This window comes from Flavobacterium sp. YO12 (assembly GCF_004119495.1).
Classification (GTDB): Bacteria; Bacteroidota; Bacteroidia; order Flavobacteriales; family Flavobacteriaceae; genus Flavobacterium.
This window is the reverse complement of the sequence record NZ_NRQU01000025.1, coordinates 1-57,671: the sequence shown is the minus strand read 5'-3', so window position 1 is coordinate 57,671 and position 57,671 is coordinate 1. Positions and strand designations below refer to the sequence as shown.

The following is a 57,671-nucleotide window of genomic DNA, read 5'->3' as shown; positions in this document are numbered from 1 at the left end:
ACTGGCGCCTGTATTTTTCACCCAGACTTAAAATTTGTTGGAAAAAATATATTTGATGTTTCTTCTGTTAAACCTTCAGATACTATTTTCAGCAAGAAAAAAGATTTCGTAAAAAGAATTACAATGTCCGAGTTTTTAAAACTTGATGTAATCCGATTTACAAAAAAATTAGATATTAAAGGTTCTCGATGGTTTGTATCTGTTAATTCTCCTAAAATTTTTGAAGTCGAAAATGTATCCCTAATCAAAAAATACTCGACTTGGATTTATTCGATTACAACTGTAATGCTTTTATTGATTTTCTACATCTTCTCTTATGCAAACAGACGTGCTTATAAGGAAAAAGAAATTGTCGAAAATGAAAAGAACAAACTGCTTGTCGAGAATGAAAAAATTATAAAAGAAAAAGCGCTTATTCAGCTGCAACAATTAAAGGAACAGATAAATCCTCATTTTTTATTCAATTCGCTCAATTCACTGTATATGTTAATTAGTAGCGATGTAAAAACTGCACAAAAGTTTACACTGAACTTATCACGTATTTATCGTTATTTAATAGATCCGCCAGAAAAAAACATTGTTCCGCTAAAGCAGGAATTATTGTTTATTGAAAAATATATCTTTTTACAGCAAACCCGTTTTAAGGAAGAATTGTTCTTTTCGATTCAAATCGAAGACCAAGAAGCCTTAGAAAAATTTATTCCGTATCTGGCTCTTCAAGTTGTGATTGAAAATGCGATTAAGCATAATAAAGCGACGCAGGAAACACCTTTAAAAACTCAAATTCTGATTCGGAAAGATCAAGTTATTATTACGAACAATCTCCAAAAAAAGGCCGACAGCGAGCCCGGAACCAAGTTTGGACTAAATTATCTGAACAGTATTTATCAATTTTACTCGAAAACCAATTTTGAAACCTCAGAAAAAGAGGGCAATTTTGTTTGTATCCTGCCATTAATACACATTCACTCCTAAAATAAAGCCACTCACTCCCTTTTGTTTTTTTTTCGAGCTAAAATCAAATAGCTTCGGCGGAAAATTAACTTAAACTTAACATCAAAATGAAGGAAAAGGCATTCCTGCATAATTTAAAATTATTCTGCTTACTAGTTCTACTTTTATTTGTTCCCGTTACTGTTCTTGCTCAGAAGAAAAAGAAAAAAGAAACGGATACCGAAATTGCAAAAGATTCTACTGATTCAAAAAAGGCAAAGAAATACGGTGACCTTATCAAAAAAGGAACCCTTAAAAAAGGTCTGTTTAATATTATTCAGGTTAAAACCGATGTTTATTTTGAAATTCAGGATAGTTTATTTAAAAGAGAATTTCTAGTTGTAAACAAATTATCTCAAGTTCCATTTCAAGTTAATGAAGCTGGATTAAACAAAGGGATGAATTATGAAAACAAAATAATTACCTTTTATAAAGATACAATTGCAAAGAAGGTTTGGGTAAAATCATATGTCCCAAAAGTTTCTTCTCCTAAAGAAGACGCTATTACAGCATCAGTAATCGACAATTTCTCTGAATCAATTATTGAAGTTTTTGATATTGAAACTAAAAATAACGATTCGACTGCGGTTGTAATTAAGGTAAACAAGATTTTTGACGGTAAGCAAAAAAGCTTCAATGATGTTTTGAGCAACATTGGTTTTGGAGGTTCTGTAAAATCTGACTTATCTTATATTGAAAGTTTAAAATCATTTCCTAAAAACATTGTTGTAAAATCACAGTTAACAACTTCTGTAAGCGAAGGCGGGCCCGCTTTGTCTGTGACTCTTGGTGTAACAAGCAATATTGTTTTGTTGGATAAAACACCTATGAAACCACGTTTTTCTGATAGACGAATTGGTTATTTCACTGAAAAACATTGGTACTTTGCTGACGCGCAGCAGGCAATGCTCGAAAAAGAGCTTATTACACGCTGGCGTTTAGAACCAAAAAAAGAAGATGAAGAACGCTATTTAAAAGGTGAACTGGTTGAACCTAAAAAACAAATTGTTTATTATATCGATCCTTCGACTCCAAAACAATGGAGAAACTATATTATTGACGGTGTTCACGATTGGCAGATTGCTTTTGAAAAAGCTGGATTTAAAAATGCCATTATTGCTAAAGAACCAACTGAAAAGGATTTAGATTTTGATGTAGATGATGTACGTTATTCTGTAATTACATATGCAGCATCGCCAAAATCAAACGCAATGGGACCATCTGTTGTTGACCCAAGAAGCGGTGAAATTCTAGAAGCTGATATTATTTGGTGGCATAATGTAATGACTTCTTTACAAAGCTGGATGCGTATACAAACTGGTCCAATTGACCCAAAAGCCAGAGGAAACAAATTTAGCGATGAACTTATGGGAGAAGCTATTCGATTTGTATCATCACATGAAGTTGGTCATACTTTTGGACTTAAACATAATATGGGATCTTCTTTTGCTTATGATGTTGAATCTTTGCGTTCTAAAGATTTTACTGCAAAAATGGGCGGTACTGCACCATCTATTATGGATTATGCTCGATATAATTATGTGGCACAGCCAGAAGATAATGTTACTGTAATTACGCCAAAAATTGGTGAATATGATAAATATGCTATCGAATGGGGTTACAGATGGTATAATGTGAATGAAAATGAAACTCTAAAATTAAACGAATTAATTGCCAAACATCAAAATGATCCGATTTACTTTTATGGCGAACAGCAAGAAAATATAATCGATCCGCGTTCACAATCTGAAGATTTAGGAAATGACGCTGTAAAAGCGAGCGAATATGGTTTAAAAAATCTAAAACGTGTTGTAGATAATATCTTAAACTGGACTTACGATAAAGACCGCACGTATTATGAAACCGGTAAACTTTATATTGGAACTATTGGTCAATGGCAATTGTACAATCGTCATGTATTGAACAATATTGGCGGAGTTTATTTAAATGAAACTGTTCACGGAGATAACAAACAAAGCTACATTCCAGTTTCGGCAGTAATGCAAAAAAGAGCAGCCGATTATTTAATCAAAAATGTACTTACAATTCCACAATGGCTATTCTTTAACGATATTTTAGACAAAACAAATCCCCTTAAAGATTCTCCTGTAGGACCTTACGAATACACGCCTTATACTTTATCAAGAGAATTGCAGTACGGTATTTTATACGATTTGTTTAGTGATGATCGTTTACTTCGAATAACAGAAAACGAATTGTACCAACGTAACAAAACCACTGAGAAGGTATTTACCGTAAATGATTTATTTAAAAAAATGCATCAAAGTGTATTTGCAGGAACATTACAAGGTAAATCGCTGACAATTCTAGAGCGTATGACGCAAAAGAATTATGTGGATGTTTTGATTGTTTCTACAAATAAAATATTTGAAAAAACAGATGGTAAAAAAATAATCGACATTCAGGAAACACTAAATATGCCGCATTTATGCAACTATTTAGAAGATTCTAAAATGGTTCGAAATATCAATCAGACTTCTTTAAAAAGAGTTACAGAAGTTACCTCTGATAAAAAAGGAGAATTGAATACAGTTTTGAAATTACTAAAACTGAAAAAGAATACTGGAGATCAATCGACTCAAAATCATTATACCGATTTAATTCAAAGAATCGAAAAAGCGCTAAACAACACAATCAATTAATATACAATACAAAAACATGAAAAATTTTCTAAATATCTTACTGCTGTTCCTAGCTGTCGCAGGATACTCACAGGATAATAGAACCATTACAGGAATCATTCTTGATGAAGCTGACCAGTCGCCAATACCTGGCGCATCAGTTTTTGTAGAGAACAATTCTATCTCGAACAAAACTTCTCTAGCAGGAGTTATACACAGTGAAGCAATTGGAACTACAACTGATTTTGATGGTAAATTTCAATTAAAAATCAGCAAAAATGTTACTTCATTGAGAGTTACTTTTATGGGATATAAACCTTATACTCTTGAAATAACTTCTCAAAAAGAATATACAATCCGTTTAAAATCTGATGTTGCCCAGCTTCAAGAAGTGGTTTTGACAGGATACCAAAAAATCGAAAAAAGAAAACTGACTTCGGCTATTACTAAAGTTGATATGGCTTCCATTCAGCAATCTGGAGTTTCTGGTGTCGATCAATTATTAATGGGACAAGTTGCGGGTGTTGCCGTTACAACTCCATCTGGAGCGCCGGGAGCGCCAGCCAAAATTAGAATTAGAGGTACAGCATCTCTTAATGGTACGCAAGATCCTTTATGGGTACTTGACGGATTACCATTAGAAAATAATGATGTTCCTAAAAACTATGACAAGGAAAATATCGATCAACTTGCAAATTACTCTATCGCTGGTTTAAATCCAGACGATATTAAAGATATTACAATATTAAAAGACGCTGCCGCAACTGCAATTTATGGTGCTCGTGCCGCAAATGGTGTAATTGTGGTAACTACAAAAAAAGGACGCAGAGGTAAAATGGTTGTAAACTTCAACACGAACACCTTTATTACACGCAGACCTGATTTTGACAAATTGAACTTATTAAATTCAAATCAAAAAGTAGATTTAGAACTTAACATGGCAAGTCGCGCAGATTTGACATATAGAGACACCGGTGGTGAAGTTGCTCGTATCTTAAACGGAGCGAATGAATTAGATGCCTTCAGAACCGGTGGTTTCTCTTCTTTAAGCGCAGGAACACAGCAATCAATCAACAACTTAAGAAATCAAAATACAAATTGGGGTAACTTATTGTATCAAGATGCAATTAATACGCAGCATGGTTTAAGTTTATCTGGCGGTGGCGAAAAATCAGATTACTATTTCTCTTTAGGATATTATGACGAAAACGGAGCTACTGTTGGTACAGGTTTCAAGCGTTACAACTTAACATTGAAAAACAATTACGAGATTACTGATAAATTTAAAGTTGGTATTGGAATTTTTGGTGCCGAAAATAAAACGACATCATACTTAACAGATCTTGATGGATTTACAAATCCAGCAAATTATTCAAGAAACGTAAATCCTTATTTAACTCCGTACAATGCAGACGGAAGCTATAAATATGACCCCGATATTGCTTCTTATTCTGATATTAAACTTCCATTTAATTTCTTAGAAGAGAGAAACAATACTTCATACGATTTAAAAACGAGAGCTATAAAAGCATTGTTTGATGCTGAATATAAAATCACAAAAGATTTAAGAGTAACAAGCCAGTTAGGTTTACAACTTGATAATTCTTCTAGCGAAAAATACGCTGGTCAAGAAACTTTTTACACTAGAAGACAAAGAGAAAGATCAAGTTATTTTGCTGATAATACGCAAAAATACTTCTTACCTGATGGTGGAATTATTCAAAACACAAATACAGACTTTTTTCAGTACAACTTAAAAACAATGGTGAATTATTCTAAAACTTTAGGAGAGAATCACGAAATTGAAGTAATGGCTGGTAATGAATTAAGAAGAAACAAAACGACTTCTATAGCAACTAAAGGTTTTGGTTTTGATGAAAATACCTTGACTACACAACAAATTATTTTCCCAAATTCAACTTTTGCCAAAGAGGCATTTTACAAAACATATGTAAAAACACAAAACGAAAATGCTTTTGTTTCATTCTTTGCAACAGCATCTTATACTTACAAAAGAAAATACAGTTTCTACGGAAGTGTTCGTTATGATGGTTCAGATTTATTTGGTGTAGATCCTAAATACAAGTACTTGCCACTTTGGTCAGCATCTGGATCTTGGTTAGTTTCTCAGGAAAATTTCTTAAAAGACAGTAAAGTAATTTCTAACTTAAGACTTCGTGCTTCTTACGGTTTACAAGGAAATATTGATAAAAACACTTCACCATATGTAGTTGGAGATAATAAAACAGCTATTATCCTTCCGGGGCAATCAGAACCTACAATTGTGGTAACAAGTCCGCCGAATAGCAAATTGCGTTGGGAAAAAACCCAAAATACTAACTTTGGTTTTGATCTTGGTGTGCTTAACAACCGTATTACTCTTGTAACAGATATTTACGGAAGAAAAAGTACTGATTTAATTGGTCTAAAAGCATTGCCATTAGAAAATGGTTTTGAATTTACAAACATGAACTGGGCACAGGTAACCAACAAAGGTTTTGAAATCGCTTTATCGACAAAAAACATCGATCGCCCTAATTTTAAATGGAATACCAATTTTAACTTTGCACATAACAAAAGTAAAGTTGATCGTTTAGAAATAAGAGACAACAGTTATTTACCAAACCAAGAAGGACATGCTGTAAATGCGGTATTTGGTTTAAAAACAAACGGAATTGACGAAAACGGTTACCCGTTATTTGTTAATAAACAAGGAGAAACTGTAAATGCGCAAACTTTCTTTGGTTTATATGATCCACTTGCTGGTGTTTTTCCAGGTATGTTCTCGCAATCAGATTTAAGTGCCGCAGAGTTTAGAGACTTATTTACTTATTTAGGAGATAGAGATCCAAAATTTACAGGAGGTTTAATCAATACTTTTAAAGTAAGTAATTTTGATCTTACCATAGCAGCGTCGTTTAACATCAAACAAACTGTTACAAGAACTCCTCCATACAACGGAACACTTGTAGATAGAGGGCAAAACTATACGACTGATATTTTAAACGCTTGGTCGCCAACTAATACTTCATCAAACTTACCTGGAATTACAAGTAAAGATTCTGGTACAGGAGATTCTTGGATGGCTTACAATTGGTTCTCTGGCGGTAACCCAATTATTACTTATAATTATTTAGACACATGGGTCAGCGAAATGAGTTATATGAGATTAAGCAGTGTTCGTTTTGGATATACTTTCCCAAAAACGTTCCTAGACAAAATCGACATTCAAAGTATTAGAGTAAATATTGAAGCCAGAAACTTGTTCGTAATCAGCTCAGACTACAAAGGTTATTTTGACCCAGAAACTTTCGGAAACATTTACGCACAGCCAGTTCCTAGATCGTTGACTTTAGGATTTAATGTAACTTTCTAAAAATTAAAAAAGATGAAAAAATTCTCAAAATATATAACACTTTTCGTTGCTGCTATTGCACTTAGCAGCTGCGATGACTATTTGGATATTACTCCGGTAGGAAAAGTAATTCCAGAATCGTTAGCTGAATTTCGTGCGGTTTTAACAACGGCATATTCAGTTTACCCAGAACACAAATCATTGAGCGCCGCTCGTACAGATGAACTAATCTTGAATGAAGATAACAGTGAAACTGCTATTTACAAAGATGTACATATCTGGAAAGATCTAAATCCGGATCGAAACACTCTAAATTTTCATTATCAAGATTTATATACTGTCATTTTTTATACGAATGTAATTATCAACGAAGCGTCTAATAAAATAGCAGCATCTGAAGAAAGAGATCAATTAATTGGAGAAGCGTATGCTTTGAGAGCAATGGCAAATTTTGATTTAATAAATCTTTTTGGAAAGCCTTATAATCCAGCAACTGCAGCTTCAGACAAAGGAGTTCCACTAGCTTTAGAAATTGATTTGGAGCAAGTATTTATTCCACAAAGTGTAGACGTTATTTACAATCAAGTTATTTCTGACACTAAGGAAGCTGAAAAATTAATTAATTTAAGTACACAGCCAAAAGGTTTAAATTACCGTTTCTCAAAAGTGGCGCTATACAGCTTAGAAAGTCGTTTGTATTTGTATCAACAGCAATGGCAAAAATCACTTGATGCTGCCAATAAAGCTTTAGAAATCAAAAACACTTTAATTGATTTAAAAGCAACACCGGTTTTAGCTACAAAATATGATGGAAAAGAATCTATTTTAGCCCTTGAAGATGGTTATATCGTTGGTCTAAAAAGAGCTTCTTATGCATCTGCTGATTTAATTGCGGCTTATAATAAAACAACTGATTTACGTTTCCCATTATACTTTGGAGCAAGCGGAAGCCGTTTTAGAATTTTAAAAGGCGGAAACGACGATCAAAAATCATCTTTCAGATCTTCAGAGTTGTATTTGACAAAAGCTGAAACTTTGTTGAAACTGGATAATATTAATGATTCTAAAGCAACCGTTTTAAGTTTTATTAAAAACAGATACACACAAGCAGGATACGATCAATTGGCAAGTAACATCAATACAATGAATGCGACTGATCTAACCAACTTCATTTTTGAAGAAAGACGCAGAGAATTTCCTGTAGAAGGACACCGCTGGTTTGATTTAAGAAGAAGTACTCAAAAACAAATTGTTCATAAATTCATGACCATAGAGTACACTTTACTACAAAACGATCCGCGTTACACTATTATTTATCCAGCAGACGCAAGATTAAATAATCCGAATTTATAAAGTTCGTTCAAAATCAGAAAAAAAGGTCCAGTTCAAAAAACTGGGCCTTTTTGCATTTAAAAACAGAGTCAACTATCTTTGCAAAATCAACTTTAGAATTTCGATTCTATAAACGAAATATTAAAAATGAAAATTGCCATTGTTGAAGACGAATATCTTGCTTCAAGTTATCTGAAATCAATTTTAGAACAGCAGGACATTTTACAAATAGCCGAAATTGCAGTTTTAAAATCGGTAAAAGAAGCTGTGGCCTTTTTTTCTGAAAATAATGTCGACTTGGCTTTTATGGATATTCATTTAGGCGACGGAAAAAGTCTTGAAATTTTTGAAAAAACAACAATCTCCTGCCCTGTCATTTTTGTTACCGCTTACGACTCCTACGCCATTTCAGTTTTCAAACACTTTACAATTGATTACCTTTTAAAACCTTTTGAAGAACAAGAATTATTTGAAGCCCTAATCAAATTCAAAAAAATAAAAGAAACCTTTAACAGCGATGCGACACTGCAATCATTAGTTGCAATCGAAAACCCCGATACAAGCAAAATACAGCGTCATTTTTTAGTAAACCACGGTTATAAGCTTATCTCTATAAATGAAGCCGAAATTACCTATTTTGCCGCATCTGGAAAACATTTGTTTATATATGTAAATTCTGGAAACAGTTTTTTATACAATAGCACTTTGACCGATATTATAAACAACCTCGATCCATTTACATTTTTTAAGATAAATCGTAAATACATTGTAAATCGAAGTACCATAAAAGAAGTACTAAAACACTCCAATCAAAAAATCGAATTAATTCTTACCGTTCCTTCTATTGAAAATGACTCAATAATCGTAAGCAAAAAAGAAATCACTAATTTCAAAAACTGGCTCGATCAATAAAATTCAGATCCTTTATTAGAGTTCTAAAATGTTGTTTTATTAGAATGTCAAAAACCAAAAAAGTGTATCATTCGCATTTTTTTATAGAGAAAGACTTTGCAAATTGCCAAAAAAATTTAGAAAACGTTAAATTAGCGTTATAAGAATCATAAAAATGATACTTCATAACCAGCACGATAGCGATCATTTTTGATCAATTCTTTATCTTTGAGATTCAAAAATCAAATGTAAACGAAAATGCCACAACACAGATTTTACCCTGACGAAAAATTCAAAGAAATAGAAATAAATGCCTCATTACAACTTAAATACGCCATTTCAAACAGAGGCCGATTAATAAGCTTCACTGATGAAATTGAAAACGGACGTCTTTTAAAAGGCGGTTTAAGCGATGGATATCCTACTTTTAGATTTAAGGTAAAAAAAGACGATCAAATCGTTAACAAATACCTTTTTTTATACAAATTAGTTGCCCATTATTTTATTCCTAAAGAATCAGAAGAACAAACTTATGTACTTCACTTAGACTACAATCGAAGCAATGACGATGTGCACAATTTATGCTGGGCTACAAAAGCCGAAATGATGGCGCACAGTCGTAAAAGTCCGAGAGTAATTCAAGCCAAGAAAAACCTGATCGAGCACAACTTAAAAGCCGACGGAAGAAAATTGACTACAACAAAAGTCATGTTAATCAAGAAAATATTAGCAAGACCAGAACAAAAAACACGTCTGAAAATGATCGCCAAACAATTTGGCGTAAGCGAAATGCAGATACGTAGAATTGCAAGCGGTGAAAATTGGGGACACGTTAAAGTGTAATTATAAATTGTAAATTATTAATTCAATACTGATGTCACTCTGAGCGAAGTCGAAGCCCTTTTCTACAAGAAAGGACTTCGACTTCGCTTATTTTGGCAAAGGGTATAATTTCGATTTAAACTTCTAAATCTGAATTTTCAATTCATAATTCATAATTTGCAATTCACAATTCATTCAATTTCTGTGAAAAGGTCAAAATCAGCAGGGGTAAAAATAAAATTTCAAGCGTTTTTTAAAATAATTCCTTAAATTCGCAATCACAAATAACAAAAGAAAAAATCGGCAAGTGAGTTTCGGAATTATAAACTTCCTTTTCGATAGTAAATACTAAAAACCAAAAAAATGAAATACGACGTTATTGTTTTAGGAAGTGGTCCTGGCGGATATGTTACAGCAATTAGAGCATCACAATTAGGCTTTAAAGTAGCTGTAGTTGAAAAAGAAAATCTTGGTGGTGTATGTTTAAACTGGGGATGTATCCCAACTAAAGCATTATTGAAATCAGCTCAGGTTTTTGATTACTTAAAGCACGCTTCTGATTACGGATTGAAAGTTTCTGAATTTGATAAAGATTTCCCTGCTGTTGTTCAAAGAAGCCGTGGTGTTGCTGAAGGAATGAGCAAAGGAGTTCAATTCTTAATGAAGAAAAACAAAATTGACGTTATTGAAGGTTTTGGAAAACTAAAACCAGGAAAAAAACTTGACGTTACAGATAAAGACAATAAAGTTACTGAATACAGCGCTGATCATATTATCATCGCAACTGGAGCTCGTTCTCGTGAGCTTCCAAACTTACCTCAAGATGGTGTAAAAGTAATTGGATACCGTCAAGCAATGACGTTGCCAACTCAGCCAAAATCTATGATTATTGTAGGTTCTGGAGCAATTGGAGTTGAGTTCGCTCACTTCTATAACTCTATGGGAACTGAAGTTACGATCGTAGAATTTATGCCAAACATTGTTCCTGTTGAAGACGAAGACGTTTCTAAACAAATGGAGCGTTCTATGAAAAAAGCAGGTGTAAAAATCATGACTAACTCTTCTGTAGAAAAAATTGATACTACAGGAAACGGGGTTAAAGCAACTGTAAAAACAGCAAAAGGAGAAGAAATTCTTGAAGCTGACATCGTACTTTCGGCAGTTGGAATTAAAACAAACATCGAAAATATTGGTTTAGAAGAAGTTGGAATCGCTGTTGACAGAGATAAAATCTTAGTAAACGCTTACAACGCTACTAACATTCCAGGATACTACGCAATTGGAGATGTTACTCCAGGACAAGCTTTAGCTCACGTAGCTTCTGCTGAAGGTATTAACTGTGTGGAGAAAATCGCAGGTTTACACGTAGACCCAATCGATTACGGAAACGTTCCTGGTTGTACTTATGCAACTCCAGAAATCGCTTCTGTAGGTTTAACCGAAAAACAAGCAAAAGAAAAAGGTTACGAATTAAAAATTGGTAAATTCCCATTCTCAGCTTCAGGAAAAGCAAAAGCTGCTGGTGCTGCTGACGGATTCGTAAAAGTAATCTTTGATGCTAAATACGGAGAATGGTTAGGATGTCACATGATTGGTGCTGGTGTTACTGATATGATTGCTGAGGCAGTTGTAGCTCGTAAACTAGAAACTACAGGTCATGAAATCCTAAAATCTATCCACCCTCACCCAACAATGAGCGAGGCAGTTATGGAAGCTGTTGCTGATGCATACGGCGAAGTAATTCACTTGTAACAATAACCAGAGACGCATTTGCATCTCTTTGGTTACATATTATTTTCAATTTAAAAAAGTCCGGTTTGTGAAAGCAAATCGGATTTTTTTATTGTTAAAGTTTAAGCCGTTTATAAGATTTTTTTTATCTTGGAGTTAAAATACATATACAGCCCGCAATTACAATTAAAATAATACAGAATGGAAAATACACCAATATTCTTTGCCGACGGAGAAAATCCAAGAATGATCGAAGCACACAAAAAAGCGCAAGAAACCTTTAAATATTTTTGGAGAGAATTATCATGGGAATACCGCCGAATAGTTCCCGGACTTGATGTTGCTTGTGTAAAACTCGCTTTTACTCAGGAAATAGATGGTGAAATCCTAGTTGAACATATGTGGATCAACGATATCAATTTTGACGGCGATACTATTTATGGCGTTTTAGTAAATCAACCTGATGAGTTAACCAATGTAAACAACGGAGACGAAGTACAAATACCAGTCAACCAAATAAGTGATTGGTTATTTGCTATTCAAGGTAAAACCTACGGAGCCTTTACGATACACGCAATGCGTGCGGAAATGGATGAAGACGAAAGAAAGGAACACGACAAAGCTTGGGGATTAGAATTTGGAGATTACGACGATATTCAAGTTGTTTCAAATCAAAAAGAAAAACCCGAAAACCTTGTAGAACATCCAATGAGCAAAAACATGAAAGACAGCCTTATTGATTTTCTAAAAAACAATCCTAAAGAACTTACCTCAAAAGATGAATTAGGTTATACTTTTTTACATCTCGAGACAATTGCAGGAAATAAAACCTCAGTTGAAGTTTTGCTAAAATCTGGAGCAGATACTACAGCCAAAACCAACAATGGCAAAACCCCGCTTGATTTTGCAAAACAGCTAAACTGGGAACATTTAATTCCTTTATTATAATATAAAACATCTAAAATCCGATTGGTATAAACCAATCGGATTTTTTTATTAGAAACTAGATCTGCTTACAATCACTACTCAGCAGCGGTCTTCAACAAACAAAAAAAACATAAACAACTGATCTTTAACGACATTCTTTTAAAAAATCACTTACCTATACTTTTTTTTCATAATTTTAACAATAAATTTAACTCAAAAAATACTCGCCCCAAATAATGCACTCATTAGAGTAATAAATTACACTTAATTATCTCTTTCATAAGAAATATTGATTTCTTATAAATGTTAAGCAGAAAGATTACTTTCAACTTCTAAGTTTTTTTCAGAGTCGGTTTTGGCAAAGAGTAAGCTGCAGGATGTTGAAAAATTAAAATAATAAAAATTTATATCCACTAAATAAATTAATGTTATGAAAAAAATCCTTCTTTCTTTCTTGTCGGTATTTCTCCTGACAGCCTGCAATAATAATCAAACCAATACTCTAGAGAAAAACGACAATTCAAACACAGCAGGAACTGAATTTAAGCCTGCAAACATTAAAGAACAAATTTTGTATCAACGCGCAGTTGAAGCTGCAGTATGGGGAATGCCAGCAGTTAATTTTCAATTGATGTACGATGCACTCGCAAAAATAAATGGCAATTACAATCAAGTTGTTATTTGGCAAAAACTGTTAGATTGGAAAAATCAAACCCTTACCCCAAATCCTGATGTAATTTATTTAATGCCTTTTTTCAATACCGAAAAAGCAGGCCCTGTTGTATTAGAAATTCCACCAGCAGACAATGGCGTTTTTAATGGCAGTGTAATGACTTACTGGCAAAATGCAATTGAAGATGTTGGTCCCGGAGGAGTTGATAAAGGCAAAGGCGGAAAATATCTATTTTTACCTCCAGGCTATGATAAAAGCAAAATACCAGCAGGTTACATCCCTTTGCAATCTGACACTTATAGAGGTTATGCACTTTTGCGCTCTGTATTAAAAAGCGGCAGCCCTGCCGATGTCGCTGCTGCGGTTGCATACGCAAAACGCATTAAAGTTTATCCGCTCAGCGAAGCTTCAAAAAATCCAGCAACTGTTTTTATCGATGCAAGTAATGATGTGTACGACTCAAACATTCGCTATGACCATACTTTTTATGAAACATTAAATTCAATTGTGCAGACAGAACCTTGGCTTACAAGAGATCGTGTAATGATTGATCCTTTAAAAACATTAGGTATTCAAAGAGGGAAATCTTTTGCTCCTGATGCCCGCACTAAAGAAATTCTAACACAAGCCGTAAAAACAGCTAAAGAATGGCTTTTGTATAATTACGAAATAACGCCTCCTTTTTACAAAGACACACATTGGTTTTTTCCTGCAGATGAAGACAATATTAAAAGCGTAAAAAGCCAATACTCAATCTCAGAAATTTATCCTATCGACAATAGAGCCGTTTGTTATATGATCGCTTTTTTTAGTGCCAAACATCTTGGTGAATCACAATTTTATTTGATGCAGATTGTAGACAAAGAGGGCAACGCTCTAGATGGTAACAGCACTTATAAAGTAAATGTTCCTGCAAATGTACCAGTAAAGCAATACTGGTCGATGACTGTTTACAACAGAGACACGCACACCTTTATTCGAAACCAAAAACGTGCAGGACGTTCCTCGCAAAGTCCGGGACTAAAAGTAAACAGCGATGGTTCTGTCGATTTATACTTTGGTCCAACTCCGCCTGCAAGCGGTGAGTCAAATTGGGTTCCAACAGATCCAAAAGGCAAGTTCGAAATATTAGCACGCTTTTACGGCCCAACACCTGCCTTACGTGATCAAAGCTGGAAATTAACTGATCTAGAAAAAGTTAAATAGCACAAACAAACTATTAATATTTCTTTTTAAATCGCATAAAATGAAAAAAAATATTATCCTTCTTATTACAATGTGTGCCTTAACAGCATGTAATCAAAGTACTAAAACCGAAAATACAAATTCAACTAATTTGGAAAGCGACAGTTCTAAAAACAAGACTGTCTCATTACCTCCAGGTCCAGATACTTCAGTAAAAATAACTACCGAATATGCACGCTTAGCCGCAAAAGACGCTTATTTTTGGGCTTGGCCAATGGTAAACATCTACAATCGACGCCTTGCCTTTACACAAGTAAAAGAACTTGCAATGGCAGGTCCTTTAATACAGGCTCCTTTAAATCATTTTGGAATGCTTACAGATTATGTAATTCCTACTGAAAGAGCTGTAGCTTGTCCTAATCAAGATGTTGTGTACGGAATTGGTTCACTTGCTTTAGATAAATCGCCAGTTGTGATACAAGTTCCTGATTTTGGTAAACGTTTCTGGGTTTATCAGGTTGTAGACCTTCGTACAGACAGCTTTGCAGAACTTGGTCAAATGTATGATACAAAACCCGGATTTTATTTATTGGCAGGAAGGGATTGGAACGGAAAAGTTCCTGATGGGATAATAAAAGTTTTTCGTTCTAAAACAAATACAGGAATTGTCGGGCCGAGAGTTTTTATGGATGACACTCCCCAAGATCGTCAAGCAATACAACCATTACTGCAATCCATTATGATGTATCCGTTAGCTGATTTTGATGGAAAGACAAAAAAAATAGATTGGAACAAAATTCCAAAAACCGAAGGCGCATCAATGGGCAACGCAGAAATGTCATGGGTAATTCCTGAAAAGTTTTTTGACGAACTCCCAATTGTACTCGCTGATGCACCTCCGCTACCTGGAGAAGAAGCACGTTACGCACAGATATTAGCCGTAATTGAAGCAGCAAAAAAAGATCCTTTACTAAAAAAAGCAATGATTGAAGCTGCGACAGAAGTAGAAAACCAAATAATTAAACCGTTGTTTGAATTTCGTAATTTCGGAAAACAACTCCCTTACAATTGGAGTACAATTACTAACGGAGCCTCTTTTGGTACGGATTATTTTACCAGAACCGCAACAGCTAAATCAAATATTCTAGTTAACAAACCTGAGCAGGCAAAATACTTTTATCAGGATCTTGATTCGCAAGGAATACGATTAAATAGTACTTCAAAATATACTGTTACGTTTACAAAGGAACAAATGCCTCCAGTAAATGGCTTTTGGTCTTTGACATTGTACAATCAACACCATTTTTTTGAATTGAATAATTTAAACCGTTATTCGTTAGGAACAAAAAACAAAACAATGAAAACAAACCCCGATGGTTCCTTAACCATATATGTACAATCTAATCCACCAGCAAAAGATCAAGAATCAAACTGGCTTCCTGCTCCCAAAAAAGGAGAATTTTCTCTTTATTTGCGTACATACTGGCCAAAAAAAGAAATACTAGATGGTAAATGGACACCGCCTGCAGTAACGAAAGTAAAATAAAACATACAATCAAAAAATTAATCCGGTTTGTGAAAGCAAATCGGATTTTTCAATTTTATACAACTACTCTTCAAAAACCTTATTCTCTCCTATCTTAATTACTTTCAATAAACGTTGACTTAAATTTCGTACATTAGTTTAACCAAAAAAACTTAATCATCAGACTATGATAAAAAAAATAATTTTATTGACAGTTTTAATATTAGGAACAAAAGCTATTGCTCAAGATCAAGGTTTCAAAATTCCCGACTACAAAGCAATTGAAAAAGAAATACAAGACAAAAAATCGGCATTTTATTATCCTCAATTAGTGGAGAGATTAGTAAAGAACGATACTCTGCTAACACACGATGATTTCACCCATTTATATTTTGGTTACGTTTTTCAACCCAAATACAATGCTTTTTGGAAATCGCCAAACGAAAAAAAACTAAATGAAATTTACGGTAAAGAAAAACTGGAAAACAAAGATTACGATGAAATTATCAAACTAATTAACAATAGTTTAAACGAATTTCCATTTGATCTGAGACAACTCAATCTTCTAGCCTATACTTATCACTTAAAAGGCGATGAAGTAAATTCAAAAATTGCTTCTTTTAAATTTCACAGCATCATGAATGCTATTTTATCTTCGGGCGACGGAAAACAATGCGAGACAGGATTTCATGTTCTTCTTGTTGAGCATGAATATGTAATGCTTAATGTTTTTGAACTAGAAAGTAAATCACAATCTTTAGTAGATCATTGTGATTATTTAAGCTTCGAAAAAGGCAAATATCAAGTTGACGGCATCTATTTTAATATCGAAAAAATGCTCGAAAATGAATCTAAAGTTTTGAGGTAAAAGCATGAATTTATAATTCAATGAAAATAATAGAGGTTAGAAATAAAGATTATAAAGCATTAAGAATTCTATTTTTAGAAGAAAGAAAAAGAACTTTTACATGGCTCAATTCTTCTGAATTTCAATTAGATGATTTCGAAAAACATACACAAGGCGAATTAATTTTAACGGCTCTGCAGGAAGATATTCCCATTGGTTTTATTTCAATCTGGACGCCTACTAATTTTGTACATCATTTATACATTCATCATAAATATCAAAATAAAGGTATCGCCACTGAACTATTAAAAGCCGCAGTCTCCAAAACTAATTTTCCACTCGCTTTAAAGTGTTTAGAAAATAATCTAAAAGCCGTTGACTTTTATAAAAGAAAAGGCTTCATCGAAAAACGAAAAGGACAATCTGAAAATGGAACTTATATTTTATTTGAGTTAAATAAATCATTAACCGTAAACTAAAAGCTGCCAACCAAAAATCATGAAACAAGAAATTCAATCCTACAATGATTCTCAAAACATCGAAGACAAAGAGATAAGCAATCTTTTATATGCAGAAATTAGTGCATTCCTAATTGAAGCTGAAAACAAAATCTGGCATCGGCATCCCGTTTGGTTTTTAGATGGAAATCCAATTGTAGGTTATAGCAAACTAAAAGACTCTGTTAGACTTTTATTTTGGAGCGGACAATCATTTGAGGAATCTGGTTTGCAAAAGGAAGGAAATTTTAAAGCCGCCGAAGCACGATATACAGATGTTAAACAAATCAATCTTGATGATTTAAGACGATGGCTCGAAAAATCAAAAAACATTCAATGGGATTATAAAAATATAGTAAAACGCAAAGGACTTTTAATTCGTATAAAATAAAACAATGAACTCTTTTCTTCAACAAAAAAAACATTTGTAAGAAATTCAACCTTTTTTCAATTAAAATCTATTACTTTTAGAACCCAAAAAAACATTTTATTAGAATAATGGCAGTAAAGAAAAGCGTCCTAGAGCAAAAATCGAATAAAGAATTAGAAGAATATATTAAACTAGATACTACGTTTGTCCCTCAGGCAACAAAAATAGCTTATGAAATTCTTAAAACAAGAGGTAAAGATTTTTCAGTTGACGAAATGAATTCTATTAATTTATTAATCAATAAGCCTGATGAAAAGAAAAAAGATTTACCTATACATTCAAATCATATAAAAGCCTCGAATTTTATTTATTATTCAGCTGGATTAGGAGTTTTAAATTTGTTTTTATCTAGTGAACTTCTAAAAGATAAAGCTGCAATGATAAGTGGTATTGGCGCTCTATTCTTTATCTTACTATTAGGCTTTCTAATTAGAAAAGGCTACACTCAAATTAAATATGGACTATTGTTTTTATCTATAATTGGTTTATTTGGTTTTATTCCTCAATTAATTTATAATCTTCAATATTTTCCAATAAATGGAATCATTAATCTGTGCCAATTTATTCTTCAAATTTTGGCTTTAGTGCTTTTATTTATGATTCCTAAAGATTTTCTAGGTCAACAAAATAACACCTCTTTATGAACCTAAAAAAAATAAAAGTCTATCATCTATTTTGGATCGTTGCGCTGCTCATTTTAATTATCGGATTCATTCAGAACAACGATGATCCAACGGCTAATCTAGATATCAATATTCACGATACTTATTACGTAGTACGTAATTTTGACAGTACTATCTTTTTATTTATTTGCTATTTCATAATGGGATTTGGCTATTGGCTTGTTCAAAAAGTATTCAAAAAACAACTTGTAAAATCTTTAACTATACTTCATTCTCTGATTTTTATTGGCAGTTTTGTAATTTATTGGATTGTTTTACTTTATAGTAAGATGTTTCTGCAAAAACCCCAATACCCTTCATTCTTGAGTGATTATCAATTAATAAACTTAACTTTAGTTCTGGAATTATTAATAATTACTTCTGTCGGTTTACCCATATACATTATCAATTTATTAATTGGGCTTATTAGAAAAAAGCAAACAGAAATACTTTCAAAAATCTAAAACACCAAAATCCAAAATCTAAAATCATAAATCTAAAATCATAAATCTAAAATCATAAATCTAAACCTTCTCTGTCTGAAACACCCCTTAAAAATGTCTTTTAAGCACCCTAACATATTGATTTTTAAACAATAACTTTGATGTTCAACTATTAAAAATTAATAATTATGAGTGCAGCAGATTTTACCACAACAATAGCAGTCGATCAATCTCCAGAAGAAGTTTTTAACGCTGTTACCAATGTTCGTAATTGGTGGTCGCAGGAAATTGAAGGAAATACAGCGCAATTAAATGATGAATTTGATTATCATTTTGAAGATATTCATCGCTGCAAAGTAAAATTAATTGAAGTTATTCCAAATCAAAAAGTAGTTTGGCTGATTGAGAAAAACTACTTTAAATTCACGGAAGACAAAACAGAATGGACAAACACAAAACCTACTTTTGAAATTTCAGAAAAAAATGGAAAAACAGAACTTCGTTTTACTCATTTTGGATTAATTCCAGAATACGAATGCTTTGAAATCTGTCAAGATGCTTGGACAAATTATATACAAAACAGCTTAAAAAAATTAATCACAACAGGCAAAGGCGAACCCAATGCAGCTGGAAAACCACAAACCGAAAACGAAAAGAAACTATCATCTAAATAAATTTCATAAATTCGTGATACAAAACCAGAATCTATGAATCCTATTTTAAGAAATATACTTGCCGTTATTGTCGGCCTTTTTGTTGGAAGTGTTGTTAATATGAGTATTATTTTAGTCAGCGGTTCTATAATTCCGCCGCCAAATGGAGCAGACAATACAACAATGGAAGGTTTGCAAGCCACCATGCATTTATTTGAACCCAAACATTTTCTATTTCCTTTCCTGGCGCACGCTCTCGGAACGTTTGCCGGCGCATTAACAACAGCCCTAATTGCTGCAAATCATAAAACAAAATTAGCCTTAGTTATAGGAGGTTTCTTTTTATTAGGAGGAATTGTAAGCGTTTGTTCTTTACCGTCTCCAATATGGTTTACAATTGTCGATTTAGTTTTTGCTTATATCCCAATGACATACTTGGCATTAAAGTTAGTTGCGAAGAAATCCTAAATTTGGAAAAAAATGGATGAGAAATCAACTCAAACAAAACCCGCCAAAATGTGCTACGAACATATTGGCGGAAAACTTGGTCAGCTGCTTGCCGTAACTTTTGCAGAAAAAGGCTGGATTGCAAAAAAGAATCCAGCTGATAAACATTTCTATATTACAGATTTGGGCTTAACAGAATTTACGAAACTAGACATCGATCTCAGCCAGATAAAACCTGAAAAATTATAGTCCATTCTCTAAATTCCGTTTCTATTTTCTTTAAATCCTTCTAAATTTCATAACTTAGTTAGCTGTTAATCACAATATCATGACTAGGAAAGAAATTGCGCAAAATTTTTTAAAACTTGCGGCTGGCGGTCACTCACACGAAGCATTTCGGCTTTATGTGGGCAAAAAATTTAAACATCACAATGCTTATTTCAAAGGTGATGCCGACACTTTAATGCTGGCAATGGAAGAATCGGCAAGGACAAACCCTAACAAAATTTTTAAAATTCATCATATTTTAGAAGACGAAAAGTTAGTTGCAGTACATTCGCATTTAAAACAAACCCCAATAGATATAGGTTTCGCTGTAGTTCATATTTTAAAATTCAAAGCCGATAAAATTATAGAATTATGGGATTTAGGACAATCAATTCCCACAGAAACTATTAACGAAAACGGAATGTTTTAACTCGCTTACAGTCCCAGTTTTAAGTAAATCACTAAACTGATACTGAAAATAGAATTCAAAAAAAAATACAATGGCAAAAAATAAAACTACAGAAACTCAAAGCAGCGTTACTGATTTTATAAATACGGTTGAAGACGAGGCGAAAAGAAATGATGCTTTTGAGCTTATTAAAATAATGCAGCAAATAACTGGTTTTGAACCTAAAATGTGGGGACCAAGTATTATAGGTTTCGGGTCGTATCATTATAAATATGCCAGCGGACATGAAGGTGACGCTCCTTTGGCCGCTTTTTCTCCAAGAAAATCAGCGACCACAGTTTACTTTTTCTTATCCGAAAATACCGAAAAGGAACTTGTAAAACTAGGAAAACATAAATCATCAAAAGCGTGTATTTACATCAAAAAATTGACTGATATTGACCTCGAAATCTTAAAAAATGTAATACTGCTTTCGATCAAAGAAGTTCAAAATTTATATCCAACAAAATAAAAAAATGAATTCCGTTTTACCCGAAAATAGCTCACAGCATCTCAATGATCGTTTTGCATTTGAGAGTATCGTTTTTGTATTTATTATTATAACTTTTGTTTATTGTTTTTATAGACGGAAAAAAATATACCAGCATCTCAAGGAATCCAAAGATTATAATGGTTTTCCAAATATCAGACTTTATTCCAGTTTATTGTTCGTATTTATTATTGCCATAACCTTAGTTTTTAACTACATAATGAAGCTGCTATTATAAATATATCCATAACCAACAAACACCCCAATTCTTAAAAAATGGTAACATTCCTAATTTTACTTTTTGTACTAGTGCTTATAGCCTATAATTTTTTACGGCATCCAAAATTTGGAAAAAAACCATCGGGCGAAAGACTGGCTTTAATTCAGAAATCTCCACAATATAAAAATGGAAAATTCGAAAACCAAAACTTTACGCCGGATCTAGCCGAAGGAGCAAATTACTTTTCGGTTTCTTATGAATTCTTCTTCAAAAAAGTAGAGAGAAAAATCCCTGCCGATTTAATCCCTTCTATTAAGACTAATTTGCACGAAATTCCACTTCATCAAGATGTATTAGCTTGGTTTGGACATTCCTCCTATTTTATTCAATTAGAAGGAAAACGTTTTTTAATAGATCCTGTTTTCAGCGGAAACGCCTCTCCTATTTCGGGCACAACAAAGGCTTTTAAAGGAACAGATGTTTATACTGTTGACGATTTACCAGAAATTGATTATTTATTGATTACACACGATCATTACGATCATTTAGATTACGAAACGATTCTAAAACTAAAAGCAAAAACAAGAAAAGTAATCACAGCACTTGGTGTAGGTTCACATTTTGAATTTTGGGGATTTCAGAAAGAAAATATCATTGAGAAAGACTGGTATGAAAAAATAGAACTTGATGAGAATATAATACTTCACACCACCCCATCCAGACATTTTTCTGGTCGAAGTTTTACGCGCTGCAACACGCTTTGGACTTCTTTTGTTCTTGAAACCAAAGACTTCAAAATATATCTGGGCGGCGACAGCGGTTACGATTCTCATTTTGCCGAAATTGGTCAAAAATTTGGGCCTTTTGACATTGCTTTAATAGACAACGGTCAATACAATAAAAACTGGAAATACATTCATAATATGCCCGAAGATGTTATAAAAGCAATGCACGATTTAAAAGCAAAAAGAGTTTTTCCTGTTCATTCTTCGAAATTTGCATTGGCTCTTCACGCTTGGGACGAGCCTTTAAAAAAAGTAACCGAATTGAATCGTTTACATGAAAAACCACTTCCATTAATTACACCTTTAATTGGAGAAATAGTGGAATTGAAAAACGAAAACCAAGAATTTAAACAATGGTGGAACGGAATAAATTAAATTAGTATTACTGCAAAAAAACATGAATACCTCAAACTATATAATTCGAAACGCTCTTCCTTTAGAATTTGAAAAAATAGGACAACTATTAATTCAGGTTTATTCACAACTAGAAGGTTTTCCGAAAGAAAATGAACAGCCCAATTATTATAAAATGCTGGCAAATATCGGCGATTTTACAAAACATCCAGAAACGGAACTTCTCGTGGCTGTTGATGAAAAAGGTATAATTCTAGGAGCTGTCGTTTACTTTAATGATATGCAATATTACGGTTCTGGCGGAATTGCAACTCAAGAACAAAACTCGGCAGGATTTCGTTTATTAGGCGTTGACAATAAGGCACGCGGAAAAGGAATAGGAAAATTATTGACACAGGAATGCATAAAAAAAGCAGCCGAAAACAAACGAAATCAACTTATAATCCATTCTACTTTAGCCATGAAAACGGCTTGGAAAATGTATGAAAACATTGGTTTTAAAAGATCTGAAGATCTAGATTTTATGCAGGGAGAATTGGCTGTATTTGGCTTTAGATTACCTGTTTCATAAAAACCAATCCGACTTACTTAATTTGCTGCAAAAAAACACTAAAAATGACAACATCAAATTTCAATTTACAACCCGATTTCTTAGAAAATGAGACTATAAAATTGATTCCGCTAGAGGAAAATCATTTTGAAGCATTATTTCAAGCCGCATCTGACCCGCTGATTTGGGAACAGAATCCTGTAAAAAACCGACATGAAAGAGAAGGTTTTAAAACTTTTTTTGAAATCATAAGTACAAAAAATCCGTTCTTAATTCTAGACAAAAAAACCAATGAAATAATGGGAACCACAAGTTTCTATGATTTCAATCCCGAAAAATCCAATGTTGGAATTGGCTACATTTTTATTACAAGAAAATACTGGGGCGGTCCTTACAATAGTTCAATTAAAAAATTATTGATAGATTATGCTTTTCAGCACGTCGATTCAATTCTTTTTCACGTTGGAGCAGAAAATTTCCGCTCTCAAAAAGCCGTTTTAAAACTCGGGGCAGAAAAAATAAATGACATCATATTTACTATTAATGGTATCGAAGTACCGTATTTTGAATATGAATTGAAGAAAAAGTAAATTACAAAATGGTAGTCTTTCATTTTGCTTCTTGCATCTTTTAAGACTCACATCAAAAAAAATATAAATGAAAAGAATAACTGTTTTCTGCGCTTCAAGTTTTGGCACCGAAAAAATTTACGAAGAACAAGCAATTGCTTTAGGAAAAACTTTAGCCGAACAAAATATAGAATTAGTTTACGGCGGCGCAAATGTAGGTTTAATGGGCGCTGTTGCAGATGGAGCTTTAAACGCAGGAGGAAAAGTAATTGGCGTGCTCCCTAATTTTTTAAGATCTAAAGAAATTGCTCATTTAGGTTTAACCGAACTAATTTTGGTAGAAAGCATGCACGAGCGTAAAACAAAAATGAATGATCTGTGTGATGGAGTAATTGCACTTCCCGGCGGTTTTGGAACTCTAGAAGAATTGTTCGAAATGCTGACTTGGGCACAATTAGGACTGCATAAAAAGCCAATTGCTATTTTAAATGTAAATGGTTTTTATGATGCGCTGATAGCATTACTGCAGACAATGACAGAAAAAGGATTACTGAAAGAAGTCAACCAAAAAATGCTTTTGGTAAGTGATACTATTGATGATTTGCTTTATCAAATGAAAAATTATGTCGCTCCAACGGTAGGAAAATGGATTGACAAAAAAGAACTATGAGTTAGATATTTAGAGTTACAAGTAAAAAATTAAAGTTACATTTACGAATCAATCCTGCTTCTAACAAACAACATATAACTTCGATAAAAAATGATAACAGAAAACAACAAATTTGCAAAAGCCGAAATGCTGATTCGAAAACCTGTTTCAGAAGTTTTTAAAGCTTTTATTGATCCTCAAATAACAAGTAAATTTTGGTTTACAAAAGGATCTGCCAAATTAGAAGAAAATACCGAAACGGAATGGACATGGGAAATGTATGATTTTTCGCTTTTGGTAAAAACTCTTATTTTGGAAGAAAACAAAAAAATCGTTGTTGAATGGGGAAATACTGGCGAAACAACTTTAGTCGAATGGATTTTTACGCCATTAAACGAAAATGAGACTTTTGTAAGTATTACAAATTCAGGTTTTGAAGGAGATGCTGATAAAATAATAGATCAAGTTCGCAATTCAACCGAAGGCTTTACTTTGGTTTTAGCAGGAGCAAAAGCGTATTTGGAGCATAATTTACAATTGAATTTAGTTTTAGATCGTTTTCCAAAGGGATTAGCGTAAAACTTTATTTTTACCGCAAAGCACGCTAAGATTTTTTTGAGAGCCGAAAAAAAATAACGCCCAGTTATGTCATTTCGACGAAGGAGAAATCACACTCGAAACTCGACAACGATTGGAGAATATTTGGAACGGAATTTCTTGTGTGATTTCTCCTTTCAGTCGAAATGACATAAAATGAGAAAATATTAGCGCACTTTGCGAGATCAAAAAGAAAACAACTTTAAATTAATTTTTACTCCAAATGGAAACAAAAAAACCAGAAAATATCGACGAATATATTGGCGCATTTCCAAATGATGTTCAAGAAATTTTAGAGAAAGTTCGAATGACAATTCAGAAAGCAGCACCAGATGCCAAAGAAAAAATCAGTTATTCTATGCCTGCTTTTGAACAAAATGGAATCGTAGTTTATTTTGCTGCATATAAAAATCATATCGGTTTGTATGCATTACCAAGCGGTCACGAAGCTTTTGCCGAGGAACTTTCAAAATACAAATCAGGAAAAGGTTCTGTTCAATTTCCTTTAAAAGAAAAAATGCCCTATGACTTGATTACTAAAATTGTAAAATTTAGAGTAAAAGAAAACCTTGAAAAAGCGAAAAAGAAATAAGTCTAAATGAATTTAACGGAACATTATAATCAACTTTATAAAAGCGCTTCTGAAGCTATTTTAAACAAAAAATATAATTTAGATTCTTATATTAATGATAGTTCAGATTCTAGATTTGGAATTACACTTCTTACTCGTCCAAATGAAAAAGTTAATACCGAAATTCAGCAGTTTTTAGACAAATTAAAAGCAGTTGAACCCTCTCAGTATTATTATCCAAACTCGGACATTCATATTACCGTACTCTCTATTATTTCATGTTACCAAGGTTTTAGCTTAGATAAAATTGCTGTTGAAGAATATGTAAAAACGATTCAAAAAAGTTTAATAGATCTGGGCGAAATCACGATCGAATTTCGAGGTGTTACAGCCTCAAATTCAGCAATAATGATTCAAGGTTTCCCCACAGATGAATCTTTGAATAACTTACGAAATAAACTTCGAGAAAACTTCAAAAATTTAGCTTTAGAACAAAGCATAGACAGCCGATATTCCATTTCTACAGCGCATTCAACAGTAATGCGTTTTACAGAAAAACTTGTAAATCCCGAGAAACTAATTGAAATTACAGAAGAGTTTCGCGATTACGATTTTGGATCTTTTATAGTGAAAAAAATAGAACTAGTCTTTAACGATTGGTATCAAAGAGAAAAAAACACAATTCATTTGAAAAACTTTGACGTATAACGTTTTAAACTACTGAAAACCCAGCTGCTTTCTCAATTCTAAATTTAAGCTGTATTGTTCTTGAATTGGAATAATTTTTCGTGTGCTTGTATTAATATCGCTTCCTTCAGCCGTCCAAAGAAAAGGATAAAAATTAAAGACCTCGTCGCCTTTTAGTTTCGATACCTCGTCACGCCATCCATTCCATCTGTTTCCTTCATAGAACTTATCCAAATCATTATTAAAACAAAAACCTAGAAACTCAGAATAAGTAATATCAAGCGGTTCATATTCTAAATTATCAGGCGAAAAATAATAAATCTTCCCTAAATCATTTCCTAGTCCGCCGCCATTCAATACATAAAAGCCACCAATTGCATCATCCGCAATTAATAAAAAAGAAGGTGTTTCGCCAAATTCATTAAACGATTTTCCTTTATTCCAATCAGGTAAAGTTCTATTAAATCTTGAATTTCCAGAACCCAAAATTCGAATCCAGCCATTGTCGACTAAAATACCGCCGGTCATAAAAACAACCGCTCCCATAGTCGAACGAGTTGTTACTTGGGTTTTATACAAAACTTCTTTAGCTTTTACCACATCAACAGGTAAAACCTCAACCTTATTTTTTGCCGTTTTAATCCAATCTTCAACAACCGGCCAGCCCGGATCAGCTTTATCTATAAGTTCTTCTGCTTTTTTCATTTTGTTCTGTGCACTTACCGTGTAAGTAAAACATATCATTATAATTAATAGAAAATTTCGTATCATCTATGCGATTTATAACTTTAAAAATTGCCTAACCTTTCTTCAAAATACTTCCCAAACCACGTCCAATCTGCTCAATAGCTTCTAAACTTTTGGTTAACGGCGTTGCGGTAAAATCTTCGTAAGCGTCCATAGAACTCTCTTTTCGATCATCTTGCGGATAAACTAAAATAATGTTATTGTCTCCGAAGAATTTTTCGATTTTTTGAGGAATTCTCTCAAAAATAGATTGATAAGACACAGACCCCTTTCTAGACAAATTAAAAACAATTAAATCATTTGGTTTTATTTCATCTGAAATCGCTTCAAAATTATCCCAATCTAAAATACTTTTAAAGCCGAATTTCGCATTTAGTTTCAAACTATTGGCAATCTGCTGAATAGTTTGATGCGTTTTATATTCTGCATAAATTACAATCGGAATACTTAGTTCTTGCGATAATCTTGAAATTTTCTGCAGTAAAAGCTGAAAACCTACGCCTCTTTCAGAAAATGGCGGACAAATAAATACCAGTCTTTTATCTTCTATAAATGTTTTTTGAAAACGGCAGATGAATAAACTTTTATCAACATTATTAATAATCGAATCTACGTTTTCACCAAAAATTTTATCTAAAAATCCTGTTTTTCTCGGCCAGCCCACAATCACAATATCCGACATGATTTCTTTAGAAGTTCTTGCAATACCACTTGCAGGATTATGATCAATTCTGGCAATTGTATTAATCTTAACTTCAGAAGCTGAACCTTGAATTACGAATTTATCGACTGCTTTTCGGTACTTTAAAATATTCTTTTCGGCTTGATCATTATTAGGTACAATGGTTAAAAGCGTAACCGGATTAGCCGATTTTTTGTCTTTTATTAAAAGTGCAAAATCTAATAAACTCGCTGTCGCCGAAGTTTTAGCGAGCGGAATCAAAATATGTTCGTCTAATATTTGATCTTTATCTGCATCTTCTGTAGAAACTTCTTCTTCGCAAATAGCGATTTTTTTTGCTGCTTTTTCAGTTGCAAATGAAGCCACAATACAAGTAATCAGAATCAGAATAATAGTTCCGTTCAAAATATTCTCATCAAGAATTTTAGCTTTAAAACCCACTAAAATCACGGCTAGAGTTGCCGCAGCATGCGCACTGCTTAATCCAAAAATAAGCTGCCTTTCAGTCTTAGTATATTTAAAAACAACTTGAGTAAAAAAGGCGGCAATCCATTTTCCAAAAATAGCCACAACACTCAAAGTTGCTGCAACAATTAAAGCCGTTGGTCCGCTTAAAATCACACTTATATCAACAAGCATTCCCACAGAAATCAAGAAAAACGGAATAAATAATGAGTTTCCAATAAACTCAATTCTATTCATTAAAGCTGACGAATGCGGAATTAAAGGATTTAATGCCAGTCCCGCAACGAAAGCACCAATAATAGGCTCTACTCCAGCTACTTCTGCCAAAAAAGCGGCAAAGAAAACTACTGACAGCACAAAAATATAATGCGCGTGTTTTTCGCTTTCTAATTTTTTGAAAAACCATTTTGCAATTCTCGGAATCACTAAAAACATAATGGCCGAAAAAATGGCAAGTGAAACACCGAGTTTTATCCAGAAAGCCTGATTTAAACTTCCTTGTGCGCTTCCCATAATTACCGCAAGAATAATCAAAACGGCTGTATCTGTTAAAATTGTTCCTCCTACTGTTATGGCAACCGCTTGATTTTTTGCAATACCCAGCTTACTTACAATAGGATACGCAACCAAAGTGTGCGTTGCAAACATGCTCGCTGTTAAAAAACTCGCATTAAAATCATATTTTAAAAGATAAAAACAAACGGGGAAACCAACAGAAAGCGGCAGAATAAAAGTAAAAAAACCAAATAATAAACTCTTATTACGATTGGCTTTGAACTCGTTCATATCCAATTCTAAACCCGCAATAAACATAATGTATAAAAGTCCTATGGTCGAAAATAAATCAATTGCGGAATTCTTGGCAAGTATATTAAGTCCGTGCGGCCCAATGATTACTCCAGAAATGATAAGACCTATAATCCCTGGAATATTTATTTTTTTAGTAAAATGGGAGACAACAAGATAATAAAAAGTATTAACGAAAAAATTAATACTGGGTTGCTTAACGGTAATTCGAATTCTTGTAAAAAATGCTTGAAAAATTCTATCATAGTGTAATTTTAATCTTCATTGTGGTATTTTAATTTTCTCTCAAAATGGTGTCTTAAATTAGAATATTTTTTATCTGAAGATATAATTAATTTTGTTTTAGCGAAAGTCAAAACACATTGTTTTTGCACTTGCATCTATTACAAAAATACCTAAAAAAAATTACTAAACTCTTTACTAAAGCCTTATATTAACTAATTAAATTTAGTTCCTTGTCAAATTATTAAAATTTAATATCTTTTTTAACAAAATCGCAAGATTTCTAATTGAAAGTAAAACTTCATTGCATTATTCAATTATCTTTGTCATAACAAAAATTGAACAATGGAAGAATGTATCTCTGTTTTTGATATGCTTAAAATTGGTGTCGGCCCTTCGAGCTCACACACTTTGGGGCCTTGGAGAGCCGCCGAACGCTTCTTAGAAGAGTTAAAAAATGAATCGCTTTTAGATCAAGTTACTCGAGTAAAAGTCGATTTGTATGGATCACTTTCTTTAACCGGTAAAGGACACGCCACTGATTTATCAGTAATGCTGGGCTTAAGCGGTCAAGATCCTGAATATATTCCAGTAGAAAACATTGCTGGAATTATAAAAAACATTGAAGATACAAACGAGATCATTCTCGCAGATCAATATAAAGTTCCTTTTTATTTTCTTCAAGATATTGTTTTCAATAAAGAGTTTCTTCCTTTTCATGCAAATGGACTGAAATTTACTGCTTACAAAGCGGATGACTCTGAATACGAATCTACATTTTACTCTATTGGCGGCGGTTTTGTTGTAAAAGAAGAGCGCGAAAATGCCAAAATTAAAGAGGTAATAAAATGTGCCTTTCCGTTTCCAATACAAAATGCCGTTGAGCTTCTAAACTATACCGTTACGGAGCAAAAATCAATTTCGGAAATTGTTCATGAAAACGAAAAATCGATGCGTTCTGAAGATGAAATTCACTCAGAACTTATGCGTATTTGGAATACTATGCTTGAATGTATGTATATAGGCTGTCATACGGGAGGAATTCTTCCTGGCGGATTACATGTGCGCAGAAGAGCTTTTGATATGCATCAAAATCTAATTGGTTTATCCAACTACAACGATCCGCAATCGTGGCTTGAAGAAATAAGAAAAACGGAAGTAAAATTTCGTCAAATCTTAAAATGGGTAAGCTGTTTTGCACTTGCTGTAAATGAGGTAAATGCGTCGTTAGGACGTGTCGTTACAGCTCCAACTAATGGAAGTGCCGGCGTAATTCCAGCTGTTTTGATGTACTATTTAGTAATTGAGAACCATAAAGCCGGCGAAAAAGAAATCAAGCAGTTTTTGATGGTTGCTGGAGAAATTGGAAGTATTTTCAAAAAAGGTTCTACTATTTCTGCTGCAATGGGCGGTTGTCAAGCCGAAATTGGCGTTTCGTCATCAATGGCAGCAGCAGCTTTATGCGAATTAATGGGCGGAACTCCTGCTCAGGTTTTAATGGCTGCTGAAATCGCGATGGAACATCATTTAGGTTTAACTTGTGATCCTATTGGCGGATTAGTTCAAATTCCGTGTATTGAAAGAAATACAATGGGCGCCATAAAAGCTATAAATGCAGCCGAATTAGCACTTGAAACTGATTCTAAAAATGCAAAAGTGCCTTTAGATAAAGTGATTAATACTATGTGGCAGACGGCAAAAGATATGAATTCAAAATACAAAGAAACCTCTGAAGGAGGATTAGCTGTTGCTGTAAATATGGCTGATTGTTAAAACATTGGTTTACAATAGATTAAAATGATTTTTTTTCACGCAGATTTGGCAGATTTTAGCAGATTAAAATAACAAATCTGCTAAGATCTGCCTAAATCATTTTAAATCTGCGTGAAATAAAAAATCGGTCTAAATCTTTTTACCTCAATTGCTATCGGGAATGCCTAAACAACAATTTCATGAAAAAACGTTACTTTTTACTTCTTTTTTGCTCTGTTTTACTGCATTCGCAACAGCGCTATTTTCTAAACTCAGATACTCGACTTTATACGGCAGCTAATACTGATGCTGATTTCTTGGGTTATTTTAAATATGGAGCTGAAGTTCGATTATTATCTGAAAGTAAAAATGGCTGGTATAAAATACAAGCCGATAATTTCAACGAAGGTTATATTCCTGAGAAATTTGTAGCCAAAAGTTTAAACGCTAGAGATGTTAAGATAAAAGATAATGAAAACCCAATTTTAGAAGGCGGCGACGCTTATTATGGCGGTAATCATTTATTTGTTTTAGCTGCAGCTTTAAAAGCGAGAGCTTTACCAGATAAAAACTCCAAGATCAGAGAAATTTTATTTACTGGTGACCCAGTACCTGTAAATTATCTTCCAAAAAATTCAGAAGAATGGGTTAACATCAATGGTAATTTTGATGAAGAATACGCAAAATTCACTTTAAGAAAATTCCTTGGAGCAAGACCAAACTTTGAAACTTTATTAAAAGACTTCGACAAACTTGATGTTAATGCAATAACGGAACGTAAAACAATCAGCGAACGAATTGTTGAATTAGCTTGGAATAGTGAATATGACAAATTAACTCCAGCCTATCAACGCTATTATGAAGTTGTCAAACAGTTAAATGATCCTAAATTAATCGCTGATACCGAATTGAATATGGCACTTGCAAAAGGCTTGACCAAACATAAGCTGCCAGAACAAATTAGTGCATTTGTCAAAAAAGCCGAATTTTCATTGAAAGGAGTCAAAACAAAATCACTTTTCTTAACTCAAAAAGACTTATTAAAAATATTTGGAGAACCAGCAAAAAAAGCGAGCGTAGGTGATGAATGCGGTATTTATTTAAGTGACTTGTTTTATTATTACCCAGACTTACACGCATCTGTAGATGAAAAACAGAATCAAGCCGAAATTGTTAAGGTTTTTATCAATGAAAACAACAAGTTAATCTTAAATTCAGGTTCAGTTTTGGACAATACCATGTCCGAAAAAGCTTTCATTGAAAAATATGGGACTTATATCGAAGCTTCATTAAAATGGCCTCATATCTATTCTATATTAATGGAAGACAGTCAAATTAGAATAGAATTTAAAGACGGAAAACTATACAGCATCGAAATATTCTTTTATTGCTGATTCTCAATTTACAATTATTCAATACTTTTACATCATCAAAAAAAAATAAAATGTCAGTAGCAAAAAAAGATTATAAAAGAATCACAACAAAGTCATTAATAGAAATGAAAAGCAACGGAGAAAAAATCTCTATGCTTACTGCTTATGATTATACAATGGCTAAAATTGTTGATACCGCAGGAGTCGATGTGATTTTGGTGGGTGATTCTGCATCAAATGTTATGGCAGGTCACGAAACGACTTTGCCAATTACTTTAGACCAAATGATCTATCATGCTTCGTCTGTAGTTCGTGCTGTCGAAAGAGCTTTGGTTGTAGTAGATTTACCTTTTGGAAGCTACCAATCTGACCCAAAAGAAGCTTTACGCTCTTCTATCAGAATTATGAAAGAAAGCGGCGGACATGCAGTAAAACTTGAAGGCGGAAAAGAAATTAAAGAATCAATTAAAAAAATACTAAACGCAGGTATTCCAGTTATGGGACATTTGGGTTTAACTCCTCAGTCAATTTATAAATTTGGAACTTACAGCGTTCGTGCTAAAGAAGATGCTGAAGCAGAAAAATTAATTGAAGATGCTAAAATGCTGGAGAGAATTGGTTGTTTTGGAGTTGTTCTGGAGAAAATCCCTGCCGATCTAGCTAAAAAAGTAGCTGAAAGTATTTCAATTCCAGTTATAGGAATTGGTGCCGGAGGAGGCGTTGACGGACAAGTTTTAGTTATTCATGATATGTTAGGAATGAACAACGAATTTAGCCCGCGTTTTTTACGTCGTTACTTAAATTTATACGAAGAAATGACAACAGCTATTGGTCAATATGCAGCCGATGTTAAGTCTAGTGATTTCCCAAATTCTAATGAACAATATTAAGTCTAGACTATCTTAGACTTCTTAGATTCTAGACTTCTTAGATTTTTTTATTCTTTTAAAAATCTAAGAAGTCTAGAAATATATAAATCAAAAATTATGCATCAATTCAAAGAACTTTTGATTTGGAAAAAAAGTAGATTATTTTGTTCTAAAATATATTCAATAACATCAACTTTTCCTAATGATGAAAAGTTCGGAATAATTAATCAATTAAGAAGGGCTGCTGTATCCATTCCTTCAAATATAGCTGAAGGTTCTTCGAGAAATTCGAATAAAGATTTTGCTAGATTTTTAGAAATTGCTATTGGATCTGCTTATGAAGTTGAAACTCAACTTTTGATTTCATCTGATTTAGGTTTTCTAAATGAAGAAAACACAACAGAACTAATTAGTATGTTAGAAGAAATCACTAAAATGACTTCTAGATTTAGAGCAACTTTATTGTAAAAAAAACTAAAATTTAAGAAGTCCAAGTCAATCTAAAGTCTAATAAATCTAAGTCAGTCTAAAAATCTAAGCAGTCTAAGCCAGTCTAATTATGAAAATTATTTCAGACAAAAACAATCTCCAAGTTCTTCATGAAGACAATCACATTATTGTGGTTAATAAACGCGTAGGCGATATTGTTCAAGGTGATAAAACGGGAGATAAACCATTATCTGATATTGTAAAGGAATACATAAAAGCCAAATACAATAAACCCGGCGATGTTTTTTTGGGTGTGATTCATCGACTAGATCGTCCTACAACTGGTATTGTTGTTTTTGCGAGAACCAGTAAAGCATTGTCACGAATGAATGAATTGTTCAGTAATCGTGAAACTCAAAAAACGTATTGGGCAGTTGTAAAGAATAAACCTCAAGAAGCATCTGCTAAATTGGTACATTATTTAAAACGAAACGAAAAAAACAATACATCAAAAGCGCATTTAAAAGAAGTTCCAGACAGCAAACTAGCTAGTTTAGATTATAAAATAATCAAAGAACTTCAAAATTATACGGCGCTGGAAATTAATCTTCATACAGGACGTCATCATCAAATTCGTGCGCAATTAGCAGCAATTGGATCTCCCATAAAAGGAGATTTGAAATACGGTTTTGACCGAAGTAATCCTGACGGCGGCATTCATCTTCATGCCAGAAAATTAGTTTTTGTTCATCCTGTATCCAAAGAAAACATAACTATCATAGCGCCAACACCTGATGAAACGGTTTGGAATGCCATTTGATTTTTATGATATAATTGTTAATTTTTTAAATTTTATCGATTAACTTGCATAGACAAAAACAAGCTGATCATAAAATGGACTATAAAAACGACATCGGGTACAGAAAAGAAACGCTCAAAAAGTTATTGTATAACATTCAAAAAAGCGAAGATTTAATTGTACAAGCTTTGTACGATGACTTTAAAAAGCCTGAATTTGAAGCTGTCCTGACGGAGACAAATTATGTTATTTCAGAATTAAAAGATACGATCAAAAATATTAATGCTTGGGCAGAACCAAAACGAGTTTTTCCTTCTCTGCTTAATTTTCCTTCTACAGATTACATTTACAAAGAACCTTACGGAAATGTACTGGTTATTGCTCCTTGGAATTATCCATTTCAATTAGCTTTATGTCCGCTTATTGCTGCCGTTGCAGCAGGAAACAGAGTGGTTTTAAAACCCTCAGAACTTACTCCCCATACTTCTGCAATAATTGCAAAACTTATTGAAAAGACTTTCCATATTAATCATGTCGAAGTTTTTGAGGGCGGCGTTGAAGTTTCTAATAAATTACTAGCAAAACGCTGGGATTATATTTTCTTTACGGGCAGTGTTACGGTTGGAAAAGTAATTGCCAAAGCTGCTGCCGAAAATCTTACTCCCGTAACTCTTGAACTAGGCGGAAAAAACCCTTGTATTATTGATGAAACTGCTAATCTAAAACTTGCAGCAAAGCGAATTGTCTGGGGAAAATTTATTAATGCGGGACAAACTTGCATTGCACCAGATTATATTTTGATTCAAAAAAATATGAAAGTAAACTTTGTTACTTTCTTAATGGAAGAAATCATAAAAGCTTACGGTAAAAAAATGGACAAATCTCCGGATTTTGCACGTATAATTAATACAAAAAACTGGGTGCGTTTAGATCAGATGATTGAACGTGATAAAGTCATTTTTGGAGGTGAAACTAATGCCGACAAACTTTACATATCTCCTACCCTAATTGAAGAGCCAAGTTTAGACAGTCCAGTAATGAGCGAAGAAATTTTTGGCCCAATTTTACCAATTCTTGTTTATGAAACTGAAGACGACATTCATAACGTAATAAGTCGTTACGAAAAACCTCTTGCTTTTTATGTTTTTAGCGACGATAAATCGTTTGCAAAAAAAATGATCACAAGCTATTCTTTTGGAGGCGGATGTATCAACGACAGTGTAATTCATTTTTCGAACAAAAGACTTCCTTTTGGCGGTGTCGGGCACAGCGGTATCGGGGCTTATCATGGTCAAAGGAGCTTTGATACTTTCTCTCATCATAAAGCAATTGTAAAAAAAGCAAACTGGCTTGATTTACCTATGCGCTACGCTCCTTACAAAGACAAATTAGCTTCAATAAAAAGGGTATTAAGCTGGATTTAAGAGGCAAAAACAATTCTGGGTTTTTTAGACGAAATTGATTAAATATACTATATTTACCATTGACTATTATGGTACCAAACACAAACTATATTTAACAATTTTACTCTTAAAATGAAAGCTACACTTGACCAAATTGAAGACATCAAAAAAAATGGCTATTCAATAGATTTTTCAACTATTTTCAACTATGCCCTTGAAAATTTCAAAAAAATTGCATTGTATTCCGGGCTAATAATTCTAGTATTTTCAGTCGTAGTAGTAATTGTAATTATGGGATTAGCTGTAACTTTTTACGGCGTTAAAAGCCTGTCTGAGAATTTCTTAGAAAATTTTCAAATTCAAAACCTAAGCTACATTCAACAAGTAATAACTGCTGTTTCACTTGCTGCCGTTACCGCTGTATTTGCTCCTCTGGGCGCAGGATTCTTAAAAATGGCTGATTGTGCAGATAAAGACGAAGAATTTAATGTTTCTACAATTTTTACTTATTATAGAGCTCCGTACTTTGTTCAATTATTTGCAGTTGCTTTTATTATAGGACTTGTTACTAATGGAATTTCTTACTCTACAGAAAGCTTAGGCTTAGGATATTTAGGAACGGGAGTGTCTTTATTCATCAATTTTTTTACCTTTTTTACAATTCCACTAATCATTTTTGGAAATTTAAAAGCCATAGATGCTATTAAATCAAGTATAATCTTGGTAAGTAAAAACCCTGTTATAATATTCTGCCTATTTATAGTTGGATTTCTTGGCTCATTAGTAGGTCTTGTAGCTTGTTGTGTTGGTGTTATTTTTACAGCTGTTTTCAATACATCGATTACCTATGCGACTTATTTTTCAATTTTCAGCGAAGAAGAAGAGCAAGATTCAATTGATTCTATCGGACAATCAGATTTCGAATAAAAAGCAAAAAATTCAAATAAAAAGAGTTCAAACACATCTTTTTAGAATTTTTTAAAATGTTGTTTACGAAAACTAACTCTCTCAAAATATATGACGGAAAGCTATAGTTTTTTCAATGTATTGATTTCAGGAATTACCGCTTTTGGTAATTCTCTGAAATCAATCATGACAAAATCATACGCTCTGAGCCCCGACATTATTTTTTTCAATAGTCCAAAACTTATTATACTCGGACTTTCATTAGCTGCTTTTTTGGCATTATTAATCTACCAGTTTTTTAAAATTAAAACTAAAATTGGGTATTTTATTGAAAAAACGAAAGAAGCCGAAACAGCTAAAAAAGAATATCAGCTTTACATTTTATTTTTTGGAATTGCGGTTATTGTAATCGAGATCATTAATGAGATTTTCAAAATCCGCCCGAAAAGCTTATTAGTAACAAATGTTTCGATTGGATTCTTTGTCCTGTTCATTTACCTGCTGGTAGATAAAATAAAATGGCTGCGCGACAAAATTCAGAACATATTTATTACTTGTTTTTTTATATACATAAGCTATGTATGTTATAATATTGTTCGTCTCAGCAACGATGTTGTTCCTGTTATTGTTTTTTTAATCTCCTTTTTCTTCTCGTATAATATTTTAAAACCAATAAAAATATATTGGTTTTTTGTAGGTCTCACGTTTATATTTCTTCTTTCGACCGTTTCCTTTCATTTAATCCCGATAAAATCTTCTGTTTTATTAATTAATTTTTGCATTTTAATTTTCATTGTTAATCATGTAAAATATGCCGTTTTATCAAACAATGATGACAACTATCGATTTGCAAATGAAATTGTTCAAAAAGGAAGTTCATTAACAATTGCAACAAACCAGAAAGGTAAAATACTATTTTGCAGCGAAACCATTTATTCTATTTTAGGTTATCAGCCGGAAGAAGTTATTGGTTTAAACTTTTGGCACTTTGCAAAAGAAAACGAGCATAACGAAAAAGAACCAACACTAGATCGGGAAGAAAACAAAACTTATACTTGGAAGCTCAAAAGTAAAAACGGCGAATACAAACACATTCAATGGAAAGATAAAAAATTTACTGAAGATTTAATTATTAGTATCGGACAGGACGTAACAGAACAATTTAATGTACAAGACCAATACAAAAACCTAATTCAGACTGCAAGAGATATTATTTTTGAAATTGATGCCGATGGTAATTTTACATTCATAAATGAATTCGCTTACACACTTCTAGGCTACACAGAAAATGAAATATTAAAACATCATTATTCAAATTTTATTCACGAAAGCTACTCAATAAGCGCTGTAGATTTTTATGAAAATATTGTAATCAACGAAAACAAATTCCCTACGATCGAAATTCCTATTTTAAAGAAAAACGGACAAGAAATATGGATTTCTCAAAACATTATTATCCGTAAAAATGATTTAGGTCAAACAACTGGTTACGCCGGAATTGCAAGAGATATTACCGAAACTAAAAATGCTGAAAACGAGAAAAAAAGACGTCTCGAAAAAATTGAAGCATACAATAACTCCACCAAAAAACTATCAACTGCTGACTTTAGCAAATACCACAATTTAAACACAGTTCTTGACTACATTATTAAAGAAGCATCGATAGTAAGCAAATCAAACAGAGTCAGTTTTTGGAAATATCGAAAAGACCTAATTACTTGCAAAAACTTATTTAGCAGCGACAATCAAAGTCCAAGTGACAAAAATATATTAGATCAGGAATCTTATCCGATCTATTTTGAAACACTAAAAAATAAAGTTGTCATAAACGCTCCAGATGTTTTTAATAAACTAGAAACATCAGAATTTCAAAGACTCTACTTTACAAAAAACAACATAAAATCAATGCTCGACGTTCCTATTTTCTTGAACGGAAAACTGGTTGGTGTAGTTTGTTTTGAAAGCACAGAAGAAAAAAGAGATTGGGACAATGAAGACATTAACTATGCTAAAACCATATCAGATGTAATTTCACTTGCAATTTCATCGCAAATGAGATTAGATGCAGAGCGCAAATTAGAATTTAAAAGTCAGCTGCTTTCAGCACTTTCACTTTGTACAGAGAAATTTTTACTTAGCAAATCTACCGAAGAAATGTTTCAGGAAACTTATGATCTAATAGGAAAAGCCTCAAAAGCAGATCATATGTTTTATTATGAAAAAGACTTTCTGACCAATACTTTTACTCAAAAATACAAGTGGTCAAGAAACGGTGTAGAACATCAAATAACACCATTAAAACAATTAACCGAAGACAATCTAAAAGAAATTCATAAGGCTGTACTTAACAAAAGTATTTTGAAAACGTATACGCGTAAACTCAAAAAAACCTTTTTTAAACAACTTTTGCTTGACAATCAAATAAAATCAATTCTGATTCTGCCCTTGTATATCAATGATGTTTTTACTGGTTTTATAGGCTTTGACGACTGCACTTCTGAACGAAAATGGTCTGAAGAAGAAATTTACATCTTTCAGGTTTTAGCCAATAATATTTCATCGGCACTAGAGCGAAATCAAAATGAGGCTAAAATCCTAGAAAGCGAAGAGAAATTTAAGTTAATTGCCAACAATATTCCTGGAACAGTTTACCTGTCAAAATTTGACGCAATATCAACCAAAATCTTCTTAAACGACGAGATTAAAAACTTAACAGGTTATTCTAAAGCTGAATTTATAGAAAACAACTTATCCTTTTTATCACTTATTCACCACAACGATCGTGAAAAAGTAATTAAAAATCAAATCCACAATCTTCAAAACGGAATTCCGCTTCATAATGTTTACCGAATTAAAAGAAAAACTGGTGAATACATTTGGATCGAAGAATTTGGTGATGTCATAAAAAAAGGAGATGAAATAGAATTCGTAGGCGGTATTTATTTTGACATTACAAACAAAAAAGTGACCGAAGACGCTATAAAAGCAAAACAACTGGCGGAAGCAGCAAACAAATCAAAATCAGATTTTCTTGCTAATATATCACACGAAATCAGAACACCTCTAAATGGTATAATTGGTTTTACGCATTTATTAATGCAGACTGAACTTGAAGGAATTCAGGAAAAATATACCACAACTATTAATCAATCTGCCCATTCCTTATTAGAAATCATAAACGACATACTAGATTTTTCTAAAATTGAAGCTGGAAAACTTGAACTCTTTATCGACTTATACGACATTAAAAAAGTACTGGGACAAGTTTTTGATTTAATTATTTTTGAATCTAATCAGAAGAATCTTCAACTGGAATTAAATATCGATCCAGAAGTTCCTAAATACATCTGGACAGACATTGTCCGTTTAAAACAGATTTTAATTAATCTGCTTTCAAACGCCGTAAAATTTACCAATGAAGGCTCTATCAGACTAAATGTTTCTGTTCTTAAAAAAGCAAAGAACAACAATTACATAATGCGCTTCTCTGTTATAGATACAGGTATTGGAATTCTTGAAAAAAATCAGAAGAAAATATTCAAAGCTTTTTCGCAAGCAGACAGCTCCACAACTAGAAAATTTGGGGGAACCGGACTGGGATTAACAATATCTAATCAGCTATTAGCTTTAATGGACAGCCGACTGCAGCTGGAAAGTAAAATTGGCGAAGGAAGTAATTTTTTCTTCGATTTAAATTTAAAAACCAGAAACCAAAGCGGGACAGAAAAAAATAATACTAAACTCAAAACTTTAAACTCAGAATACGATCAAATTAACAATAATTCAAACAATGAGAAAATTAAATTTTTAATCGTTGAGGACAACAAAGTCAATATGTTGCTGCTAAAAACCATCATTTCAAATTTATACAGCAATTCTATTATTTACGAATGTGAAAATGGTTATGAAGCTGTAAAACAATTTGAAGGCATTAATCCTACACTTGTTTTTATGGACATTCAAATGCCAATTATGAATGGATACGAAACCACCAAAGCCATAAGAAGTACAATAACAGGAGAGCATACGCCAATAATTGCCGTAACTGCAGGCGCCGAAAAAGAAGAACGAAATAAATGCATAACAGCAGGAATGAACGACTATATCTCAAAGCCTATTATGAAAGGTATTGTAGAAGAAATTTTGGCAAAATGGCTGAAATAAAAAAAGTAAATTACCTCCAATAACATGTAATTCCCAAAAAATATATAAATTCGTACAACAAACATAACTTTTTAAAAAACAGCAAAGTATGAAATGGAAAGGAAGCAGAGAAAGTGATAACGTTGAAGACAGAAGATCAATTTCTGGCGGAAAAGTAGCCGTTGGAGGTGGAATTATCGGTATCATTATTTTGTTAGTAAATGTTTTTGGCGGCGAAAATGCCCAGTTTATCACTCCGGTTTTAGAACAAATGCAAGGCGGGCAGCAGACACAAACTGAAGCAGCTGCTCCATTAAGTAAGGAAGATGAAGAAATGGGACATTTTGTTAGATCCGTCTTGGCTAAAACTGAAGATTCCTGGGGTAAAATATTTGCCGAAAATGGCATGACCTATAAAAACCCAAAATTAGTGCTTTTTAAAGGCTCTGTAAATACTGCTTGCGGCGGAGCTTCATCAGCATCGGGACCTTTTTATTGTCCAGGCGATCAAAAAGTATACATGGATTTAGGCTTCTTTGAAGAACTAAAATCTAAATTTGGTGCTGAGGGTGGTGATTTTGCCATTGCGTACGTTATAGCGCATGAAATTGGCCATCACGTACAAACATTACTAGGAACCTCTGAAAAAATGCATCAAGCGCAAGAAGGTAAAAGCCAAGCCGAAGCCAATAAACTTTCGGTAGCCTTAGAACTGCAGGCTGATTTTTATGCTGGAGTATGGGCACATGACAACCAAGAAACGCTGGATGAAGGAGATATTGAAGAAGCCTTGAGCGCAGCTAATGCTGTAGGAGATGATGCAATACAAAGCAAAATGCAAGGTCAGGTAGTTCCTGATTCATTTACACACGGTACATCAGAACAAAGAATGTACTGGTTTAAAAAGGGTTTTAGAACTGGCGATATAAAACAGGGAAATACATTTGACGAAATTCGATAATACACCAACCAAATATAATAACCAACCAAAAAGCATGATGTAATTGTCATGCTTTTTTTTTGTTCAAACCATATAAGTGATATAAGGTCATTTTAGATCAAAGCTGATATTACTAAGGTTAAAAAGCAAAAGCTTAAAAAAAAAGCTAATATTCAAATAGTGCCTGCGGTTTCAACCGCTGGCTATGTTTTCTAATATGACCTATTTGATTTTATTGAAATAGACCCAAAATCTAAAATGAACCTATATCACTTATATGCTTTAAAAAAAATTAAACGCACAAAAAAAGCCTTGAATTTCTTCAAGGCTTTAAATCTGGGTGGCTGACCGGGTTCGAACCGGCGACCCGCGGCACCACAAACCGCTACTCTAACCAGCTGAGCTACAACCACCATTTTTGCTTAGCGAGTGCAAATATAGAACAAAGGTTGAGTTCTACAAAGAAAAAAATGAAAAATTTTTATAAAAATTAAATCAAATCTTCTAAGCTATTGACTGCCAAACACCTTTCAACAGTAAAACCTTCGGCAAAATCTTTACCAACTAAGCGTCCTAAGTCCTGCGCACGATATTTTACACTTTCTAAAAAGTTTTTACTCGTAATTGGTGTCGCAGGTTCATTTGAATTTGGATCATAAAATTGTGTTTTATAAGCCAAAATTGATTCGATCTTCTTTTCTTCAAAGCCTGTAATATCAACTACAAAGTCTGGCTCAATATTTTTCCATTGAATATAATGATAAACCACTTTTGGTCTCCAAGCTTCTTGCGGCTCTCCATCTATAGAAGTTTCTATTTTCACTAATCCTGATAAAAAACAAGCATCAGAAACTAATTTACTGCCTTTTCCATGATCGATATGACGGTCGTCAACAGCATTGCATAAAACAATTTCAGGTTTGTACTTACGAATCATTTTAATGACTTCTAATTGATGTTTTTCATCGTTTACAAAAAAACCATCACGAAGTCCTAAGTTTTCACGAACGACAACTCCTAAAATTTTGGCTGCAGCTTTTGCTTCTTCATCTCTCGTTTCAGCAGTTCCGCGTGTTCCTAATTCGCCGCGCGTTAAATCAACAACACCAACTTTTTTCCCTAGAGAAACTTCTTTTAAAATTGTTCCTGCACAACCCAATTCTACATCGTCAGGATGCGCACCAAAGGCTAATATATCTAATTTCATTTTTTATTCTTGTTTGTTTTTGTTTCAGATTTTACTCTTACTGTCAGGCTGAGCGGAGTCGAAGCCCTTTGCGCCCTTCGACTACGCTCAGGGAGACAGCCATTCATAACTCATAATTTCTAACTCATAACTCTCAATACTCTTTTCATCGTCATTGATTTATTGACGCTTTCCTCCCATTCTTTTTCTGGAACACTTTCTTTGGTAATACCGCAGCCCATATACAAAATGGCTTTGTTTTCCTGAATCTGCATGCATCGTAAATTTACAAATAAATCAGAGCTTACATTATTTCCTGTAAAACTACTATTAAGCTCTCCTAAAAATCCGCTGTAAAAAGTACGATCGTAATTTTCGTTTTCAATAATAAAAACTTTTGCTTTTTTCTTTGGTAAACCACAAACCGCAGGCGTTGGATGAAGCGTATCAATAACTTCTTCTAAAGTTGACTTATCTTTTAAAACTCCCGAAATATCCGTTTTAATATGCCAGATAGAACCCGCCTTTAAACTATATGGTTCAGAAACCACAACCGAAGCTGTAAATTCTCTAAGCCTTTTTACAATAAAATCAGTTACAAATTGCTGTTCGTCCTTTTCTTTTTGCTGCCAGACAATTTCAGTTTGCAGATTATCTTTCTGCGTTCCCGCCAAAGCCATAGTTTCAAAAACATTTTCATTTGCTTTTAGCAGTTTTTCAGGTGTCGCTCCCATCCAAAGTCCTATTTTCGGATGAAAAAAGCAATAACAAAAAGTCGCTGGATATAACTGAACCAAATGCTGAAAAGTTCCAATAAAATCAAATTCAATTAAAGGCACCACTTCGCTTCTTGACAAAACTACCTTTTTGAACTCTTCATTTTTGATGGCTTGAATTCCCTGTGCAACCAAATATTCGTATTGAAATTTAGCTTCAGCATAAAAACTTAAATCATCAACTTCGATGGATTCAAATGAAGTAATTTCTTTTTCGGCAGTAATAATCTCCGATTCATTTTCAGGAATCAGAACCAGTTGTTTTTCATCAAAAGAAGCGAACACAAATCCTTTTTCGCTGTAATCTGAAACGGTATATAAAGTATTATTTTGTTGTAAAACACCAACAAGATCAGTAGTATTGGGTTTTGAATAAAGTACAAAAGGTAAATTCAGCTCTTTATGTTTTTTAATTTTTAAGAAAAATGGATTCATAATTTATTCACTTTTCTTTCTATCCAAAACCATATTCGTCAATTTGCAAAGCGAAATCAAATTTCCTGCTTCATCCGTAATTCTAATTTCCCAAAGATGAAGACTTCTTCCTTTATGAATAATTCGGGCAGTTCCAAAAACAACACCCTCACGAATACTTTTTAAATGATTTGCCGAAATTTCGATACCGCGAACTTCTTGTTCCTTGGCATTAATAAAAAAATGAGAAGCTGCACTTCCCACACTTTCTGCCAAAGCTACAGAAGCGCCGCCGTGCAATAATCCCATTGGCTGATGAACACTTGGGTTTACAGGCATTTTTGCCGTTAAAAAATCTTCGCCAGCATCTATATATTCTATTTTCAGCGTTTCCATCAATGTATTTTTAGAAAATTCATTGCAGTACGCTAAAATCTGTTCTTTTGTATAATTCATTAAATAAACTTTAAAATCGTAAAATTAAAGAAAGATAACACATAAATCTAAAATCCTCCCGAAATTTCGGGACTAAAATTTAAAATTCAACTTCAAACCTGTAGGTTTTTTGTTATTTTTACAAAAACAATCAAATCTTTGGCTGATTTTTTTTAGCCACAGATTGCACAGATTAGAAGGATTCTAAAAATATAGCAACTAGTTACACAAATTTCCACGAATTTTATTTCAATTTAATTTGTGAAAATTCGCGGAATTCGTGGCAAAGAAAAAATCTTTTTAACCCTCTTAATCTGTGGCTAAAAAAACTTTTAAATGCGTCAATACTTTGCAATCTTCGTTCTGGGTTTAATTTTAGTTTTTAGTTCTTGCCGAACTGACTTTGATACCGTTGCCAGTTCTGGAGATCTAAAGTTTTCTAAAGACACCGTTTATTTAGACACCGTTTTTAAAAATATTGGCTCAAGTACTTATCAACTAAAAGTCTATAATCGAAGTAAAAATGACATATCAATTCCAGTCGTACAATTCAAAAAAGGACTAAGTTCAAAATACCGAATGACTGTTGATGGCATGAGTGGCAATAATGGTAAAATTTTCAACAATGTTACGCTTTTAGCAAAAGACAGTTTGTACATTTTTATTGAAACCACTGCAGATATTACAGATGCAAATCCAGCCGATTTTTTATATACCGATGAAATTCAATTTGACAGCGGTGCAAATCTGCAGCAAGTCGCTTTGGTAACCTTAATTCAGGACGCAGTTTTTTTATATCCGAATCAAAATCCAAACGGAACAAAAGAGAAAATCAAAATTGACGGCAAAGATGTTGATGGATTTTATCTCAACGAAAATGATCCTGTAAACGGAAATGAATTACTTTTTACCAAACAAAAACCTTATGTAATTTATGGTTACGCAGGAGTTCCAGAAAACAAAACAGTAACTTTTGAAGCTGGCGCAAGAGTTCACTTTCATACCAACTCAGGATTATATGTTGGCAAAAATGCTTCTCTTCAAATTAACGGAACTACTTCAACAACAGAAAAACTTGAAAATGAAGTTATTTTTGAAGGCGATCGACTAGAATCCCTTTATTCGGATATTCCTGGACAATGGAAATCAGTTATTCTTGAAAACGGAAGTAATAACCATTCAATCAAAAATTTAACTTTAAAAAATGCGATTACGGGATTAAATATCAGAAATTCAGTTAACACAATTCAAATTAAAAATACCCAAGTTTATAATTGTGCTGAATATGGAATTTTAGCACAAAACGCCCGAATTAACGGAGAAAATCTAGTTATAAATTATGCCGGACTAGCCAGTTTATCCTGTGTTTACGGCGGAAACTATAGTTTTACACATTGCACTTTTTATAACAATTGGCAAATCAATTCACAATTTGCAGTTAGTGTAAGCAATAGTTTGGCAGGCAAAATGCCCGAAACAAATGCGCTGACGCAGGCAACTTTCAACAATTGTATAATTTATGGTTCAAACACCAACGAATTTAATTTGAGCAAAAACACAAATGCACCATTTGTTTATCAATTAAATAATTGTCTTTTAAAATTCAGCAGTTCAACAACAAATCCTGATTATCAATTTAAAACGGATACGCAACATTACAGCAACATCATTCTGAATGAAAATCCGAAGTTTTATAATGTCAATCAGAATAAATTCAATATCGACAAAACTTCTGCCGCTTTCGCGAAAGGAAATCAGTCGTATATAATTCTGCAGGATATTTTAGGAGTTACAAGAACTTCACCACCAGATTTGGGTGCTTATCAGAGTAAAGACTTTCCGAAATAATTTATTTTGCCACGAAGGCACTAAGGCTCGAAGTTTTTTTAAGTTTAATTGACTTTTTTTTACAACATAGCCCGTGGTTTCAACCACGGGAAACAGATCGTGACCATATTGTGTCCCAATGGTTGAAACTATTGGCTATATTTATAGAAACTTTGCGACTTCGCATCTTTGCGAGTAAAATAGACAAAGAAATTCCTTTGTAAAAAACTTAATGCCTTAGTGCCTTCGCGACAAATCATTTCAGCTTCATTTTTTTTCAAAAGAGTTTGTTATCAAATTTGCGCTTGCTATTTATTTACATTAAATTTGCACCTCAATACAACAAACTACACAAAACAATGATCCATTTCTTTGAAAACCAAAGCAAAACTGTTTTTGCCGTACAGACGCAAAACGAAATTTCAGCTCAAGACATTTCAAAATTAAACTGGCTTTTTGCCGACTCGAATAAGATCGAAAAATCCGCATTGACGGGTTTTTTTGTTGGTCCTCGCGCCACTATGATCACACCATGGAGCACAAATGCTGTAGAAATCACTCAAAACATGGGTGTTCCGGGCATTATCAGAATTGAAGAATTTCATCCAGCAACGGAAAATTTCACTGATTTTGACCCGATGCTTTTTCAAAAATTCAACGAATTAGATCAAGAAATCTTCACTATCAACATTCAGCCGGAACCAATTCTGGAAATTGATGATATTGCAACTTACAATAAAGCTGAAGGTTTAGCTTTAAGTGACGAAGAAGTTGATTACTTAAATAATCTTGCAACTAAACTAGGAAGAAAATTAACTGATTCTGAGATTTTTGCTTTCTCACAAGCAAATTCAGAACACTGTCGTCATAAAATCTTCAACGGAACATTTGTAATTGACGGTGAAGAAAAAGAGACTTCTCTTTTTAAATTAATCAAAAAAACATCACAGGAAAATCCTAACGATATTGTGTCTGCTTACAAAGACAACGTTGCTTTTGTAAAAGGACCAAAAGTGCAGCAATTTGCACCAAAATCAGCTGACAAACCTGATTTTTACGAAATAAAAGAATTTGATTCTGTTATCTCATTAAAAGCAGAAACACACAATTTCCCAACAACAGTTGAACCTTTCAATGGTGCTGCAACAGGTTCAGGAGGAGAAATTCGTGACCGTTTAGCGGGAGGACAAGGTTCATTGCCATTAGCAGGAACTGCAGTTTATATGACTTCATATTCTCGTTTGAACGATGACAGAAAATGGGAAAATGCTCTTGAAGAAAGAAAATGGTTGTACCAAACCCCAATGGATATTTTAATCAAAGCTTCAAACGGAGCTTCAGATTTCGGAAATAAATTTGGACAGCCTTTAATTACAGGTTCTGTTTTAACTTTCGAACATTCAGAAAACGATCGCAAAATTGGTTACGATAAAGTAATCATGCAAGCGGGTGGAATTGGATACGGAAAACTAGATCAATCTATTAAAAAGAAACCACAAGAAGGCGATAAAATCGTAATTCTTGGTGGAGAAAATTATAGAATCGGAATGGGTGGTGCTGCGGTTTCTTCTGCAGATACTGGAGCTTTCGGTTCAGGAATCGAATTAAATGCGATTCAGCGTTCAAATCCAGAAATGCAAAAACGTGCTGCAAACGCGATTCGTGGTTTAGTAGAAAGTGATAATAATCCAATTGTTTCTATTCACGATCACGGTGCAGGTGGACACTTAAACTGTCTTTCAGAATTAGTGGAAGAAACTGGAGGTTTAATCGATTTGGATAAATTGCCAGTTGGAGATCCAACACTTTCTGCTAAAGAAATTATTGGTAACGAATCTCAGGAAAGAATGGGATTGGTTATTGGTCAAAAAGATATTGATACCTTACAAAGAATTGCTGATAGAGAGCGTTCGCCAATGTATCAGGTTGGAGATGTAACAGGAGATCACCGTTTTACTTTCCAATCAAAATCAAATGGTTCAAAACCGATGGATTATGCTTTAGAAGATTTCTTCGGAAGTTCTCCTAAAACGGTTATGACAGATAAAACTATCGACAGAAAATATGCTGATATTGCTTATGACGCTGCAGATTTCGAATCATATTTAAAAGACGTTTTACGTTTAGAGGCTGTTGCTTCAAAAGACTGGTTGACTAATAAAGTTGACCGTTGTGTTGGAGGAAAAGTTGCGAAACAACAAAATGCAGGTCCGTTACAATTGCCTTTGAATAATGTTGGAGTTATGGCTCTGGATTATTTAGGAAAAGAAGGAATTGCAACTTCTATTGGACACGCTCCTATTGCTGCTTTAATTGATCCTGTTGCAGGAAGTAGAAATGCTATCGCAGAATCGTTATCAAACATTATCTGGGCGCCAATTAAAGATCAGTTGAAAGGAATCTCATTATCTGCAAACTGGATGTGGGCTTGTAAAAACGAAGGTGAAGACGCTCGTTTATACGCTGCTGTTGAAGGTTGTTCAGAATTTGCAATTGAATTGGGAATCAATATTCCGACAGGAAAAGATTCACTTTCGATGAAACAAAAATATCCAAATGACGAAGTAATTGCGCCGGGAACGGTTATTATTTCGGCTGGAGGAAACTGTACTGATATTAGAAAAGTAGTTGAACCGGTTTTACAGAAAAACGGAGATTCAATCTATTATATCAATTTGTCTCAGGATGATTTCAAATTAGGAGGTTCATCTTTTGCACAAATTAGAAACACAATCGGAAACGAAACGTCTACTATTAAAGACGCTTCTTTCTTCAAAAATGCTTTTAACACAATCCAGGAATTAATCGGCGAAAGCCAAATTTTAGCGGGTCACGATATCGGAAGCGGTGGTTTAATCACCACTTTATTAGAATTGTGTTTTGCTGATGTAAACCTTGGAGCAAAAATTGATTTCAGCGCTTTCGCAGAAAAAGACTTATTGAAAATCCTTTTCGCTGAAAATATTGGAATCGTATTCCAAGCTAAATCTGATTCGGCTGTTGAAGCTAAATTAAATGCTAATAATATTGAATTCTTCAAAATCGGTTCAGTTCAAGAAACTGCAACTTTAGAAATTGGAGATTACAAATTAGATATTCCAACTTACAGAGATCTTTGGTTTGAAACTTCTTATTTATTAGATCAAAAACAATCTAAAAACGGAACAGCAAAAGCTCGTTTCGAAAACTATAAAAATCAGGTTTTAAATTATACTTTCCCTGCGCACTTTACGGGAAAAAAACCAGAAATCGACAATTCAAAACCAAGACCAAAAGCGGCTATTATTCGTGAAAAAGGAAGTAATTCTGAGCGCGAAATGGCAAATGCAATGTACTTAGCTGGATTTGACGTAAAAGACGTTCACATGACGGATTTAATTTCTGGTCGTGAAACGCTTGAAGACATTCAGTTTATTGGTGCTGTTGGTGGATTCTCTAACTCTGACGTTTTAGGTTCTGCTAAAGGATGGGCTGGCGCTTTCTTATACAATGAAAAAGCAAAAACAGCTTTAGATAATTTCTTCAAAAGAGAAGATACTCTTTCTGTTGGAATCTGTAACGGATGTCAGTTGTTTATGGAATTGGAAGTGATTAATCCAGAACATGAAGTTCACGGAAAAATGCACCATAACGAAAGTAACAAACACGAAAGTATCTTTACTTCTGTAACAGTTCAGGAAAACAATTCGGTTATGTTATCGACATTGGCTGGAAGCACTTTAGGAGTTTGGGTTTCTCACGGAGAAGGTAAATTCAAACTACCTTATGCAGAAGATCAATACAACATCGTTTCTAAATATGCTTACGAAGGTTATCCTGCAAATCCTAACGGTTCTGATTATAACACAGCAATGATGTGTGATAAAACAGGAAGACATTTGGTTATGATGCCTCACATTGAGCGTTCGACTTTCCAATGGAACTGGGCGCATTATCCAAAAGACAGAAATGACGAGGTTTCGCCTTGGCATGAAGCTTTTGTCAATGCCAGAAAATGGATTGAGAAAAACTAAGAAATATATTTTTACTAAAAGCGCCCGAATTTATCGGGCGTTTTTTTATAGCCACGAATTTCACGAATTTTCACGAATTATTTTTTTTAGCCACAGATTATAAGGATTAAAATGATTTTTTTTCATTGTCAAAAAATAATCTGTGAGAATCCTTTTAATCTGTGGCAAACTTTTACACACAATGCATTCGTGGAAATTCGTGTAATTCGTGGCTAACTAAACTATTTAAAACTATTCTAAGATTAATTTAATGGTATCTTAAGACAGCTTAAGCAAGCGTAAACATTCTGGTAAATATCTTTGTTTCATGAAAAATATGATCCAAAAATTATCCCTGCTGATTTTCTTATTTACTATAAGCCAATTTTCTTTTGCTCAAAAAACCGCTGCTATAAAAGGAAACATTACTGACGGAAAACTTCCAGTGGAATTTGTCGATGTAGTTCTAAAAAGCGCCAGCGATTCTACCAAAACAGCCAATTATGCTGTAACCGATGTTTTAGGAAACTTTGCCTTAGAAAACATTCAATCTGGAGATTACCAACTTCAATTTAAACTAATTGGTTTTAAAACTATTTCTCAAAAAATAAAGGTATCTGACAGCCCGATTTCTATTGGAACCATCAAATTACAAACCGATACCAATTTACTAAATGATGTTGTTGTAAAGTCTCAGCGAAAACAAATTCAGAAAACAGATGAGGGATTTGTTTTTAATGCGGTTTCAAACATTTCGCAGTCCGGCGGAACGGCGACTGATATGCTAAAGAGTATTCCAACAGTTGCAGTAGATGCTGAAGGCGGTATAACACTAAGAGGAAAATCGCCAATGATTTTGATTAATGGTAAAAATTCGGCCATTACAAATATGGATCAAATTGCGGCAAGCAGTATAGAAAGTATCGAAGTGATAAGTAATCCAACTGCAAAATATGATGCTAATGCTGAAAGCGGAATTATAAATATTAAGCTTAAAAAGAACAATCAACAAGGGATAAATGGAGCGGTAGTTCTAGGCGCTGGTTTTGGTGCTAAAGGAAGAATCAACAGCTCTGTATTGTTAAATCATAAAACTGAAAAATGGAATTTTGGTTTGGCCTACGATAATCGTTTTGCCGGCAGAACCAAAAAGATAAATGCTGATCGAACTAATTTTTTCATAGACGATGAACATTACATTCATCAAAATAGAGATGATGCTCGTACAGAAGGTTTACAAAACTTAAAATTTAACGTCGATTTTACTCCAAACGACAAAAACAGCTTTTCGTTTGAAGCACTCGGAAATTTAGAAAATCAAGACAATGACGAAACTTTGTACACGCAGGTAAACACAAGCGCAAATCAGTTTTTTTCGAGCAACAAACGTCACTCTTTAGAACTGGAACGCACAAAAGTGGGCGAACTTGCTTTTAATTATGATCGAAAATTTTCTGACGACAGAAAAAGTCTAAATACAAGTATTACTTCTTCTTTCAACAAACACAAAGAGAACACTGATATTGACACTTATAATTATGACGCTTATAAACAACAAATAGGCGATGCTGCATGGCAAAGAACTCATAATTATACAAATGAAAATATCTCGAATGCTATTGTAAATTATACGGTTCCAGTATCTGAAAAATCAATTGTAGAAACTGGATATAAAGGAACGTTTCGTTTTTTTGACTCAGACTTTGAAAGTACTGATTTGACAAACGGCGAATATATTGTTAATCCTTTGGCAAGCAATACTTTTAAATACAACGAACAAATAAATGCTGTTTACGGAATGCTGAATTCGTTTATTGGCGAAACTGACAATCCTAAATGGAAATATAATTTAGGACTTCGCGCAGAGCAGGTTTCAAATAATGGTAAAACGCAGAACAATACTGATAATTTTTCAAATCATTATTTAAAACTGTTCCCATCAGCTTCTTTACAAATGAATTTAAAACCAGATGAATTTATCAAATTTGGTTACAGCAAGCGTATTAACCGTCCAGATTTAGACGATTTAAATCCGTTTATTGATATTACTGATGCGTTAAATCCTCATGGCGGAAATCCTTATTTGAAACCTGAAATTATTCATATTGCAGAAGTAAGCTACAATAAAAACTGGGAAAACTATTCTTTTTCGACCAATGCTTTTTACCGAAATGCAAAAGACGCGATTAGACAATATGCCGAATTACAGGACAATGGTGTAATTTTACTGCAGCCAAGAAACATAGGAAGTACGATAACTTATGGTTTAGAAACCATCTTCACCTTAAAACCATTCTCTTTTTATGATGCTAATATTAGTTTAACCGCTTTTGAACAAAAAATAGACGCCACAAATCTAACTCAAGATGTGGTGAAAAATGCTTTTAGCTGGTACGGAAAAATCATCAATAATTTTGTTCCTTGGAAAGGCGGAAAACTCCAAATTATCGGAAATTACAATTCGGCTTTAACAACAGCACAAGGAAAAAGAATTCCGGTTTATAATGTAGATATGGGTTTTCAGCAAAAACTTGGAAAAGGAAATGCGCGTTTAGGCTTGGTTGTTACCGATATGTTTAACACACTCGAAAGCGGTTATAAGAACAACACTTTATTATTTAGCAACAATAGAACTAACAAATCAGATACTCGTGCATTTATGCTGACTTTTGCATATACTTTTAAATCTGATTTTAAAGAAAAATTATTAGAAAATCAGTTCTCTACAGAATAGCTTTTTACACAACAATAAAAATATTCATTCTTGTAATTTGGATTCTAATTTCTACTGAAATTTGAACTATATTCGCCAAAAAGTTCGCGCCCAAGAACTTTTTGGCCCATTCCAAAAACAAATTAACCTACATAGAATGAAATTTTACAAAGCACTCCTCTATGCGCTATTTCTAGTCGCAGCTCAATCGCATGCACAAATTAAGATTGACAAAATAAAATATAAAATTCACGATCATTTTATTACAACAAAAATTGGTTATCCAATTGAAGGAACCTTTTTATACGAAGGAAAAACCGAGCCAATTGTACAATTGAATGCTAACGGAACAGGAACTTTTCAATACGAAGATTTATCCAAAAAAAGTATAAACTGGGGAATCGAATGTTCTGAAGACGGTATTCCAATTTTTAAAGAAGGTTACAACAGTGCTTCGTATACCATGTGGTACAAACCTAATAATGAAGAAGATTGGATTTATGTTCAATTCTCCATTCATTTCAACAAGAAAAAAATGTTTATAATGGGCGAACGAATCAAAGATTATTCTGAAGATTCTGAATCGAAAAAACGCTCCTAGAAAATAAATAATTCTTGTTTTTTCTAAAATTTACTACAAAAAAGAAAACGTTTTCGTTGATTTTTAAAAGTACTTATAAATTTTCCCATAAAATTCCATAAAATTAAAAATTATACCTAATTTTTATTTAATTTGCGATAAAATTCAATATATTAAACATGGTTTCAATCACACGCCTTTTTGATTTTCCCTATTATCAACAAGAAACTTACGATCTTCCGGTTGCGTTAGCAACTAAAAAAAATGGAGTCTGGGAAAAAACATCTAGCCAGGAATATATTGCAAAAGCAAATGCTGTTTCGAGAGCATTATTGCGCATGGGTGTTCAAAAAGATGATAAAATTGCCCTAATTACCTCAAACAACCGTACTGAGTGGAATATTATGGATATTGGTATCCAGCAGACTGGTGCGCAAAACGTGCCTATTTATCCAACAATCTCTGAGGAAGATTACGAATATATTTTGAACCATAGCGGCAGTATTTATTGCTTTGTTTCGGATGTAGAAGTACTTGAAAAAGTAAATCTTATCAAAGCAAATGTGCCGACCCTAAAAGAAGTTTATTCTTTTAATGAAATTGAAGGCTGCAAACATTGGTCTGAATTACTAACGCTTGGTGAAGACCAAAGCAATCAAACCGAAGTTGAAGCAAGAAAAGACAGTATAAAAACGGATGATTTAGCCACTATTATTTATACCTCTGGAACTACAGGACGCCCAAAAGGTGTTATGCTTTCGCACAGAAACATTGTTTCTAATGTTTTAGACAGTGCACCAAGAATTCCGTTTGATCCAGGAAAAAGCAGCGCATTAAGCTTCCTGCCTATCTGCCATATTTTTGAAAGAATGATTTTGTACATCTATCAATATTATGGTATTTCAGTTTATTTTGGAGAATCTATTGAAAAAATCAGCGACAACTTAAAAGAAGTTCGTCCAAATGTAATTACAGCTGTACCAAGACTTTTAGAAAAAGTTTACGATAAAATTTATGCTAAAGGAGCCGAATTAACAGGCATCAAGAAAAAACTTTTTTTCTGGGCTATTGATTTAGGTTTAAAATATGAACCATACGGAGCCAATGGCGCTTGGTATGAATTTCAGTTAAAAATTGCCCGCAAACTTATTTTCAGTAAATGGAAAGAAGGTTTGGGAGGAAATTTAGATTTGATGGTTTCTGGAAGTGCCGCTTTACAGCCACGTTTAACAAGAGTTTTTGCTGCTGCCGAAATTCCAGTTATGGAAGGTTACGGTTTATCTGAAACATCACCTGTAATTGCTGTAAACGACCAAAGAAACAAAGGTTTTAAAATTGGAACTGTTGGAAAACCAATTCGTAACGTCGAAGTAAAAATTGCCGAAGACGGAGAAATCCTTTGCAAAGGACCAAATGTAATGCTGGGTTACTTTAAAGATCCTGAAAAAACAGCAGAAGCTTTGCAAGATGGTTATTTCCACACGGGAGATATTGGAGAAATCGACAGCGAAGGTTTCTTAAAAATTACCGACCGTAAAAAAGAAATGTTCAAAACATCAGGAGGAAAATATATTGCGCCGCAAATTATTGAAAATGCGATGAAACAATCTCGTTTTATTGAGCAGATTATGGTAATTGGTGATGGCGAAAAAATGCCAGGTGCTTTTATTCAGCCCAATTTTGAGTTTGTAAAAGAATGGGCTAAAATTCATAAAATTACTTTAGGAACTACAGATGCAGCAATTAGTGCAAATGCCGACGTAATCAAGCGTATAAATGAAGAAGTCGAAAGCATCAATGAAAAATTTGGAAACTGGGAAAAAATCAAACGTTTTGAGCTTACTCCAGATGTTTGGTCTATCGATGGCGGACAGCTTACTCCTACTCTAAAATTAAAACGTAAAATCATTAAAGAAATCTATAAAGATCTTTACGCTAAAATCTACGATCACAATTAAAATTCCAAAATAATTAACCAAAGAAAAACGGCTGACTAAAATTTTAGACAGCCGTTTTTTATTTAATGAAAATTCTAATTTCATCTATTGTTTTTCACTATTTTTTAACCGCTAGGGTCGATAAGATGAGTTTCACGCAGATTGAGCAGATTTTAATAATCTTTTCAATCCTTTACCCCGATAGCTATCGAGAGTGGCTAAAAAACTTTGTGTCTTAGCGCCTTTGTGGCAAAAGCCTAGAAAAACATACTTTTAAAATCTCTAAAGAAGTTTCTTCTCTTAGACTTTTTCTCAGCCTTTTCTTTTTTTAGAGCATTCTTTTTTTCAAAAACTGCTTTAGCTTTCTCCATCCGTTTAACTGGTTTTGTTTCTCCAATTTTAGAATTTTCGTAAAACTTTTTAAAAGGACGCGGCTCAAAATCAACCAAAATTGCAGCCATATTTATAGCATCGATATTTGATGGATCTGTTTCTCCTTTAAAGAAAGTCTCGATAGGTCTAAACTTATCTTTCTTCTCCTTAAACTTATTCTTTTTACTGTGATCGAAATCTAAGCCCAAGAGATTGCTAAAAACATTTAAATCCTCTTTTGTTGGGTTATTTTCGAAAATCAACCAGCATAAATCACGAAGTTTTCCACGAGAAGGTTTGTACAAATAATCAAAGTATCTGCCTTCTTTTTCTAACTCGTATTTTTTTCTAATTGCGTTTTTATATTGTTGTAATGTATTGTTTTGCATGGTATTTTGATTTTGTAATTCTTGGGAATCTCAGGAAATCGAAGGCTTTTCTAAGAAATCCAATATCACAAAAGTTCAAAAGCACCATTGCTTTAACAGAGAAACATCTCTAAATGATATATATAATTTCCTTAAAATTCACCTTTTCCTTCCATAGGTTAATAAGCTCCAAATCCATCTTTCTTCTCGAGGCAAATGGCAACTCATTAAATTCCACTTTATCTGTTTGACCACTATAGTCTGACCTAAGTCCTATTTTTTGATTCATCCTTAAATTTTTATTGTTTATTTTTTTTAAGCTTCTGAGGTTCTTAGGTGCTGAGATACTAAGTTTTTTCTCTGTCTCTCTGCCCCTTTGAACCTTTGCCCCTAAGGCAAAAAAAAGCACCTAATTAAAGGTGCTTCATAACAAATACGATATAATTATCCTATTGCCTATATTGATGCACCGATATGTAAAAGCATTCGCTATTCGAAGTCGCGGCTGCTAGTCTTGGGTTGTATATGTATAATTTAAAACTCATTGTTTTATTTTTTTTAATTGTTGTTGCTGCGTTGTTATTAGAAACTCTTTGTTTCAATTTTGTTAGGCAAAGATAATATCGAAAAAATCATATTTCCAAATATTTTTTAAGATTAATTTTCTGACTATCAATTAATTAACCTTCAAATTAAAACAAAGAAATCCCTGTCCGCATACTGGTGCAGATTTATCTTTTTATCAAATGACTGTTACTCATCAGATTACTTTTCAAGATTATATTTCGCTATTTTGATTAATCATTAAACATTTGGTCAATTATTTTTTTTAAATATTTTTAGTTTTGGTTTGCCTAGATGTCACACTGAGCGAAGTCGAAGTGCTTTTTACCGAAGTCGAAGTGCTCCAAAACAAAAAAAGCGCCCTGAAATGAGGACGCTTTTCTATTTTATGATGAGTTAAACTCTAAACTTTACATTATAATTTCATAAAAATACATACGCATCCAAACACCTCAGCTGGAAAATCTCCGGCTAAATGTTCAAAATTTTTGCTTACTAAAAGTATCATATGTATTTTTCTATTATTAATTACAGATACAAATGTAGTATATTTTGTAGTAATTTAACAAATTGTACCAAAAATATGATTTTTATAACAATTTAGAATTGAATTCTTTTGTTCTTATTTTTTAGAAGTACTATAATTCAAATAATAAATTTAAGTTACTATTTAATTTAAGTAAGAAAAAGAATATATTTACTATTTACAAATATCTAAAGCCGTAATT

Annotated in this window: 46 protein-coding genes, 1 tRNA gene and 1 pseudogene (1 of these 48 running past the window's edge); 41 read left to right on the top strand and 7 right to left on the bottom strand. The window is 33.3% G+C overall.

Features of this window, described 5'->3' with window-relative positions; genetic code table 11:
- The 27 genes from BOW55_RS10345 to BOW55_RS10215 all read left to right on the top strand — a co-directional run.
- Nucleotides 1-975, top strand: partial view of a sensor histidine kinase gene (locus tag BOW55_RS10345; RefSeq protein ID WP_129024065.1) — the 3' portion only. It extends 591 nt beyond the left edge of the window; 975 of the gene's 1,566 nt are visible here — the last part of the coding sequence; its start codon lies off the left edge, out of view; the stop codon is at nucleotides 973-975.
- An 86-nt stretch (nucleotides 976-1,061) separates the two neighbouring features.
- Nucleotides 1,062-3,656: a zinc-dependent metalloprotease gene (locus BOW55_RS10340; RefSeq protein ID WP_129024064.1), complete on the top strand. Its 2,595-nt coding sequence runs from the start codon at nucleotides 1,062-1,064 to the stop codon at nucleotides 3,654-3,656.
- Between the two features lie 16 nt (nucleotides 3,657-3,672).
- A complete protein-coding gene (locus BOW55_RS10335; RefSeq protein ID WP_129024063.1) occupies nucleotides 3,673-7,011 on the top strand; it encodes a SusC/RagA family TonB-linked outer membrane protein in 3,339 nt (1,112 codons plus the stop codon).
- A 12-nt stretch (nucleotides 7,012-7,023) separates the two neighbouring features.
- Complete coding sequence (locus tag BOW55_RS10330; RefSeq protein WP_129024062.1) at nucleotides 7,024-8,343, top strand: RagB/SusD family nutrient uptake outer membrane protein; 1,320 nt, start codon at nucleotides 7,024-7,026, stop codon at nucleotides 8,341-8,343.
- Between the two features lie 126 nt (nucleotides 8,344-8,469).
- The gene (locus BOW55_RS10325) at nucleotides 8,470-9,234 is read left to right on the top strand and encodes a LytTR family DNA-binding domain-containing protein (RefSeq protein WP_129024061.1); all 765 of its coding nucleotides are present in this window, start codon (nucleotides 8,470-8,472) and stop codon (nucleotides 9,232-9,234) included.
- Between the two features lie 237 nt (nucleotides 9,235-9,471).
- Nucleotides 9,472-10,056 carry an NUMOD4 domain-containing protein gene (locus tag BOW55_RS10320; RefSeq protein ID WP_089059786.1) on the top strand — a complete coding sequence of 195 codons (585 nt, stop codon included), beginning with the start codon at nucleotides 9,472-9,474 and terminating at the stop codon, nucleotides 10,054-10,056.
- Between the two features lie 342 nt (nucleotides 10,057-10,398).
- Nucleotides 10,399-11,787 (top strand): dihydrolipoyl dehydrogenase, encoded by a 1,389-nt coding sequence (gene lpdA, locus BOW55_RS10315; protein ID WP_089053238.1) that lies wholly within the window; start codon nucleotides 10,399-10,401, stop codon nucleotides 11,785-11,787.
- 180 nt (nucleotides 11,788-11,967) lie between these two features.
- A complete protein-coding gene (locus BOW55_RS10310) occupies nucleotides 11,968-12,714 on the top strand; it encodes a DUF2314 domain-containing protein (protein WP_129024060.1) in 747 nt (248 codons plus the stop codon).
- Between the two features lie 409 nt (nucleotides 12,715-13,123).
- The gene (locus tag BOW55_RS10305; RefSeq protein WP_129024059.1) at nucleotides 13,124-14,572 is read left to right on the top strand and encodes a DUF1214 domain-containing protein; all 1,449 of its coding nucleotides are present in this window, start codon (nucleotides 13,124-13,126) and stop codon (nucleotides 14,570-14,572) included.
- Nucleotides 14,573-14,612: 40 nt separating this feature from the next.
- A complete protein-coding gene (locus BOW55_RS10300; RefSeq protein ID WP_206733605.1) occupies nucleotides 14,613-16,097 on the top strand; it encodes a DUF1254 domain-containing protein in 1,485 nt (494 codons plus the stop codon).
- A 166-nt stretch (nucleotides 16,098-16,263) separates the two neighbouring features.
- Nucleotides 16,264-16,944: a DUF4919 domain-containing protein gene (locus tag BOW55_RS10295; protein WP_129024058.1), complete on the top strand. Its 681-nt coding sequence runs from the start codon at nucleotides 16,264-16,266 to the stop codon at nucleotides 16,942-16,944.
- Between the two features lie 20 nt (nucleotides 16,945-16,964).
- The gene (locus BOW55_RS10290) at nucleotides 16,965-17,402 is read left to right on the top strand and encodes a GNAT family N-acetyltransferase (protein ID WP_129024057.1); all 438 of its coding nucleotides are present in this window, start codon (nucleotides 16,965-16,967) and stop codon (nucleotides 17,400-17,402) included.
- A 19-nt stretch (nucleotides 17,403-17,421) separates the two neighbouring features.
- Entirely contained in the window at nucleotides 17,422-17,811 is a 390-nt protein-coding gene (locus tag BOW55_RS10285) for a DUF1801 domain-containing protein (RefSeq protein WP_129024056.1), read from the top strand.
- Nucleotides 17,812-17,918: 107 nt separating this feature from the next.
- Entirely contained in the window at nucleotides 17,919-18,494 is a 576-nt protein-coding gene (locus tag BOW55_RS10280; RefSeq protein ID WP_129024055.1) for a hypothetical protein, read from the top strand.
- The gene (locus BOW55_RS10275; RefSeq protein ID WP_129024054.1) at nucleotides 18,491-18,976 is read left to right on the top strand and encodes a hypothetical protein; all 486 of its coding nucleotides are present in this window, start codon (nucleotides 18,491-18,493) and stop codon (nucleotides 18,974-18,976) included. Before BOW55_RS10280 ends, BOW55_RS10275 begins: the two co-directional genes overlap by 4 nt.
- 167 nt (nucleotides 18,977-19,143) lie before the next feature.
- The gene (locus BOW55_RS10270) at nucleotides 19,144-19,629 is read left to right on the top strand and encodes an SRPBCC domain-containing protein (protein WP_129024053.1); all 486 of its coding nucleotides are present in this window, start codon (nucleotides 19,144-19,146) and stop codon (nucleotides 19,627-19,629) included.
- 33 nt (nucleotides 19,630-19,662) lie between these two features.
- Entirely contained in the window at nucleotides 19,663-20,076 is a 414-nt protein-coding gene (locus BOW55_RS10265; RefSeq protein ID WP_129024052.1) for a hypothetical protein, read from the top strand.
- Between the two features lie 12 nt (nucleotides 20,077-20,088).
- Nucleotides 20,089-20,304, top strand: coding sequence for an ArsR family transcriptional regulator (locus tag BOW55_RS10260; protein ID WP_089053231.1), 216 nt, complete (start codon nucleotides 20,089-20,091; stop codon nucleotides 20,302-20,304).
- A gap of 79 nt (nucleotides 20,305-20,383) precedes the next feature.
- Entirely contained in the window at nucleotides 20,384-20,752 is a 369-nt protein-coding gene (locus BOW55_RS10255) for a polyketide cyclase (RefSeq protein ID WP_089053230.1), read from the top strand.
- A gap of 70 nt (nucleotides 20,753-20,822) precedes the next feature.
- Complete coding sequence (locus tag BOW55_RS10250; protein ID WP_129024051.1) at nucleotides 20,823-21,242, top strand: DUF1801 domain-containing protein; 420 nt, start codon at nucleotides 20,823-20,825, stop codon at nucleotides 21,240-21,242.
- A gap of 294 nt (nucleotides 21,243-21,536) precedes the next feature.
- The gene (locus BOW55_RS10245) at nucleotides 21,537-22,640 is read left to right on the top strand and encodes an MBL fold metallo-hydrolase (protein ID WP_129024050.1); all 1,104 of its coding nucleotides are present in this window, start codon (nucleotides 21,537-21,539) and stop codon (nucleotides 22,638-22,640) included.
- A 22-nt stretch (nucleotides 22,641-22,662) separates the two neighbouring features.
- The gene (locus tag BOW55_RS10240; protein ID WP_129024049.1) at nucleotides 22,663-23,190 is read left to right on the top strand and encodes a GNAT family N-acetyltransferase; all 528 of its coding nucleotides are present in this window, start codon (nucleotides 22,663-22,665) and stop codon (nucleotides 23,188-23,190) included.
- Nucleotides 23,191-23,234: 44 nt separating this feature from the next.
- Nucleotides 23,235-23,759: a GNAT family N-acetyltransferase gene (locus BOW55_RS10235; protein WP_129024048.1), complete on the top strand. Its 525-nt coding sequence runs from the start codon at nucleotides 23,235-23,237 to the stop codon at nucleotides 23,757-23,759.
- 67 nt (nucleotides 23,760-23,826) lie between these two features.
- A complete protein-coding gene (locus BOW55_RS10230; RefSeq protein WP_129024047.1) occupies nucleotides 23,827-24,408 on the top strand; it encodes a TIGR00730 family Rossman fold protein in 582 nt (193 codons plus the stop codon).
- Between the two features lie 90 nt (nucleotides 24,409-24,498).
- Complete coding sequence (locus BOW55_RS10225) at nucleotides 24,499-24,966, top strand: SRPBCC family protein (protein WP_129024046.1); 468 nt, start codon at nucleotides 24,499-24,501, stop codon at nucleotides 24,964-24,966.
- Nucleotides 24,967-25,207: 241 nt separating this feature from the next.
- Nucleotides 25,208-25,576, top strand: a complete 369-nt coding sequence (locus tag BOW55_RS10220; protein WP_129024045.1) for an iron chaperone — start codon at nucleotides 25,208-25,210, stop codon at nucleotides 25,574-25,576.
- A 6-nt stretch (nucleotides 25,577-25,582) separates the two neighbouring features.
- Nucleotides 25,583-26,263 (top strand): 2'-5' RNA ligase family protein, encoded by a 681-nt coding sequence (locus tag BOW55_RS10215; RefSeq protein ID WP_129024044.1) that lies wholly within the window; start codon nucleotides 25,583-25,585, stop codon nucleotides 26,261-26,263.
- 9 nt (nucleotides 26,264-26,272) lie between these two features.
- On the opposite strand, the gene BOW55_RS10210 is transcribed toward BOW55_RS10215, so the two are convergent.
- Complete coding sequence (locus BOW55_RS10210) at nucleotides 26,273-27,013, bottom strand: DUF2625 domain-containing protein (protein WP_206733604.1); 741 nt, start codon at nucleotides 27,011-27,013, stop codon at nucleotides 26,273-26,275.
- Nucleotides 27,014-27,041: 28 nt separating this feature from the next.
- Nucleotides 27,042-29,188: pseudogene (locus BOW55_RS10205) on the bottom strand (cation:proton antiporter).
- A gap of 322 nt (nucleotides 29,189-29,510) precedes the next feature.
- On the opposite strand from BOW55_RS10205, the gene BOW55_RS10200 reads away from it, so the two are divergent.
- The 9 genes from BOW55_RS10200 (at nucleotide 29,511) to BOW55_RS10160 (ending at nucleotide 41,800) form a co-directional block, all read left to right on the top strand.
- Nucleotides 29,511-30,938: an L-serine ammonia-lyase gene (locus BOW55_RS10200; RefSeq protein WP_129024042.1), complete on the top strand. Its 1,428-nt coding sequence runs from the start codon at nucleotides 29,511-29,513 to the stop codon at nucleotides 30,936-30,938.
- 179 nt (nucleotides 30,939-31,117) lie between these two features.
- A complete protein-coding gene (locus BOW55_RS10195) occupies nucleotides 31,118-32,311 on the top strand; it encodes an SH3 domain-containing protein (protein ID WP_129024041.1) in 1,194 nt (397 codons plus the stop codon).
- A 50-nt stretch (nucleotides 32,312-32,361) separates the two neighbouring features.
- Nucleotides 32,362-33,180 (top strand): 3-methyl-2-oxobutanoate hydroxymethyltransferase, encoded by an 819-nt coding sequence (panB, locus tag BOW55_RS10190; protein WP_089053217.1) that lies wholly within the window; start codon nucleotides 32,362-32,364, stop codon nucleotides 33,178-33,180.
- A gap of 96 nt (nucleotides 33,181-33,276) precedes the next feature.
- Nucleotides 33,277-33,627 carry a four helix bundle protein gene (locus BOW55_RS10185; protein ID WP_129024040.1) on the top strand — a complete coding sequence of 117 codons (351 nt, stop codon included), beginning with the start codon at nucleotides 33,277-33,279 and terminating at the stop codon, nucleotides 33,625-33,627.
- 91 nt (nucleotides 33,628-33,718) lie between these two features.
- Nucleotides 33,719-34,408 (top strand): RluA family pseudouridine synthase, encoded by a 690-nt coding sequence (locus BOW55_RS10180; RefSeq protein WP_129024039.1) that lies wholly within the window; start codon nucleotides 33,719-33,721, stop codon nucleotides 34,406-34,408.
- 74 nt (nucleotides 34,409-34,482) lie between these two features.
- Nucleotides 34,483-35,811, top strand: a complete 1,329-nt coding sequence (locus BOW55_RS10175; RefSeq protein ID WP_129024038.1) for an aldehyde dehydrogenase — start codon at nucleotides 34,483-34,485, stop codon at nucleotides 35,809-35,811.
- 111 nt (nucleotides 35,812-35,922) lie between these two features.
- Complete coding sequence (locus tag BOW55_RS10170) at nucleotides 35,923-36,717, top strand: hypothetical protein (RefSeq protein WP_129024037.1); 795 nt, start codon at nucleotides 35,923-35,925, stop codon at nucleotides 36,715-36,717.
- A 90-nt stretch (nucleotides 36,718-36,807) separates the two neighbouring features.
- Nucleotides 36,808-40,860: a PAS domain S-box protein gene (locus tag BOW55_RS10165; RefSeq protein WP_129024036.1), complete on the top strand. Its 4,053-nt coding sequence runs from the start codon at nucleotides 36,808-36,810 to the stop codon at nucleotides 40,858-40,860.
- 88 nt (nucleotides 40,861-40,948) lie between these two features.
- On the top strand, nucleotides 40,949-41,800 hold the full coding sequence (locus tag BOW55_RS10160) for a neutral zinc metallopeptidase (RefSeq protein ID WP_089053211.1): 852 nt from the start codon (nucleotides 40,949-40,951) through the stop codon (nucleotides 41,798-41,800).
- Nucleotides 41,801-42,118: 318 nt separating this feature from the next.
- Here the strand turns inward: BOW55_RS10160 and BOW55_RS10155 are convergent.
- From BOW55_RS10155 to BOW55_RS10140, 4 genes are all read right to left on the bottom strand, one after another.
- Nucleotides 42,119-42,192, bottom strand: a tRNA-His gene (locus tag BOW55_RS10155).
- Between the two features lie 77 nt (nucleotides 42,193-42,269).
- Nucleotides 42,270-42,986 carry a bacillithiol biosynthesis deacetylase BshB1 gene (bshB1, locus tag BOW55_RS10150; RefSeq protein WP_129024035.1) on the bottom strand — a complete coding sequence of 239 codons (717 nt, stop codon included), beginning with the start codon at nucleotides 42,984-42,986 and terminating at the stop codon, nucleotides 42,270-42,272.
- Between the two features lie 119 nt (nucleotides 42,987-43,105).
- A complete protein-coding gene (locus tag BOW55_RS10145; RefSeq protein WP_129024034.1) occupies nucleotides 43,106-44,176 on the bottom strand; it encodes a chorismate-binding protein in 1,071 nt (356 codons plus the stop codon).
- Nucleotides 44,177-44,179: 3 nt separating this feature from the next.
- Nucleotides 44,180-44,611 carry a PaaI family thioesterase gene (locus BOW55_RS10140; protein ID WP_129024033.1) on the bottom strand — a complete coding sequence of 144 codons (432 nt, stop codon included), beginning with the start codon at nucleotides 44,609-44,611 and terminating at the stop codon, nucleotides 44,180-44,182.
- 315 nt (nucleotides 44,612-44,926) lie between these two features.
- Between BOW55_RS10140 and BOW55_RS10135 the strand changes: the two genes are divergently transcribed.
- From BOW55_RS10135 to BOW55_RS10115, 5 genes are all read left to right on the top strand, one after another.
- A complete protein-coding gene (locus tag BOW55_RS10135) occupies nucleotides 44,927-46,438 on the top strand; it encodes a hypothetical protein (protein ID WP_129024032.1) in 1,512 nt (503 codons plus the stop codon).
- A 338-nt stretch (nucleotides 46,439-46,776) separates the two neighbouring features.
- Nucleotides 46,777-50,430: a phosphoribosylformylglycinamidine synthase gene (purL, locus tag BOW55_RS10130; protein WP_129024031.1), complete on the top strand. Its 3,654-nt coding sequence runs from the start codon at nucleotides 46,777-46,779 to the stop codon at nucleotides 50,428-50,430.
- A gap of 307 nt (nucleotides 50,431-50,737) precedes the next feature.
- Nucleotides 50,738-53,143, top strand: a complete 2,406-nt coding sequence (locus BOW55_RS10125; RefSeq protein WP_129024030.1) for a TonB-dependent receptor domain-containing protein — start codon at nucleotides 50,738-50,740, stop codon at nucleotides 53,141-53,143.
- Nucleotides 53,144-53,279: 136 nt separating this feature from the next.
- A complete protein-coding gene (locus BOW55_RS10120) occupies nucleotides 53,280-53,723 on the top strand; it encodes a hypothetical protein (RefSeq protein ID WP_129024029.1) in 444 nt (147 codons plus the stop codon).
- A 158-nt stretch (nucleotides 53,724-53,881) separates the two neighbouring features.
- Nucleotides 53,882-55,660 carry a long-chain fatty acid--CoA ligase gene (locus tag BOW55_RS10115; protein WP_129024028.1) on the top strand — a complete coding sequence of 593 codons (1,779 nt, stop codon included), beginning with the start codon at nucleotides 53,882-53,884 and terminating at the stop codon, nucleotides 55,658-55,660.
- Between the two features lie 236 nt (nucleotides 55,661-55,896).
- Here BOW55_RS10115 and BOW55_RS10110 read toward each other — a convergent pair whose 3' ends face one another.
- Entirely contained in the window at nucleotides 55,897-56,400 is a 504-nt protein-coding gene (locus tag BOW55_RS10110) for a hypothetical protein (protein ID WP_129024027.1), read from the bottom strand.
- Nucleotides 56,401-57,671 lie beyond the last annotated feature (1,271 nt).

Bases quoted from the DNA above. Each gene is read 5' to 3' on its own strand.
- BOW55_RS10340 (WP_129024064.1), top strand. From the start codon at position 1,062: ATGAAGGAAAAGGCATTCCTGCATAATTTAAAATTATTCTGCTTACTA.
- BOW55_RS10335 (WP_129024063.1), top strand. From the start codon at position 3,673: ATGAAAAATTTTCTAAATATCTTACTGCTGTTCCTAGCTGTCGCAGGA.
- BOW55_RS10330 (WP_129024062.1), top strand. From the start codon at position 7,024: ATGAAAAAATTCTCAAAATATATAACACTTTTCGTTGCTGCTATTGCA.
- BOW55_RS10325 (WP_129024061.1), top strand. From the start codon at position 8,470: ATGAAAATTGCCATTGTTGAAGACGAATATCTTGCTTCAAGTTATCTG.
- BOW55_RS10320 (WP_089059786.1), top strand. From the start codon at position 9,472: ATGCCACAACACAGATTTTACCCTGACGAAAAATTCAAAGAAATAGAA.
- lpdA (WP_089053238.1), top strand. From the start codon at position 10,399: ATGAAATACGACGTTATTGTTTTAGGAAGTGGTCCTGGCGGATATGTT.
- BOW55_RS10310 (WP_129024060.1), top strand. From the start codon at position 11,968: ATGGAAAATACACCAATATTCTTTGCCGACGGAGAAAATCCAAGAATG.
- BOW55_RS10305 (WP_129024059.1), top strand. From the start codon at position 13,124: ATGAAAAAAATCCTTCTTTCTTTCTTGTCGGTATTTCTCCTGACAGCC.
- BOW55_RS10300 (WP_206733605.1), top strand. From the start codon at position 14,613: ATGAAAAAAAATATTATCCTTCTTATTACAATGTGTGCCTTAACAGCA.
- BOW55_RS10295 (WP_129024058.1), top strand. From the start codon at position 16,264: ATGATAAAAAAAATAATTTTATTGACAGTTTTAATATTAGGAACAAAA.
- BOW55_RS10290 (WP_129024057.1), top strand. From the start codon at position 16,965: ATGAAAATAATAGAGGTTAGAAATAAAGATTATAAAGCATTAAGAATT.
- BOW55_RS10285 (WP_129024056.1), top strand. From the start codon at position 17,422: ATGAAACAAGAAATTCAATCCTACAATGATTCTCAAAACATCGAAGAC.
- BOW55_RS10280 (WP_129024055.1), top strand. From the start codon at position 17,919: ATGGCAGTAAAGAAAAGCGTCCTAGAGCAAAAATCGAATAAAGAATTA.
- BOW55_RS10275 (WP_129024054.1), top strand. From the start codon at position 18,491: ATGAACCTAAAAAAAATAAAAGTCTATCATCTATTTTGGATCGTTGCG.
- BOW55_RS10270 (WP_129024053.1), top strand. From the start codon at position 19,144: ATGAGTGCAGCAGATTTTACCACAACAATAGCAGTCGATCAATCTCCA.
- BOW55_RS10265 (WP_129024052.1), top strand. From the start codon at position 19,663: ATGAATCCTATTTTAAGAAATATACTTGCCGTTATTGTCGGCCTTTTT.
- BOW55_RS10260 (WP_089053231.1), top strand. From the start codon at position 20,089: ATGGATGAGAAATCAACTCAAACAAAACCCGCCAAAATGTGCTACGAA.
- BOW55_RS10255 (WP_089053230.1), top strand. From the start codon at position 20,384: ATGACTAGGAAAGAAATTGCGCAAAATTTTTTAAAACTTGCGGCTGGC.
- BOW55_RS10250 (WP_129024051.1), top strand. From the start codon at position 20,823: ATGGCAAAAAATAAAACTACAGAAACTCAAAGCAGCGTTACTGATTTT.
- BOW55_RS10245 (WP_129024050.1), top strand. From the start codon at position 21,537: ATGGTAACATTCCTAATTTTACTTTTTGTACTAGTGCTTATAGCCTAT.
- BOW55_RS10240 (WP_129024049.1), top strand. From the start codon at position 22,663: ATGAATACCTCAAACTATATAATTCGAAACGCTCTTCCTTTAGAATTT.
- BOW55_RS10235 (WP_129024048.1), top strand. From the start codon at position 23,235: ATGACAACATCAAATTTCAATTTACAACCCGATTTCTTAGAAAATGAG.
- BOW55_RS10230 (WP_129024047.1), top strand. From the start codon at position 23,827: ATGAAAAGAATAACTGTTTTCTGCGCTTCAAGTTTTGGCACCGAAAAA.
- BOW55_RS10225 (WP_129024046.1), top strand. From the start codon at position 24,499: ATGATAACAGAAAACAACAAATTTGCAAAAGCCGAAATGCTGATTCGA.
- BOW55_RS10220 (WP_129024045.1), top strand. From the start codon at position 25,208: ATGGAAACAAAAAAACCAGAAAATATCGACGAATATATTGGCGCATTT.
- BOW55_RS10215 (WP_129024044.1), top strand. From the start codon at position 25,583: ATGAATTTAACGGAACATTATAATCAACTTTATAAAAGCGCTTCTGAA.
- BOW55_RS10210 (WP_206733604.1), bottom strand. From the start codon at position 27,013: ATGATACGAAATTTTCTATTAATTATAATGATATGTTTTACTTACACG.
- BOW55_RS10200 (WP_129024042.1), top strand. From the start codon at position 29,511: ATGGAAGAATGTATCTCTGTTTTTGATATGCTTAAAATTGGTGTCGGC.
- BOW55_RS10195 (WP_129024041.1), top strand. From the start codon at position 31,118: ATGAAAAAACGTTACTTTTTACTTCTTTTTTGCTCTGTTTTACTGCAT.
- panB (WP_089053217.1), top strand. From the start codon at position 32,362: ATGTCAGTAGCAAAAAAAGATTATAAAAGAATCACAACAAAGTCATTA.
- BOW55_RS10185 (WP_129024040.1), top strand. From the start codon at position 33,277: ATGCATCAATTCAAAGAACTTTTGATTTGGAAAAAAAGTAGATTATTT.
- BOW55_RS10180 (WP_129024039.1), top strand. From the start codon at position 33,719: ATGAAAATTATTTCAGACAAAAACAATCTCCAAGTTCTTCATGAAGAC.
- BOW55_RS10175 (WP_129024038.1), top strand. From the start codon at position 34,483: ATGGACTATAAAAACGACATCGGGTACAGAAAAGAAACGCTCAAAAAG.
- BOW55_RS10170 (WP_129024037.1), top strand. From the start codon at position 35,923: ATGAAAGCTACACTTGACCAAATTGAAGACATCAAAAAAAATGGCTAT.
- BOW55_RS10165 (WP_129024036.1), top strand. From the start codon at position 36,808: ATGACGGAAAGCTATAGTTTTTTCAATGTATTGATTTCAGGAATTACC.
- BOW55_RS10160 (WP_089053211.1), top strand. From the start codon at position 40,949: ATGAAATGGAAAGGAAGCAGAGAAAGTGATAACGTTGAAGACAGAAGA.
- bshB1 (WP_129024035.1), bottom strand. From the start codon at position 42,986: ATGAAATTAGATATATTAGCCTTTGGTGCGCATCCTGACGATGTAGAA.
- BOW55_RS10145 (WP_129024034.1), bottom strand. From the start codon at position 44,176: ATGAATCCATTTTTCTTAAAAATTAAAAAACATAAAGAGCTGAATTTA.
- BOW55_RS10140 (WP_129024033.1), bottom strand. From the start codon at position 44,611: ATGAATTATACAAAAGAACAGATTTTAGCGTACTGCAATGAATTTTCT.
- BOW55_RS10135 (WP_129024032.1), top strand. From the start codon at position 44,927: ATGCGTCAATACTTTGCAATCTTCGTTCTGGGTTTAATTTTAGTTTTT.
- purL (WP_129024031.1), top strand. From the start codon at position 46,777: ATGATCCATTTCTTTGAAAACCAAAGCAAAACTGTTTTTGCCGTACAG.
- BOW55_RS10125 (WP_129024030.1), top strand. From the start codon at position 50,738: ATGAAAAATATGATCCAAAAATTATCCCTGCTGATTTTCTTATTTACT.
- BOW55_RS10120 (WP_129024029.1), top strand. From the start codon at position 53,280: ATGAAATTTTACAAAGCACTCCTCTATGCGCTATTTCTAGTCGCAGCT.
- BOW55_RS10115 (WP_129024028.1), top strand. From the start codon at position 53,882: ATGGTTTCAATCACACGCCTTTTTGATTTTCCCTATTATCAACAAGAA.
- BOW55_RS10110 (WP_129024027.1), bottom strand. From the start codon at position 56,400: ATGCAAAACAATACATTACAACAATATAAAAACGCAATTAGAAAAAAA.